Here is a 56,125-nt window from a genome sequence, read left to right as displayed (position 1 = left end):
GGAAACTGCCCCTGATGCGTGATCGTCAAAGGCGCGGAGCGCGTCGTGAAGCGGCTGATTGCGCTGAGCGGCACCGGCGCCGATTGCGTTGTCGCGTTACCCGACGTGCTGCCCGCATTCCCCGCCCCGTTCGATCCCGTATTCGACCCGGACGATGACGAACCCTCACCCGAACCTGAGCCGGACCCTGAACCGCCGGACGCGCGGGACGCAAGCACGGTCGTGGGTGTGGTTGCCGCGAGGCTCTGGCCGGACGACACGACGAGATTCGACAGCGTGCCGCTCGAACTCAGCGAGGTACGGCCCGACGTGCTCTGCGCCGCAGCCGTCGTGCCGGAATTCGTGCTGCCCTGAATGTAGATGCGGTTCAACTGCGCCGGATTGCGCTGGAACTCCGGCAGCGCTTCGAGGATCACGTGATACTGGTTCGACTGCGTATAGAGCGTGCTCACCTGACGCTGGCCGAACGCGTCATACAGCGTGGAGTCGATCTGGTCCGGCGTGATGTTCAGACGCGAAGCGGTCGGCCGGTCGATCGTCAGATCGGTGCTGATGCCATTGTTCTGCTGGTCGGTCGTGACGTCGACGAGTTCCGGCAACGTCCGCAGCTTTGTGACGAGCCTGTCGGTCCACAGGTTCAGCTCCTGCGTATCGGGGTCTTCGAGCGTGTACTGATATTGCGTGCGGCTCACGCGGTCGTCGACGGTCAGGTCCTGCACCGGCTGAAGATAAAGCTGCACGCCGGGCACGTCGCGCAGGCGATCGCGCAGACGGTCGATCACTTCACTCGCCGTCAGGCCGCGCTCGGCGATCGGCTTCAGGTTGATCTGGATGCGGCCGCTATTGAGCGTCGTGTTGATGCCGTCCTGGCCGATAAACGACGACAGGCTCGCCACGGCAGGGTCCTTGAGGATTTCGCTCGCCAGCTGCTGCTGCCTGCGCGACATCGCGGCAAAGGAAATCGACTCCGGCGCCTGCGAAATCGCCTGGATGATGCCGGTATCCTGCGGCGGAAAAAAGCCCTTCGGAATCTCGATGTACTGGAAGACCGTGAGCACCAGCGTCGCGAGCACGACCAGCAGCGTGGCCGTCGAATGATCGAGCACCCAGCGCAGGCTGCGTCCGTACGCCGCGATCACGCGGTCGAAGCGCGCCTGCGTCCAGCGGTAAAAGCGGTTCTGCTCGGCTTCTGGCGTATGGCGCAGCAGACGTGAACTCATCATCGGCGTGAGCGTCAGCGAAACGATGCCTGAAATAAGCACCGTCACACTCAACGTGACCGCGAACTCACGGAACAGCCGACCGACGACATCGCCCATGAACAGCAGCGGAATCAGCACCGCGATCAGCGAAATCGTCAACGAAACGATCGTGAAGCCGATCTGACGCGCGCCTTCCAGCGCGGCGTCCATCGGTTTCATGCCCTCTTCGAGAAAACGCGAGATGTTCTCGATCATCACGATGGCGTCGTCGACGACGAAGCCCGTCGCGATCGTGAACGCCATCATCGTGAGATTGTTGATGCTGTAGCCGAGCGCATGCATGACGGCGAGCGTGCCGATCAGCGAGAGCGGCACGGCGACCGTCGGAATGATCGTCGCCGCGAAGCTGCGCAGGAACAGGAACATCACCATCACGACGAGCGCGATCGTGAGCATCAGTTCGAACTGCACGTTCTTGACCGAAGCACGGATCGTCGTGGTGCGGTCGGTCAGCACGGTAACTTCCACGGCCGCGGGCAGGGTGGCTTTCAGCTTCGGCAGCAACTGCTGGATTTCGTTGACGACCGCGATCGTGTTCGCGCCAGGTTGCCGCTGGATATTGACGAGAATCGCGGGGGTTTCGTTTTTCCAGGCGGCGAGCTTCGCATTCTCGATGCCGTCCGTGATCTTCGCGACATCCGTCAACATCACCGGAGCGCCGTTTTTATATGCGACGACGATTTCGCGAAAGCCTTTCGCCGAAAGCAGCTGGTCGTTCGCGTTGATCTGGAATGCCTGTGCGGGGCCGTCGAACGTGCCCTTTGCCATGTTGACCGAGGCGGTCGTCAGCGCCGATCTCAGGTCTTCGAGGTTCAGGCCGTACGAAGCGAGCGCAACCGGGTTCGCCTGGATTCGTACAGCCGGCTTGTGTCCGCCGCTGATCGTCACGAGACCGACGCCGCTCAGCTGCGAAATCTTCGGCGCAAGCCGCGTATCGACGAGGTCTTCGATGGCCGACAGCGGCATCGCATTCGACGTCAGTGCGAGCGTGATGACCGGTGCGTCAGCGGGATTCGATTTGCTGTAGATGGGTGGCGCGGGCAGATCGGTTGGCAGGTAGCTGGTGGCCGCGTTGATGGCGGCCTGCACTTCCTGCTCGGCGACATCGATGTTCAATGCCAGCGCAAACTGCAGCACGATCACCGAACTGCCGTCGGAACTGGTCGACGTCATCTGCGTGAGGCCCGCGACCTGGCCGAACTGGCGCTCGAGCGGTGCCGTCACCGCGGACGACATCACGTCCGGACTCGCGCCCGGATAGAACGTCTTGACCTGGATCGTCGGATAGTCGGCTTCCGGCAGCGCGGAAACCGGCAGCCCCGGCAGCGCAGCGAGGCCGATGACCAGAATCGCGATCATCAGGAGCGCGGTCGCTACTGGCCGGACGATAAAAAGCCGCGACGGATTCATGACGTCTGGCCGGCCTTCATGCCTGCGCCGTTCGTGCCACTCGCGCCGCCCGCATCACTCGCGGCGCCATTGCCCGGCCCGTTCACCGCCGACGTTTTCGAACCCGGCGGCGCCGCGTTCTGGACCGTGATCCGCGCCCCGTCCTGGAGTTTGTCGAAGCTGGAGACCGCAACGACCGTGCCCGCGTCGATGCCGCTGACAGCGGACGCATCGTTCTCTGTTGCGAGCTCCGTGACGTGGCGCATCTTCACGGTATTGCCCGCGAGCACGTAGACGAATGCCTGCGTGCCGTTATGCTGAAGCGCTGCCGTCGGTACGAGCACGACGCTCTTCAAGGTCTTCACCAGCAGTCGCGCATTGACGAACTGGTTCGGATAGAGCGTCAGCTGTGCGTTGTCGAATTCCCCGCGAAAGCGCACTGTTCCCGTCGACGTATCGACCTGGTTGTCGAGCGTCAGCAGCTTGCCGCTGGCGATTTTCGTCTGCTGCGAGCGGTCGAAAATATCGACAGGCAGCGACGCGCGCTGGGTGATTTCATCGTGAACCTGCGCGAGGTTGTCTTCCGCGACGTTGAACACGACGGTGATGGGCTGCAGCTGCGTGATGACGGCAATCGAAGTCGAGCTGCCCGAGAACACCACGTTGCCAGGATCGACCAGACGCAGCCCGATACGCCCCGAAATCGGCGACGTAATGTGGCAGTAGCCCAGCTGGACCTTCGCGTACTGAACCTGGCCTTCGTCGTTCTTCACGGTGCCGCGATACTGTTCGACGGTGAGCCGCTGGTCTTCGTATTGCTGACGCGCAATTGCCTGCTGGTCCGCCGCTTCCTTGTAGCGGGCAAGATCCATCACGGCCTGGTCGAGCACGGCGCGGTCGTGCTGTAACGTGCCTTCGGCCTGCTGCAGTTGTGCCTCGTAGGCACGCGGGTCGATGTCGATCAGCGGGTCGCCGCGCCGGACCATCTGGCCTTCCGTGTAATGAACGGCATCGACCGTGCCGTTCACCTGGCTGTAGACGTTCACTGTCGCGACGGGCGTCACGGTGCCGAGCGCCTCGACATACACGCCCAGATCGCCGGTGTGCGCGGCTGCGGTGCGGATCGTGACGGCCTGGGGCGCCTGCGCTTCCTCGTTGCCGGTTTTCGGCTTGCGCACCACGATCAGGATCAGGATGAGCGCGAACACGATTGCCGCGCCGATCAGCACCCAATGCCGCCTGCGACGCGGCCGTGGTTCACCGCCGCGGGCGCCGTTGTGCGGAGGTTCGGCTTCGTGTTCGCCGTGCGTGGGTTCATTCATGTTTTTTTGCGCCCTTTCTGGCTGAAGGCACGGATGCAACGCCGCGGGCAAAGAGCGCCGCAAAGCCATCCGCCATCCGCTCGATGTCGGCAGGTTGAGTCTGATGAAGTTCGCGATGCATGAACGCCAGCTGGAAGACGAAGCCCAGCAGCAGTTCGGTCGCCATGTCGAGATCGAGTGCCGGATCGATCATGCCTGCTTCGACGTAGCGCGCAAGGCGCTCCCGGAGGCTCCGGCGGACTTCCTGACGTGTGGAGATGCGCTGGAAATCGGCCTGAAACGCCCGGTCCAGCAGGACACGCGAGAACACGATGCGGATCGTTTCAGCGCGCTCGGCAACGGCGGCCATGCCGTGTTCGATCATCTCCCGCGCTTCCTGCGCGAGCGATGCACAGAGCGGGCGCTCGAAGAACTGGTCGCGCCGCGGTGCGTCCTGGCGCTTCAATACAGCCAGCAGAAGCCCTTCCTTGCCGTTGAAATAGCGCTGGATCAGACCTTCCGAGCAACCCGCTGCTTCGGCGATGCCGCGCGTCGTGGCCTTTTCGAAACCCCGCTCCGCGAAGGCCACCGCCGCGGCCGTAATGAGTTCTTCTTCCGTGGCCTGCCGGTCTCGCTGTCGTGCCCTGCCCGCCGCTGGTAGCGATGATTTCACAGCCTGCCTGTGTGTATGTGCGTGACCACATACATCATGCTGAGCCGCAGGGCCCGCGTCAAGCCCGAGATACGCTGAGCGTTCCGCGGCCTTCAGGGCACGCCGTCAGGACGCGGGATGGTCCCGGGGTGGAACGCCGTCGATCCTTATGTCCTGCACCTGCGCAAGGGCAAACAGCAATGCGACGTCGCCATCACGGGTGCGCTCGATTCGAACGAAGGCCAGGTGATTGTTGCGGCGGGACGCGCGGGTCTGGGCATCGTGATCCAGCCGCTTTACATCCTCTACGGCGACATCGTTGCCGGCCGCCTGATTCCCGTTCTCGAAGAGTGGCAGCTCCCCCCGCTCACCGTCAATCTTGCTTACCAGAGCCGTCGCTATCAGCCCGCGAAGATTTGCGTGTTTATCGACTTCCTGGTCGAGCGGGTCCGCACGATGAATCTCGAGGAGCAATGGACCACCGTATCGCCGCGCCGCACGCGCAAATAGCGACACGTGTTGCACATTGCGTGCCCTCGCGCTTTTCGCTTACCGCAGGTTCGTTTTCGCGAGTTCGACGATCTCGTCGCCGCGTCCGCTCAGTACGGCACGCAGCATGTAGAGGCTGAAGCCCTTTGCCTGCGCGAGTTCGATGCTCGGTGGCATCGCCAGTTCGTGCTTCGACGTGACCACGTCCACGAGCGCTGGCCCCGGATGTGCGAACGCTTCTTTCAGCGCGCTTTCAAGTGCCTCCGATTCCGTCACCCGCACACTGAAAATGCCGGCGCCGTTTGCAATCGCCGCGAAGTCTGTCTTGCCCAGATCCACGTTCGTATCGAGGTAGCCGCCCGCTTTCAGTTCCATCGATACGAAACCGAGCAGGCTGTTGTTGAACACCACGACCTTGATCGGCAGATCGAGCTGACGCGCGGACAGCAGGTCGCCGAGCAGCATCGACAGCCCGCCATCGCCCGAAAGCGAAACCACCATGCGCTCCGGATGGGCGGCCTGGGCGCCGAGCGCCTGTGGCATCGCGTTCGCCATCGATCCGTGATTGAACGAGCCATGCAGTTGCCGCCTGCCGTTCATCGTCAGGTAGCGCGCGGCCCATAGCGTCGGCGTGCCGACGTCGGCGGTAAAGATGGCGTCGTCGCTGGCGAGCTCGTCGATCATTCGCGTCAGATACTGCGGATGAATCGGCCGGCCGGGCCCCGACGGCGTGGCAAGTTCATCGAGCCCCCTGCGCGCCGACAGATAGTGCTTGCGTGCCTTGTCGATAAACGTGCGATCTGTTTTTCGCTGCAGCTTCGGCAGGAGCGCCGCGACCGTTTCTTTCACGGTGCCGACAAGCCCGAGCGCAAGCGGCGTGCGACGCCCCAGTTGCGAGCCTTTGCGGTCGATCTGTACCACCTTCGCTTCGGGCGGATAGAACGGGCGGTACGGAAAATCGCAGCCGAGCAGAAGCAACGTGTCGCACGAGATCATCGCGTGATAGCCCGAGCTGAATCCGATCAACCCGGTCATGCCGACATCGAACGGGTTGTCGTATTCGATGAACTGCTTGCCGCGCAGCGCGTGAACAATCGGTGCACCGAGCGTTTCGGCAAGCGCCACGACTTCGGCGTGCGCGCCCGCCACGCCGCTGCCGCACATGATTGTCACGGCCTCGCAGCCGTTCAGCATCGACGCAAGCCGGTCCATGTCGGCTTCCGGCGGCAGAATGGACGACGGCCCGGCCAGGTTCCATGCGGGCACGGGCACGCGACATTCACTGAGCGCAACGTCGCCCGGCAGCACGATCACCGCGACGCCGCGTTCCCCGGTCGCCGCGCGCATTGCACGTTCGAGCACGCGCGGAAACTGCGAAGCGTTCGATACCAGTTCCACGAAGTGACTGCACTCCCGGAACAGATCCTGCGGATGCGTTTCCTGGAAGTAGCCAAGACCGATTTCGGTCGACGGAATATGCGCGGCAATTGCGAGCACCGGCTGCTGGTTGCGATGACAGTCGAAGAGCCCGTTGATCAGATGCAGGTTGCCCGGGCCGCAACTGCCCGCACACACGGCAAGACGCCCTGTCGCCGCGGCGTCGGCGCCGGCAGCGAACGCGGCGACTTCCTCGTGACGCGTATGCATCCAGCGGATCGTGCCGACCTGATCGAGGCTGTATGCGAGACCGTTCAGGCTGTCGCCCGTGACGCCCCAGATACGCTCGACGCCCGCGCCTGCGAGCGTCCGTGCCAGATAATCCGCGACCGTCTGGGTAGCCATGTGCTGCTCCTCGACAAGAGCGCCGGCCGGGAAGCGAAAACGGAACCCGGACTGGCACGAAACCCGATGAAGAATATCGACCGGCCACCTACGCCGCGCGAGACGGACCGATGTGCCGCGATGTACCTGAAGCTGGGTGCCCCGCGCGCGACGTACTTTCACCGTGCCGTGGCGTTCTGCATACGCCCGTCAAATACTACGCCGGGATGGCATTTGCTGCGCTTTACCAGCCAGGCGTCCACTGCCGCGCAGGCCTCGTCCCGTCGTGGCCGGGGATATCCGCGAAGGCGCGCATCGCTGGACCGAAGCGTAAGGTTGAACGCGGACAAAACGCCTGACGCCCGGGCCTGATTGTTCTTTTGCAGCAACCGTCCGGTGCGTTCCGGCCGATTCTTGCGGGATCGCCGACAAATGAGTGGAACTCGGCCCCGTTTTCGATGAGACTTCCTTTCATTCCGGCAAGGGGACACTTCACGTGAAAGATCCGCTCATCCTGGGCCTGGTGCTCATCGCGATCGACGTCGTGCTCTGGCGCGCGGCATTTCCACGACGCGCTCCCATCAGGCTTGTCGTGCGGCTGGTGATCTTCGGACTTTTGAGCCTTGTGCTGTTCGGCTCCGGTCTGAGCCCGCTGACGCCGCCTGCGATTGCCGACTCGCTTCCCCGCCGTATTGCCGCGCAGTTCCTCGAAATGATCTGGTGGCTGAACGGTGCGCGGCTCCTCACGATGACACTGGACGCGCTCTTCGCCACGCGAACCTGGCATCGCGACCGGCTGTTTCAGGACGTTTTCGGCGCCATCGTGTTTCTTGCGGCAACGGTGGCTTCGCTCGCATTCGTACTCGACATTCCTGTCGGCGGCCTCGCAGCCACGTCTGGCGCGCTGGCGATCGTGGTCGGTCTCGCGATCCAGAGCACGTTGAGCGACGTCTTCGCGGGCATCGTGCTCAACACGACCGAGCCGTATCACCTCGGCGACTGGGTCAACATCGACGATGTGGAAGGACGTGTCACCGAAATGAACTGGCGCGCCACGCATCTGCTCACGTCGCGGGGCAACATTGTGATCGTGCCGAACAACGTCGCGGCGAAGGCGAAGATCGTCAACAACAGCCGGCCTTCGGCGCTGCACGGCGTGGCGATCACGCTCGAAGTGTCACCGGAAGAACGCCCCTCGATCGTGCTTGCCGCGCTGAACCGCGCGCTTGCCAACGCGAGCATCGTGCTCGGCACGCCCGAACCGTCTGCGGTCGTCAAGTCCGCTTCGGTGAACTCCATGCATTACGAGGTGATGGCCTACGTCGACGATCGGGACAAGAAAAACGCCGCAACCAACGAACTGTACGACCTCTGTCACCGGCATCTCTACGCCGCCGGGGTCGAGTTGCGGCCACTCGGTGTGCCGGCGGTGCCACACGCTGCCGTGGATCCCCGGCAGAGGCTGCTCATGCAGGTGCAACTCTTCAATACGCTGGAAGGCGACGAACTTGCGGCGCTTTCCGCCCGCATGTCGCGTCATGAATACGAGTCGGGCCAGGTGATCGTGAATGCCGATGCACAGACCGATTTTCTGCTGATCGTCGAGTCCGGCGTGATCGCCGTCGAACCTGCGTCCGAATCCGGCAGACTGCCGACGCATCGCCTGGGCCCAGGCGACGCGATCGGCGAAGCGAGCGTGCTGGCCGGCCTGCCCGTCAGCGCGAAGCTCACCGCGCGAACCGCCGCGGTGCTCTACCGGCTCGACAAGGTCGATCTCACACCGGTGCTCCAGAAGCGGCCCGAAATCGGCCGGTTGATGTGCAGTCATCTGGCGGGTCAGCAGGAGGCGCTGCGCGGCATCGAACACGAAGTCGCCGCGCCTGCGGAAGACAGCTGGGCGATCACGGACTGGCTGCGCGACGCGATGCGCCGGTTGCACGACCTGGCGTTATAAGGGGGGCTTTGCCGCTGTGTCGCCCGGCGCCCCGGGAAGCGTTAAAGTACGACACGTCAAAACATCCGCTACGACCGACAGGATTTCGCGCCATGGATACGCTTCAGGCAATGAGAGTGTTCGTCCGCATCGTCGAGGCGGGGAGCCTCACGCGCGCGGCGGATTCGTCGGGAATGAGCATGCCGACGGTCTCGAAGCTCCTCCAGACGCTTGAACATCACCTCGGCTGCAAGCTGCTTAACCGCACGACGCGCAAGGTCTCGCTCACGGAGGACGGTCACGCCTACTATCAACGATGCGTCGCCGTGATCAGCGAAATCGACGACATGGAAGCGTCGCTCTCGCAGGCCAAGGTTGCGCCGAAGGGGCGTCTGAAGGTCAACCTGCCGAGCGCGCTCGCGCGGCATCTGCTGATTCCCGCGTTGCCGGACTTCGTCGCGCTGTATCCGGACATCCACGTCGAGCTTGGCCTCACCGACCGCCAGGTCGACGTAGTCGGCGAAGGCGTCGACTGCGTCCTGCGCGTGGGCGTATTGAGCGATTCCGGGCTCGTCGCGAAACGCGTCGGCAGCATTACGACGTGCGTGTGCGGCACGCCCGAATATCTCGCGCGATACGGCACGCCCACCACGATCGCGGATCTGGATCGACACGTTGGCATCAACTACGTCTCGAAAGCGACCGGCCGCTCGCAGATGTGGGAGTTCTTCGTGGACGGCGAAACAACCAGCGTGGCGATGCGTGGACCCGTCTCCGTCAACGACGCTGACGCCTATATGGCCTGCGTACTCGCCGGGCTTGGACTCGGCAAAACCGGCCGGTACATGATCGAACCATATCTGCGCGACGGTCACCTCAAGGAAGTACTGCAACCCTTCAAGGCGATCCCGCGGCCCGTTTCCATTCTCTATGTGCCGAACCGGCATCAGACGCAGAAACTCAAGGTCTTCATCGAGTGGATCACTGCGCTGTTCGCTCAACACCCTGGTCTGCAAGGCAAGGTTTCCTGAGCGTCTCCCGTGCCGCTTTCGCGCGCGAGACGACGTTCGCGCTGCCTCGTTGCGTAGTAGCGCACGCAAAACAAGGGTAATGCGCGCGCCGCCCAGAATCACCGCGGCAATCACGTTGAGTTCCGAGCCGTCCAGCGATCGCGAGACTGCCGCCCATCGCGTACAGCCCGCGCCCCATCATCGTGCTATCAAGCAGCTACCATGTGACGAAGGCAGCCGCGACGATCGGACTCGTCAACTGATGAAAGCGCTGATCGGTCAGACGCCGCCCGCGTGGATCGGCGTGCAGTCGTTGCCGGTCACGCAGGCGACGGTGCTCGAAGCGTACAAGACGGTGTTCAAGAAGGACCCGCCGCCGCAACTCTCCGATGCGTGCAAGAAAGCGAAGCCTGCCTGCAGTTGATGTGAAGCCTGGGTGAGACGGAAGGCGCGTGGTCTGCGATGACGCGCGCCTTCCGGCGTTTGCAGTCAGAACAGATACATCCCGGCTACGAACACGATGCCTGAGAACAGCAGCGCGGTGACGCAATAACCCATGATGTCGCGCACGCCAAGGCCTGCAATAGCCAGCGCCGGCAGTGCCCAGAATGGTTGCGCCATGTTCGTCCATGCCTCGCCATAGGCAATGGCCATGGCGGATTTACCCAGGTCCGCGCCCAGTGCCTGCGCAGCCGGCATCACGAACGGCCCTTGCACGACCCAGTGTCCGCCGCCGCTAGGCACCGCGAAATTGATGACGGCCGAGCTAAGAAACGCGAGCAGCGGAAACGTATGCACGTTGGCGATATCGACGAACCACTTCGTGATGACACCGGCAAGCCCCGAATGGTCCATGAGCGCCTGAATGCCCGCATAGAACGGGAACTGGATCATGATGCCCGACGCGCCTCGCGCCGCGACGCCCACTGCGCGTGCATAGGCCATCGGTGTCTTGTGAAGCACCATGCCGGCCGCGAGGAATACGAGGTTCACGGTATCGATGTCGAGGACGAACCCCTTCTGCACGGTCCGCACGATCAGGAACGCCGCGCACAGCAGCGCGACGAAGATCGCAAGAAGACGGCTTTCTTCCAGGCGCTCCGCCAGCGTCGCGTTCGCGGGCAGAATGCGTTCGACCGTCGGCGGCTCTTCGAGCAGGGCTGGATCGACCGACACGACGTCTTCCGGCTTCGGCATCATGAGCCTCGCCAGAATCGGCAGCAGGATGATGAGGCCAAACGTGATGAACGCGTTGTAGCCCGTAAAAATCGTGTGCGAAACAGGAATGAGCCCGATCGTCTTCTCCATCGGGTTGCCTTTTGTCGCGGCCACGAGCGGCACCGATCCGGAGAGGCCGCCGTGCCACGTCAGGAACCCCATGTAAGCGGACGCCACCAGCAGACGGTAGTCCGTGCCCTTCACGCGACGTGCGACTTCACGCGAAAGCATCGCGCCCAGTACGAGGCCGAAGCCCCAGTTGATCGCGCACGCCACCGCGCCGACGAACGCCACGAGCATGACGCCCTGCCCCGGCGTGCGTGCCGAACTCGCCAGCGCAACCAGCAGGCGCTTGACGGGCCCCGAACTCGCGAGTGCATGCCCTGTCACGAGAATCATCGCCATCTGCATCGAAAACGCGAGCAGGTTCCAGAAGCCCGCGCCCCACATCGTCACTAGTTCTGCCGGTGCCTTCGGCGTCAATCCAAAGGCCAGAAGAAATGTGCCAATCGTCAGGAAAATGGCAAAAATCAGTGGGTCAGGCAGAAATCTGTGCACCACCTGTGTGAAAAAGCCCGAGATACGCTGGATCACCTGTCTACTCCTTATCGCCTTGATTCTTCTGGCAGATCGTGCCGCTCACGCGCGCAGCCCACCAGGCCGGCCGCGATTTTTGCACAGAACCAGAAGTGTTGCGTTCGAGTCGGGCAATCGTCAGACGACACGATCAGGCGATACGCGCACGCTGTGCGTGAACGTTCGCAAAACCGCGTGATGAGGAGCAGCCCGTGCGAACCGGCGCGCGGATCGCTACATCAATTGACGGCGTTCAAGCTCTTCGCTTAACGCGTCCGCGCTGACGAATCTGTATCCGTGAAGACCGGCAGCGATTGCGCCATTTACGTTGGCGTCCGTGTCGTCGATAAAGAGCGTTTGCGCAGGCAGAACGCCCAATGCTTCGAGGCAGCCCGTATAGGCCCGCGCGGCAGGCTTGGCCGCGCCATACGATGCGGATGCATACACGCGTGTGCCGAACAGTTGCGCAACGGGCGGATTCAGATAGCCGATATGATCGGTCACCAGACGGCAGTTGTTGGTCAGCACGGCGATGTCGTGACGTCTCGCCACGCTTGCCGCAAGCGCGATCACGTCGTGGTTCGGCGTGATCGATGCGTGGCGGGCTGCGAGCCAGTCGTGCCGGCTGATGCGGCAACCCAGCAGATCACCGAGGGCATCGAGATATTCGTCGTCGCCGATCAGGCCGGCGTCGGCGCGCGCTTCGAGACCGGAGCCCCAGATCGCGTGACGCACCGCGTCGGGTGACTGCCCCGACGTGGCCGCGAGATGGTCGACGCGTGCCTCGCGGTCGTAGTGGGACAGTACGCCTTCCATGTCGAACAGAACCAGCGTGATGGATGTGGTCATGCTGACGACCTCATGTCAAAAGCGCCCGAACGATCTGAAAGCTGTCCGTCAAAAAACGCCGACGACAGCGCGAGAACGCTATCTTGCCTCGCCATATTTGCAGGGTTGTGCCAATGCTTCATTTGCATTTCACGCGAAGGCTGTTGTCCCGATTTCGGTGCATGCGCACGATTGCGTGCCATGCGATCAATGCCCCCGAACGTGCAGTGCGCTGGCGCACATACCGGCACGTCTGCGCCGGGCATCATGCGCATGCGTCGCCACGGCATTTGCGTTGGCAAAGCGCCCCCAAACCGGACCCTTGCCTGACGTTGCGTGGCGCGACGCTTCTCGCTCGCACGCCAGCACGCACACGAATCCCTGCCGCTCCTGACGGGTATGCCGCGACCATCCCGTTGAGCGGTGTCGCAACGCGTATCCGTGAACGGTTGAAAACGTCTTCAACGCGCTCATCACATGTCCCGATCCGGCACCCTCACCGATCCGCCCTTTGCCACGTCCACGGCTGCGAAGGGACGCGCGAAATCGCGTGTCACGCCGCTGCAACTGTGGTCCCTCTGGATCATCGGTACCGTGCTGGCCTCGCTGCCATTTCTGATCCTGCCGGTGCCGCCGCTCGGACAGCATTTCTATAACATCGTCAGGATCGACATCCTTGCGCATCCGGACCGATACGCGAGCAACTTTGTCGTGCACTGGGACATGGTGCCCGACCTCGCGATGGATCTCGCAGGACCGTTGCTCGTGAAGTGGATGACTGTCGAACAGGCGGCGCGTCTCTTCGTACTCGCCTCGCTTGCATTGCTGAGTTCAGGCTGCCTGATGCTCGGCCGCGCGGTAAATGGCCGGTGGTCGATCTTGCCGCTGATGAGTTTTCTGCTGCTCTATAACTGGATCCTGATTCGCGGATACGCCAACAATCTGTCGGGCCTCGGGCTTTGCTTCTGGGCGCTTGCCGCGCATGTCGCGCTGCGCCGCCATATCCTCGCGCGCATTCTGGTTTCAGTAGTCAGTGCATGTGTGATTTACGTGTGCCATCTGTTTCCGCTCGCCGTTTTTGCGCTCATTGCATGCACATGGGAACTGGGCTGCCTGATTCAGTCGCGTGACCTGCGCGTTCGTTCGTTGTGTGGACACGCTGCCGCATGTGCGATTCCGTTCGTGCTGCCGGCGCTGCTCTTATGGCACAGCAGTACCCGCGCACTCACTGAAGCGATCGACTTCGGGTTTCTGCAGATGGCCTGGCGAATCCGCCTGGGCGTCGCCGCATTCACCATCGGCGAGCGCGCGGCGGACATCGTGATCCTCGTGAGTCTATGCGTTGCCGGCGTCATCGGTACAGCCAGGCACTGGTGGACCTGCAGGCCCGAATGCAGGCTCACCGTCGTCGCGCTGCCAGTGGTGCTCATCCTCGCGCCGTTTACCGCGTTTTCCGCGTACGGCATTGTCGAGCGCTGCGCGCTGGCTTTCGCGTTTCTTTTGACCGCGCTGCTCGACGTGCGCATCGTCGATCCAAAGCTTCAGCGCATCGGTGCAGTGGCGTTGATTTTCGTGTTCCTGTTTCGTGTCGGCACCGTGGCGCACGACTGGCAGGCGGCGAAACCGGTGATGGAGGCGTATCGCCAGGCATTCGCATCCCTCAAGCCAGGCGCCGTGCTGATGCAGTTCAAACAGGATGCCGGCTATCCGTTACCGTTGAAAGATCCGCATCGCTGGAATCCCTATCTCGACAAGGTCGTCGCGCTTGCAACGCTTGACGGCGTGCTTGTGCCCGACCTGTATCTGAAGGCAGGGCAGCAACCGGTGCTTTATCGCCCTGAGAATGTCGCGCTGCGGACGTTCCAGGTCGAAGGGCAGATCAACAATGAAGGCGCTCAGGTGGACGACCACGCGCTACGCACGTGGGCCGCCGCTTTTCTGCAGCGCTTTCCGCAGATCCAGAGCCGGTTTCCGGCCATCTATCTCGCGGTTTTCGATCCGCACATGCGCCTTTCCGCAGAGCTGCCCGGCTGGCGGCTGGTCGCGACGTTGCCGGAACACCGCCTCTATGAACTCGATCGCTAACGCGGCGGAACCGTTCCGCCACTGCATTGAGTCGCATCCGTTCACGGCACTCGTCTTTACCGTCCCTCGGTACTGACCGGCATCGCACGACGTCCCGCCAGGTTCTGCTGACGCAACTGTTCTGTCGTTTCGCCAGAACCGTCTGCGCGCCAGCCCGGCGGCAGGACGACGTAACCGATTGCAGTCCACACGCTGCCCGCCGATGCGATATCGCGCGCGAGGCTGACCCAGTGCTCGAATTCGACGACAAGCGGATTGTGCGAGCGCGTCGGTGTCACAAGGCCGTAGCGGCACGGCTCGTCGTCGCGTTCCTCGACGTAGGTGCCGAACAGGCGGTCGAAAATCACGAGCACGCCGCCGTAGTTCGCATCGAGATAATCGACGTTCGACGCGTGGTGCACGCGATGCGCGGAAGGCGTGTTGAACACGTATTCGAGCCAGCCGAGTTTCGGCGTCCACGTGTTATGCAGCCAGAACTGATAGAGCAGATTGAACGTCAGCGTCGCAAGCACGACCTCCGGGCGCACGCCGAGCAACACGAGCGGCGTGAAAAATATCGCCGAGCCCGTCAGCTTGCCGGTCAGGCCTAGCCGGTAAGCCGACGAAAGCGTCAACTGGTTCGGCGAATGGTGAACTGCATGCGTCGCCCAGAAAAAGCGCATGCGGTGCGACGCGCGGTGATACCAGTAGTAGCAGAACTCCTGGCCGATGAAGAGCAGGAACACCATCAGCGCGCTATCCAGCGTGACGGTAAAGATCCGGTGATCCCAGGCGAGCGCGAAGACCGGCGTTGCGAGCGAAAGCGGCAGCAGCGCGAGCAGCTTGCGTCCGACCAGATCCGCCAGCGAAATCCAGACTTCATACCAGTCGAAGGGTGTGGCGCTGCCGCGCTGTTTGCGGGTGAGCACGCACGCCTCGATCAGCGAGACGAGAACGACGAACAACGTGACACAAAGCGCGATTTTTCCGGTGGTCAACATGATGGGCAGATAACGGGTTCAAGTGGGACGCGTCGTCTGCGGGAAAAGGCCGCTATCGCGTCGGGTGAAGCTAATGTAGTGGGCCGCCCGGTTTAAAACCATGCGCAAACTGTGTCGCCAGATGTCACGGAATTCCGGACGGAACGCCCAGCTGGCGCCGCGCGGCGGCCGCTGGCGGAATCCGGCGATGGTGTAACACCGCGACATCTTTTGCAGCGCGATTATTTCGCGCGCTCCTTCTATAGTTCGTCCCGTTGCCACGCCGCAGTGCGTGACTGAACCGAACCTCGAAGGACATCTGATGAAACTCCGTTACCTCGTCGCTGCCACCGCTTCGCTGCTTGTCGCCGTGAGTACGCCTGCCTTCGCAGGGTGGTCTGGGCATGGCACTGCGTACACGCCGCACGGCACCTACAACGGCGCGCATTACGGCTCATGCTCCGGCGGCAGCTGCACGCACGCTGGCGGTGTCGCGAATCCGTACGGCGGCATCGCCACCAACAGCGGCACGGTGACCCGCACCTCACCCGGCCAGTTCTCCAATTCGGGCACGGCCACCGGTCCGAACGGACGTCAGGTCCAGCACTCGGGCGACACGAGCTGTGCAGGCGGCAGGTGTGACCACACCGGCAGCCTCAGCGGCTCCGACGGCCACAGCGCCACGACTTCAGGCAGCGTGACGCGCAACGCGCCGGGACAGTATTCGTCCTCGGGCACGGTGACCGCCGCGAACGGCAACACCACCAGCCACTCGGCGTCGACGAACTGCGCCGGCTCCACCTGCGCACGTTCCGGCACCGTGACAGGCGCCGATGGCGGAACCGTCACGCACGCCGGCACCGCAACTCGCGTGGCCCCAGGCGTGGTGACGACAGGCAGCGGCACAACCGTTGTGCACGGCGGCACGGTGACCACCGGCAGCACGGTCACCACGGTGGGCGCCACGGTCGCCGTGGGGACAGCACCGGTCGTAGTCGCACCGGCACCCGTTGTAGTCGCGCCTCCGCCGGCCGTGTACGTTCCGCCGCCCGCGCCCCCGGTTGTCTACGTTGCGCCGCCTGCGCCGAAAACCGTCTACGTTGCGCCGCCGCCGAAGGTCGTCTACGTCGCGCCGCCCCCGTCGCGTGTTGTGTTCGTCGCACCGCAAGCCCGCACGTTGTATGTCGCGCCCCGCCCTGTCTACGTCGCACCCGCGCCGCATGCCGCGGTGATGGTGCCGGGCCACTGGGTCAGCCGCGTCTGGGTGCCGCCGCACTGGGCGTAACGGCAAACGTCAGATCAATGCATTCACCCTGCCGGCGACGAGCGTCGGCTAAACCACGGAGTAGATGATGAAAAAGATGATCGCGGTTCTTGTCTTGTGTATTGTTTCTGCAGCGGCTTCGGCTCAGGGCGCATTGCCGCCGGGCGACACCTCGCGCAGTGAGCGTGCAGTGCAGCAATTGCAGTCGCGCTTTGCCAGTGCGAACGTCACCCGCGACGGCAAGCTGACGCGGGAACAGGCGGCTGCCGGCATGCCGATGGTCGCGAAGCACTTCGATGAAATCGATACGCAGCACGTCGGTTATGTCACGCTGCCGCAGATCGAGGACCTGATGAAGCAACGCGCAATGGCACGCTGAATGCCTACGCGCGCCGGAGACGCATCATGGATCAGGTGAACCGGATTATCGTGCTGGACGACGAAGCCGAATTGCGCAACATGCTGCAACGGTTCCTGACCGGTCACGGGTTCTACGTGCGCGTCGTCGCCGACGGCAAGCAGCTCGACCGCTATCTGCAGCGCGAGCCGTATGACCTGCTCGTGCTGGACCTGATGATGGAGCCGGAAGACGGGCTGACGGTGTGCCGGCGCCTGCGCGCCGAAGGACAGACCCTGCCCATCCTCATGCTGACCGCGAAGGGCGATCCAGTCGATCGGGTGGTCGGCCTCGAAACCGGCGCCGACGACTACCTCGCCAAACCGTTTCTTCCCGATGAACTCGTCGCGCGCATCCGTGCGCTGCTGCGCCGCCAGAAGATGGCGGCCGGCGTGCCGACTGTGACCTCGCAGACACTGCGCTTCGGCGAATACCAGTTCGATGTCGCCACGCAGACCTTGCGGCATCGCGGCGAGCCCGTCGAGGTGCACTCCGCGCAGATGTTGCTGCTGCACGCGCTGGGGTCGTCGCCGAACCGGCCGGTGAGCCGCGAAAACCTGCTCGCGCGGGCACGTGGGCGTGACCACGACGCGCTCGATCGCAGCATCGACGTGCAGATCCTCCGGCTTCGCCAGATCATTGAAGACGATCCGTCGAAGCCGCGCTTCATCAAAACCGTGTGGGGTGTGGGCTATATGCTCGTTGCGGGCATCGAGTCGTGACCGCGCCATCGCGCACCTGGTTTCTGCCGCGTTCGCTGCTCGCGCGCAATATTGCGCTGCTGGTGGTGCTCGTCGCGCTGACCCAGGCGTGCTCGTTCACCGTCCTGCTGCATTACGTGCAGCGCCCGCGTATTGATCGCGCCGCGCTCATCTTCTCCGATTACGTGAAGACACTCGACAGCGTGCTTGCCATCATGCCGCCCGCCGAAGGACGTGCGGCTGCCGCGCGCCTCGGTGGCCAGACGCGGGCGCCCGACGATCTCGACGTTGAGCCGCCGCGCAACGCTGTGCGGTTTTTCCGCACCTGGCAGCGCGATGTTTTCGTCCGCGCGCTGCAAAGCCATCTGCCGCCGGAGACCCTGGTGCGCTGGCAGACCGGTGACGGCGAGCGACTCTGGATTCGCGTCCACGTCGCCGGTGAGCCCTGCTGGATCGCGCTGCCGATGACCGAGGACGCACAGGCAAGCGGCATCACCACGACGCTCGCACTTTCCGTGGGCCTCGCGCTGCTGGCTGCGCTGACGGGTTACCTGATCCAGCTGCACATCAACCGGCCGCTGAAGGATCTGGCGCGCGCCGCGCGGCACGTCAGCGCAGGCGAAGCGCCCGTCGCGCTGCCCACCGACGGCCCCACGGAAATCGCCCAGGTCAGCACCGCGTTCAACCAGATGACCCAGGCGTTGCAGCAGGCCGAGGCGACCCGCGCGCTGATGCTCGCAGGTGTATCGCACGACATCCGCACCCCGCTCACCAAGCTGCGTCTCGCGATGGCGATGGCGATTCCGCGCGGCGCCGACGACACGTTCGTTGCATCGGCGGAAAGTTACCTCGACCACATCGACACGATTCTCCAGCAGTTCATGGACTACGCCGGCAGCGGCGAACGCGAAGTGCCGGTGCCGGGCGACCTCAACGCGCTCATCGGTCAACTCGCCGCGGATTTTGCGGGGCTTGGGCATGAATTCGAACTGTCGTTCGCAGACATCCCCGTGTTTTCGTACCGACCTGTCAGCCTGATGCGGCTCCTCATGAACCTGATGCAGAACGCGATCGTCTACGGACAGACGGGTCTTTTTATACGCACGTGGACCGAAGGCGACGCCGCATGCGTCGCCGTATGCGATCGCGGCAGCGGCATTGCCGCCGCAGAACTGGAGAAGCTCAAGGCGCCCTTCAGCCGCGGCACGAACGCCCGCGGTCATTCGGGCGGCACAGGCCTCGGCCTCGCGATCGTCGAACGCATCGCGCGCCTGCATGGCGGCTCGCTCACATTTCGCGCGCGCGAGGGCGGCGGTCTCGAGGCGCTCGTCACATTGCCGCTGAACCGGCATTCTTCATAAAAATACCCGTGCGGGCCGTGCGTGGCGTGTGCGCGCGCCGAAGATCGCCGCGACATCAAACGACATAATTCGTGAATGGCGTGCGCTACCGGTTCCTTTCATACTCCGTCTGCGGGTTGCGGCACAGCTCTCTCACAGACAGAACGCCTCCACGCAGACGTGATCTCCGATAGTTTGCGATCCTGTGGATCGAACGATTGTCGGCGACCTCCCCGGCAATTGACGGCACACCGGTGCCGATGACAGGATGCGACATGCAAACCTCTTTCAACGCCCTCGTTCGCAACGCAAAGCTTCTGGCCGGCACGGCACTTGTGGCGGGATCGCTGCTGCTGACAGGCGCTGCCTCGGCTGCCACGAATGCAACGCAAGCCAGCGCCGCACCACTCGCTCGCGCCGACGTGATCTACGTGTATGCGTTCGATGCCACACCCGGCGAAGTGAAAATGGACAGCGGGATGGGGCAGAAGCTGAAGATTGCAATGAGCGGCGAATCGTCTGCACAAAAGCAGGATCAGACAGCCGTCGATACACGCGTACAGGTCGCTAACGAAATCGTGCGCGAGCTGCAATCGATGGGACTCAACGCAGTGCGCGTGGACGGCCCTGCACCGGCGAACCAGAACGCGCTGATCGTCGAGGGCAACTTCCAGACGATCGACGAAGGCAGCCGTCGCCGTCGCATCCTGATCGGGCTTGGCGCCGGCAAGAGCGAAGTGGGCGCGTCGGTCCAGATCCTCTACAAGCCCGCCAATGGCTCGCCGATGCCGCTGCAAAGCTTCTCTGCCGATGCAAATAGCGGCCACATGCCCGGCGTCGCGGAAACAGCGGGCGTGGGCGCGGCTGCGGGCCACGTCGCAACCGCTGCGGCGACGGGCGGCTCGCTGCATGGCGCGTCCGAGATGAAAGGCGACAGCGTTGCCGGCGACGCGAAAAAACTCGCCGATTCGATCGCTAAACAGCTTGCGGCAGCGAGCGTGGCAAACGGATGGATGTCGGCTGAGCATACGGACTGAAGTCCACGCGTGAAGGACAGGTGCATCTGTCCTTCACGCCAGCGATACAACGCGCTGCGGGTTACATTAAAGACGCCCCAAGGCCAGGCTTAACGGCTTCCTGCGAAATCCGCCTTGACGCCCGCCATCAGCGCCACGCCACTCAGCACAAGCAGCCCGGCAAGCAGATAGACGGCGTTATCCATGCTGCCCGTACTGGTGCGAATCTGCCCGATGACCCAAGGGCTGACGATACCGCTCGTGATCCCGATGCTGCTGATAAACGCGATGCCGGAAGCGGCGGCCTTGCCTGGCAGATAGCCTGGCGGCACCGACCAGAAGATCGGCAGCGCCGCGAAGATCAGCACACACGCAAGCGAAAGGATCGCGAGCATCACGGGAAAGCTGCCCAGATGCAGCGTCAGCGCAGCGAGTGCCATACCCCCGCCGATTGTGCAGAACGCAAAGTGCCTGCGTCGCTCGCCCGTGCGGTCCGAGCGCCGCGCGATCAGAATGAGTCCAACGGCACCAATCGCATTCGGCACGACCGTAAAGAGACTGACGGACACTACATCCTTGATCCCGAAGTCGCGGATCATCAGCGGCATCCAGAAATTGAGCGTGAGCGATGCGCACGTCAGCGAGAAATAGATAAACGCGAAGAGATAGACGCGCGGGTTCCTCAATGCGTCGAGAAACGATCGCCCGTCGTGCGCCGTGCCTGAAACGTGACCCTGCGCGCACAGCGCGACGAGCCGGTCTTTTTCCGATGCGCTGAGCCACGTCGCGTCATGCGGCCTGTCGACGAGCAAGAACAACGCGACAAACGCCAGGATCACCGCAGGCGCGCCCTCGATCGCGAACATCCACTGCCAGCCGAAGAGCCCCAGCACGCCGCTCATGTCACGCATGATCCAGCCCGAGAACAGACCGCCCAGCACGCCGGCCACCGCGACACCTGCAAAGAAGACCGACATCACCGCCGCGCGCCGGTTCACCGGAAACCAGTACGTCAGATACAGCACGATGCCCGGAAAGAAGCCGGCTTCGAATACGCCGAGCATGAAGCGCAACAGATAGAAATGCGCGGGCTTCGATACGAACATCATGCAGACCGAGGCGAGCCCCCACAGCAGCATGATCCGCGTAAACGTACGGCGTGCCCCGAACCGGGCAAGCAGGATATTGCTCGGCACTTCGCACAGCACGTAGCCGACATAGAACACCGCGGCGCCAAGGCCGTACATCGCATCGCTGAAACCGAGATCGTGCTTCATCTGCAACTGCGCGAAGCCGATGTTGATGCGGTCGAGAAACGACACGACGTAGCAGAGGAACAAAAAAGGAATGATGCGCCACGCGACCTTGCGAAACATCGCGTGTTCGTCGGCCGTTTCGGCAGCGTCGGCAACGTATGCCGGTGTGCCGGCCATGAGGGTGTCTGGCATGTCTCGCTCCGCGTATCACACGTCGCTTTCTTTGGACGCGTTGAGTCCAGACGTCTATGCGCCTTCGTTGTCTTCGAGGAAAGTGAAAGGCGCGGCGCGCCTTTCGCGAAAAAGATGCTGTGGAATCAGTCCTGCAGCGCGGACCACATTTCCTTGTCGCGCTGCGCGGTCCAGATACGCGGATGCGTGACGCCGCCCGCTTCGTCGAATGCACGCGAGACGTCGAACGGCAGGCAGTGTTCGTAGATGAACACGTGCCCGAACTTCGGGTCCATCGATTTGCGCGTGAGCGCCATCGCGCCCTTCAGGTCGAGCTTCTGCGCGTACGCTTCGCGACCGGCCTTCAGAAGCGTGGTCACGAAATCCTTCGTGTAGTCGATACCTTTATCGACATCGGCCGGCGAAAGCAGCGCCGGGCCGCGACCCGGGACGAGCTTTTCGGCGCCAAGCCCGCGCAACGCTTCGAGCGTGGCGGGCCACTGCTCGAGTTGAGCGTCGCCGCAATAGCACGCCGCGTCGTATTCGACGAGGTCGCCGGAGAACAGCACCTTCTGCGACGGCAGCCACACGACCGTGTCGCCCTTCGTATGACCCGAGCCCAGATGCGCGATCTTCACTTCCAGCTTGCCGAGCCACAGCGTGATTTCCTTTTCAAAGACGAGCGTGGGCCATGTGAGGCCCGGCACCGTCTCAACGCCTGCGAAGAGGCGCGGAAACCGCTCGATTTCCGACTTCATATCCTGCTCACCGCGCTCGACGATCATCTCGTACGTGCCGCGGCTCGCGATGATCTGCTGCGCGCCTTCCGCGAAATACGCCGATGCGCCGAGCACGCGCACCGCGTGGTAATGCGACAGCACGACGTATTTGATCGGCTTGTCGGTCACGCTGCGGATCCTTGCGATGAGGTCCTGCGCCATCGCCGGCGTGGCCGTGGTGTCGACGATCAGCACGCCGTCGTCACCGATGATCACGCCGGAATTCGGGTCGCCTTCAGCCGTGTACGCCCAGGCGTTGTCGGATAGCTGCGTGAACGTGATCTTCTTTTCTTCGAGATCTGCCTGCGATGCGAATGCCTTTGTCATGTGTGTCTCCATTGCCGCCTGGTAAGGGGATGAAGCCATGGTCGGCCGAATGTGATAATTTGTCAATGGCAAATATATTTGCTAAACGCTAATTTCGGGTAAACGACGATCACGCGGTTTGCCCGACGGGATCGGATACCATGCTGTCGTTCCAGCACGAGACATTCAAATTGACCAGGCCTTCAAAGACCGGAGATATCGAAAGCCCTTCCGACGACACGTCCGCGGCAAAGAAGCAGCGTGGCATCCAGAGCGTCGAAGTGGGCGGCCGTCTGCTCGATGCGCTTGCGCGTCATCGCGGGCCGCTTGGCCTGAGCGAACTGGCGGGCGCGGCGCAGCTTTCGGCGGCACAGGCCTTCACCTATCTCGTGAGCCTGACGCGGCTCGGTCTCGTCAAGCGCGATGCAGTAACCGGCAGTTACGAACCAGGCCCGCTTGCACTGCGGCTGGGGCTTTTGCATATCGGGCAGCAGCCGGCCTTTCACGTGGCCGTGCCGCAGGCGGCTGCGCTCGCTGAAGCCGTCGGCTACAGCGTCGCGGTGTGCGTCGCGGGCACGCAGGGGCCGACGATCGTGCGTTACGAACGCGGCGGATTTTCGCTGCACGTCAATCTTCACGTCGGCACCGTGATGTCGCTCGAAGCGACGTCGACGGGGCGTGTGTTCTGCGCGTTCTTCGCACCCTCGCAGGTCGCCGCGATGTGGCAAAGCCAGACACGTACCGCTGATCGAATGAACATCGCGCACGATACAAAGGCTATGCACGTGCCCGCATTCGATGCGCCACTGCGCAAACGTCTCGACGAAATTCGTGCGCGCGGCATGGAGCGCGGTGTCGATGCGCCGAGCCCTGGCATCAGCAGCCTGAGCGTGCCGGTTTTCGATGCAGAGCGCCGCATGCAGCTCGCGCTGACGGTGATCGGTCCGTCGGGCTCGATCGACGTCGACTGGGACGGTGCCGTAGCGCACGCGTTGCGAGACGCATCGCAGCATGTAACCGAAGCCCTCATCAACCGCGACTGAATCCATCCCGGCGATCGCCTCATGACCCCAGACGGCTCCCTTCCGCTTCATTCTTCACTATCCGGCGATGCGAGAGCGCAGCGCGGCATCAGCGCACTCGACAACACCGGCGAGCTGCTGCTCGCGCTCGTCGCGGCAGACCGGCCCCTCTCGCTGCGCGATCTGGCCGCCGACGCGGGCATGCCCGCAGCGAAGGCTTTCCCTCACCTCGTCAGTCTGCTCAAGATCGGGTTGCTCAGTCGCGACGATGCGGGCCTCTTCAGCCCCGGGCCGCTTGGGCTTGAACTGGGGCTGATCGCGCTACAACGTCTCTCGCCGATCCGCGAAGCCGAACCGGAAATCGCCACGCTTGCTGCTGGCTCAGGAATGAGCGTCGCGGCCGCCACGCTGGGGCCGCTCGGGCCAACCGTGATCCGACTGGAGGAATCGTCGCAGCCGCATCACGTGAGCCTGCGCGTCGGCACGGTGATGTCGCTCGTGAATACGGCGATCGGGCGCGTCTTCGCCGCGCATGTTTCCGGGGATGTGCTCGCCGGTTTGCTCCCGCAGGAAAACATTCGTCTAGCGGGCGCCGATCCGGCTGAAGTGCTCGCGCCTTCGAAGAAAGGCAGCGTGACATTGCGTGCGGCTTACCGTTCGCGCCTCGCACAAATACGTGAGGCCGGCATCGACGACGCCTTCGATGCGCCAGTGCCCGGCATCGGGACGCTCGCGGCGCCGGTGTTCGATCACACGGGGAGTATTTGTCTTGTGATCGCACTGATCGGTTCGTCGGGGGATTTCGGGCGCGGCAAGCAGGGTGAGACTGCCCTGCAACTGCTCGCGGCAACCCGGCGTTTGTCGTGGCGGTTTGGATGGATGGGCGCGACGTGAGGCGTCGTTAGCCTGCGCCGCTGACGCCGGCACGCGCGATCGCGAGCGCTTCGCCCAGTACGTCCGCATCGCCAATATGGTTCGCGAGCAGCAGGACGAGCTTCGCGTTCAGCATGTGACTTTCTTCTTCGGTCAGGCCGTTGTGCGTGTCGATCAGTTTCTTGTAGAACGCATCCGGGTCCGCGAGATTCAGTTCAGTGTTCAGCCGGTTCATGATCGGGATCCTTCAGGTGTTACACGTCGCGCGATCGAGCGCGGTCTTCACCGAGGCTGCATCGAATGCACGCCAGCGCGCGCACACATGCTGATCGGGACGTAGCAGATAGAACGTGTCCGCGCGTGCGTCGAAGCGCGTGTTGACGATGCCTTCGACGTCTTCCACGATGTTGATGCCCGGCGGTATCGCGTGGTCTGCGCCGTTCAGCTGCGTGCCGCGCGGGACCACGATCAATGCCCGCATGGGTAGCGACAGTTTCGTCAACGGAACGAGCCGCGTTACACATGCAGCGACATCGTCTGTTGCGCCGCAGAAATAGATTCCGGTGAATACGGCATCGCCCGTCTGTTGCAGGAACCACGCATCCTCGCCCGCTATCTTCACGGGCGCATCCGTGCATACCGCACCCGGCACCATCGCACAGGCAAACGCGTCAGCGGTTTCGTCAGGTGTGTTCAGCGGCGAATGACGCAGCACTGTGGGTAGCGAAAGCCTTCCGCTGTTCGCGACGCGTCGCGCGAACGGGCAGTCTTTCGCAAGCTTTAACGTCGCGTCGCGGAACATGCGCGATATCGCGCTCTTCGGCGTGATGAAATCGGTGGCGCGCGTCGAGTTGAGGATGTTTTCGTCGGCGGCATATTCACGCTCGGACGCGTACGTGTCGAGCAGCGCGGGCGGTGCATCGCCGTTCACGACAAGCCGCAGTTTCCACGCGAGGTTGTCGGCATCCTGCACGCCGCTATTCGCGCCGCGTGCGCCGAACGGCGAGACGCCATGTGCGGAATCGCCCGCGAACAGCACGCGACCGTGGCGGAAGCTGTCCATGCGCTGACACGAAAACGTGTAGACGCTCACCCATTCCAGTTCGAATTCGGCATCGTCGCCAAGCAGCGCCTTCACGCGCGGAATCACGCGCTCCGGCTGTTTTTCTGCGACGGGATCAGCGTCCCAGCCAAGCTGGAAATCGATGCGCCACACGTTGTCCGGCTGACGATGCAACAACACCGACTGGTTGCGGTGAAACGGCGGATCGAACCAGAACCAGCGCTCGCTTGGGAACGACGCCTTCATTTTCACGTCGGCGATCAGAAAGCGGTCCTTGAACGTGCGGCCGTGGCTGTCGAGTCCCATGCAACGGCGCACCGCGCTGCGCGAGCCGTCGGCCGCGATGACGTATTGCGCACGCAGCGGATAGACGCCGTCCGGTGTTTCCACCTGCAATTCGACGTAGCCGTCGTGATGGGTGAGGCCTGTGACCGTGCTTTTCCAGCGCATCTGCAAATTGTCCATCTGCATCGCGCGTTCGGCCAGATACCCTTCGACGTAATACTGCTGGAGATTGATGAACGCCGGGCGCGCGTGGCCGGTTTCCGGCAACAGGTTGAACGTGTAGACGAGATCGTCCTGCAGAAACACCTTGCCGACGTTCCAGCTGACGCCCTTCTCGATCATCCTCTCGCCGCACCCCAGACGGTCGAACACCTCAAGCGTGCGCTTCGCAAAACAGATCGCGCGCGAACCGCTGGACAGCGTGTCGTCGTTATCGACGAGCACTGTGCGTACGCCCTGCCGGGCAAGATCGATCGCCGCGGTGAGGCCGACCGGACCCGCGCCAATGACGACCACCGGATAGAGCGCTGGCGTAGCCGCGTCGTGATCCGCGGCGCGCGCATAGGCAAAGCGCCGGGTCTGATAGTTCGTCTGCATCGCGTCTCCAGTTACAGTCATGCCGGTTAGCCGATGGCAAACAACATTGCCATTGGTTAATTTTTAGTTATTGTATAAATGTTTTGTTATACGCAAATATGTGTTTACCCCAAGGGGTGTTGCCGGCGAAAAAAACGGGCGCAAGACGTTAGCCGTCCGCGCCCGTTTTCTGTATGACTGTTTGGGACTACAGGCCAAAGCGGCCCGCTCCCGCACCTCACACCCGCATCGCCTCCTCCAGCACATCGCGCAGTTTCGGCGTGCAGCCGATCACGCGATTGCCGTGCTGCAGGCACGCCGCTGTGAGGAAATCGTTGGTCCAGCCGCCGGCTTCCTCGATGAGGAGAACGGCGGCCGCTGCATCCCACGCATTGATGTGCAGCTCGCAATAGGCGTCCTGACGCCCCGCCGCCACATACGCCAGACCGAGCGCGCCCGAGCCGCATCGCTTGACACCGGCACCGAGGTCGTTAAGACGGGTCGCGACCTTGAGATAATCCGGGAACGGCGCCCGGGGCGACCAGCCCAGTTCGACGACCGACTGACGCGGGTCATCGATGGCGCTCACCTTGATCGCGCGCCCGTTCAACGTCGCGCCAGAACCACGGCGTGCGGCGAACAGTTCGTCGGCCATCGGGTCATACAGCACACCGATCTGCGTGCGCCCCTGATGCACAAACGCAATCGAAACGCAAAAGTACGCAATGCCACGCGCGAAATCAGCGGTGCCGTCGATTGGGTCGACAATCCACACGCTTTCGCTAAAGGCACCGCCGCCCTCCTCCCCAAAGAAGCCATCATCGGGAAAGGCCTGTGAAAGCCGCAATGCGATCAGCTTTTCGACTTCGGCATCGGTTTCAGTCAGATAGTCCTGGGGTCCCTTGAACTTCAGTTTCAATACGTCATCGCGCTCAAGAAATCTTCGACGCACGAGATAACCCGCCTCCTGCGCAATCGCGCAAGCCGCCAGCAGACGAAGCTGCATTTCAACCTCGGTCATTCATCACGCTCCAGTGTGTTGTCACAGCGCGCCTGAAGAAACCTACGCGCTTCATCGCTCGACAGGACGCCACGGTCCTTGCGGTTCGCGGCGCTCGCCGCATAGACATCGCCTCTTGCATGCGTGATGCCGAGCGGCTCGAAACCATGTGCAGGATTGAACGCCATCTGGTTGATGACGGCTTCGTCGCCGGCGGAAGGCGGCGCAACAATCTCCAGTTCGCCGACCGGAACCAGCGGACCCATCCATGCAACTGACGCATCCTGTACCGGGGTCGTGGTTTCATCGACGAACAGCGCAACGCAAAGTTGCCATCTGACAGGACCGTCGTGCAGGCGGCTAACAATATCCTCGCGCAGATAGTTGTCGCTTTCGCGGTCCGCCTGCGTTCCCTGCGCGGTCGCGTCGTGAGGCTGCAACGTGTATTTGAACGCGACATCGCCGAGCCGGACGACCGAGCCCCAGTATTGCTCCGTCGCAAGACTGTTGACGGTATGAAGCGTGGTCTCTTTGGCGAGGATCCCGAGAATGCGCGCGGACTCGACCAGCCCGAGTTTTCCATCGAGCACATCCCGCGACAGCTGCTCAAGCGCACCGGTTGCGCCCTTCGCGATCTGCGCGACGATGACGTCGGCGAAATCCATGAACTGCACTGCGTTTCTCGCGTGCGAACGGCCACCTTCGTTGGTCATCAGCAGATCGGTTTCGACGCCCTGGGTTGTGAAAAACTTGAGCGCGACGCCGCGCACATCGGGCGCGCGGTCAGAGAACGGACAGGGCTGGCCATTGGAAATCCGGCAAGCCACACGATATGCGACCGGCGCGGCTGCACTGTCGGGCAACGCAAACGGTCCTTGCCTCAGCACATCGGGAATGGTGTCGAAAAGACGGAGCGTGCCGAACGCACCGAGAAGCTGCTTTTGATGCTGACCACGGTCGATGCGTCCGTCGAGATGGGTTTTGTCACTGGCCGCGATCGTCGCCTGCTGCTCACCGATCTTTGCGACAAGCGTTGCGATTGCAGCGGCGGCGTCGCGCTGATCGACCCAGCCGGTGCCAGCGCCGTCCGATGTTGGACCCTGGTGCACCGGGCCGGCCGTGCTGTCGGGTGACTCGCTTTCCATCGTTTAACTCCTTGCGGACTGCGCATGGCGCTGCAGATACGATCGCAGGCAACCATCACACCGCACATGCATGCGTGCCCCAATCACAATTCAATTGGCCGACCATGCGGTGTACGACGCGCGGCCGCATCCCATTCGTTGCGACGCTGTAGCAGGCCGCCCGCCGATACCAGACCTTTGGCCGTGGCGATGCGTTCGAGCGCGGTCAGCCAGTGCACGTAATACGTGTCGCCATGATCCGGGTCACCGGCAGACTGCGCGTCGCACATCGCCTCATGCAACGTATGCGCCCATTCCTTCCAGGTGAACGCGCCCCGGGCGTGCAAGGCCAGGGTCATTGCAAATGCCTGGGCTTGCCAGGGCGCATTGAATACGGGCCCATCTTCGGTGCAAGGCAAACCCGGGAGCGCCGCCCGCAAGTCGTGCAGATCCATTTCAGTGGGTTGCATGTCGGTTTGCATCGTTGGCGTCGATGTCGAGATAAGGCTCCCAGCAGTCGACGCAGACGGAGGAAGCCGTCGTATCCGCTCCCCACAATTCCGCAGCGTCGAAGCGTACGGTATAGAGCCATTCCGGATTCTCACCGCGCCCAGACGCGTTCGTATCGGGAAATACGTGCACGCCGCGCAGCGCGACAATCGTGCCGCGTTTGTCGCGGCAGTAACGCGGCAGCCGCGTATGTGTCGAAGGATTCATCTTGCAGGTACGCACTGCGTCGCCCACCTGGAAGCGCGCGTCATGCGTCACCGGCCGATTGACCGGACTTCCACGCAGCAACGCCGCCTTGACCTGATCTGCCGTCAATACGCGCGGAACCGGCGCTGCAGAGATCTGAAGCGTTCCCGATTCGAGTTCCCCGGCACTCGCAAGGCCGCTACCGTGCAGCAGTTTCCTGAGCCCTTCGAACCAGATCTCGTAGTAGCTGCTGGCAAGGTACTGCGCGGGCGGCAGGCTCTCACGCGCGGCACGTGACGTGTCGATGTTCCACTTGCCGGTCGCGCCCATTGCAAGCGTGATCGCGAAGACCCGGCGCTCCCACGCGGCGTGAAAAAGCGGAGCGTCTTCGGCTTCCGGCTGCACCGGACCGAACGCCTGCATGCCGCCAAGATCCTGCGCGCCGTTCATGGCGCCTCCCGTTGTGGTGGGTATGCATGCGGCAAACCGGTGCCGATCATCGAATCGCGCGTGACGAGTTCTGCGAGTTCCTCTTCGCTTAAGGCCTCGGTGCCGGCCGGGCGCATCGGCAGCACCAGGTAGCGGACCTCGGCGGTCGAATCCCAGACGCGGAATTCCACTTCGGCAGGCAGTTCGAAACCGAACTCCTTCAGGACGCCGCGCGGATCGATCACGGCGCGCGAACGGTACGGCGCCGACTTGTACCAGACGGGCGGCAAACCGAGCACCGTCCAGGGGTAACACGAGCACAACGTGCAGACCACCATGTTGTGAACCGTCGGCGTGTTTTCCAGCGCGACCATGTGCTCGCCCTGCCGGCCGGTGTAACCCAGCGATGCAATCGCGGCCGTGGCGTCCTCGAGCAGCCACCGAAGGTATGCCGGGTCGGACCACGCCTTTGCAACCACGTGCGCGCCGTTGCGTGGGCCGACCGCGTGTTCGTAGGTTTCGATGAAGACATCGAGCGCCGCCGGATCGACATAGCCTTTTTCTACCAGCAACGATTCCAGCGCGCGCACGCGCAAATCCATCTCAGGCAGCGCGCTCCCTTCATGGTCGTGCGAATGGGCATGATCGCGAGCATGGGAATGCTCGCGGCGATCTGCTTTTCCTGCGTGATTGTCGTCCTGATTCATCGAACGTCGCCCGGAAGATCGTTAGACAAAACCAGTATGGTGGGCGAAGCATGGAAATGCAAACCGGGCGTTTCCGGACGAAACAGAACGTGTTGCAGCACATGCAGCAGCGCCGCAGGACAAAACGGGCGGCGCCCCAGCCAGGAGCCCGCCCGTATCGTGCTACAAAAAACGCAGGAGACCGACGCGACACGAACTGTGCCGCATTCACGTCAGAACATATGCCTGATGCCCGCCATCACGCCGAGCTGACCGATGCCCGCGGCCGGTGTCGTGCCCGGGCCGCCCTGGCTCAGCGTGTAACGCGCCTTCGCGCTGTTGAAGAGATAACCGCTCTGCAGATAGACGCTCGTCTGCTTCGACAGCAGATACGTTCCCCGCAGCGCCGCAAGCGTCCCGCGCGTGTCCTGCTGGCTGTCGATCGTGCGATACACGCCACCATCGAGGATCGCGTACGGTGTCACGTAATAGGTGCCCGTCAGGTAGTAGATGTTCGAATGCACATCGGGCACCGCAGGCGACGAAGTATCGACAAAGCGTCCCAGCCACCCGCCGCCGATCTTGAACGACCCAACCTTGAAGTAACCGTTCAGCTGGGTACGGCTGTCCTTGTCGCCGCTGTTCGTCAGCGGAATCGGCGCAACGCCGTTGAAGAAATTCGCTGCGGCACCCGGGCCGCCGTGCTGCTCGTCGTACGCCGCCGCAACGCCGAACGATGCACCGTCATAGCGCAGCATCGCCGACCACTGCTGGCACGCCTGCGCGTTACCGGGAATCGACCCGGCGCATGTGCCCTGGCCAGGCGAGTTGCCGGTGCCGGCCGAATCGCGCCCGAACGAATAGGTCGCACCCGCCGTGAAGCCGCCGAAGGTGCCCTTGTATGCGACTGTGTTGTCGCTGCGCGCGTTCGGGATGTAGGCATCGATGGATCCCACGCCGCCGTAGATGTCCGGTCCGAGCGCGTCGGCATCGGTGATGGCCCAGAACGACATCGTGTACTGGCGGCCAAACGTCAGCGCGCCGTATTGGTTCGACAGCCCGACCCACGCCTGGCGGCCAAACAGACGCCCGCCCTGGTTCACGTCTCCGGCGCGCGTATTGAAGCCGTTTTCCAGCGTGAAGACAGCTGCAAGCCCGCCACCCAGGTCCTCCTTGCCACGCAGCCCCCAGCGCGACGGCATCGAGCCGGTGATGCCCGGCATGCGGATGAGGGCGTCGCCTGCCGCATTGGCGTGCGTGACGAGTTCGATCCCGGTATCGAGCACGCCATACAGCGTGACGCTGCTTTGCGCGAAGGCGGTGCCGCTGACGGCGAGCGCGGCCGCGGCCGCAATGGTTTTGTATTTCATGTCTCCAGTCCTGAGCGTGGTTTAGTGTGGTTTTGCGCTTGATACGGCGTGAGTCGTCGTCATGCCTCTGTGTTGTGTATGAAATAAGGCGGCACGTCCGGGCCCCACTGATACAGCGAGTCTTCTGGTGCGAAGTCGCCTGCGGGCCACTCAGCACCGGCTGACACATAGTCGATATCCGCGGAGTACTCGGAGAACGAGCCCCACGGATCGCGCACGTAATGGAAGTAGTTCGAGCCCAGCACGTGCCGGCCTGTGCCCCAGCCTTCCGTGAAGCCGGCCGCTGCCATCTGCGATGCGCCGTTGCCCACTTCGTCGATGCTCGCGACGTCCCACGCGACGTGATGCCAGCCTTTGGCGGAACTCTTCGCGAATGCGACAAGATGGTGATCGCTGCCGTGCGGTGCATGCGTGAACGCGATGATGTCGGCCGAACGGTCCGACAGGCGCAGGCCCAGAGCCTCCCTGTAGAACGCAAGCGCGCGCAGCACGTCCGGTGTGAAAAGCAGCACGTGCGACATGCGGCGCGGACGCACCTGTGCGATGTCGGAGCGCACGCACGAACCGCGCGCGTCCGCGGGCGCATTACGGTGTCCGAGCGGCGCCTTGGCATCCGGCGAAGTCTTGGGTCCGACGCGAACCTGAATCAGGTTCCCATCAGGATCGTTGAACCAGAAACCTTCGCTATCGATTGCGTCATCCGGAGCGCGAACTGAAAAATCCGTGGTGACGCCAGCGGCTTCGACCTGGCGCACGATCGCGGCGAGGTCGCCTTCAAAGCAGTTGAACGTCAGATGTGCGAGCGACTTGTGGCTGGCAGAAAAGATACGTGCCCAGCGATGACCGTCCGCCGCGCGCACGTCGAGCCCTGTCGAAGTGCGTGTGACGTCGAGCCCGAACGTGCTGTAAAACCGTTCGGCGTCGCCGAGCGAAGGCACGTTCAGCGCGAAATGATCGATCGAATGTACGGCGGTTATCTGCGAATCGCGATTTGCGGACATGGTGTCTCCTCTTGACCCGAGTCGACGCTTCAGCGCCTTGCTCCGGTCCAATGCAGGCTGCCTGCGGCCGTCCTGATCCGATGCGAATCGCCTTAGCCGGCGACTTCGTCGACGATCTTGTTACGCAACGTACCGAGTCCTTCCACCGACACTTCGCACACGTCGCCATGACGCATCAGCAGCTTCGGATTGCGCGCCCAGCCCACCCCTGAAGGCGTGCCCGACACGATGACGTCGCCCGCTTCCAGCGTGACGGCTTCGCTCAACATCACGATCAGCGTTTCGACGTCGAACACCATGTCGTCCGTGGACGCGGACTGCACGACTTCACCGTTCAGGCGCGTCTCGAGCCGCAGGCCCTTTGCGCCCGGCGGCAGTTCGTCCGCGGTCACGAAGTCCGGACCGAACGCGCCCGTGCCGTCGAAGTTCTTGCCCATCGTCCATTGCGGCGTCATGAACTGGTACTCGCGCACCGATGCGTCGTTAAAGAGCGCGTAGCCCGCCACGTGCGAGAGCGCATCTTCCTTGCGGATATGACGGCCGCCCTTGCCGAGCACGACCGCGATCTCGCCTTCGTAATCGAGGCTGTCCGAGACACGCGGGCGAACAATGGGCGCGTTATGCGCGACGAGGCTCGTATGCAGACGCAGGAACATCGTCGGGTAATCGGGCTGTTCGAAATTGCTTTCCTTCGAGTGGTCGCTGAAATTCAGGCCGACGCACAGGATCTTGGGCGGACGGCGCAGCGGCGGCAAGAACGTCAGGCTTTCTTCTGATTCGATGCGACCGCCCTCCTGCCGGCTCGCCCATGTGCGCAGATCCACGCCGCGCGCCAGCAGTTCTTCGAGCGTGGTTTCATCGAGCGTCCGGATTGCACCGTTCTCACGCACGCCCAATAGCGCCTTGCCGTCCTTTTCAAAACTCACGTACCGCATGTCACTCTCCTGATAACGGCGACCCTCGGTCGCCATGAAACGAAACTGTGTGGTTCACGCCTGCGTCGTGCTGCGACCGCGATAGACCCAGCCGTTCACCAGCATCGCAATGCCTGCGATCACGACCGGTGCGGCGAACGCGACAAAGGCGACATCGACTGTGTGGAACGCGACAAGCAGGACGCCGCCCGTCATCGATCCGATGATCGAGCCGATCCGACCGACGCCCAGCGCCCAGCTCACGCCCGTTGCGCGCGCCGCTGTCGTATAGAAGCCGGCCACCAGCACGTTGGCGCCCGTCTGCGCACCCGAAAGGCCGAGCCCCGCCATGAAACAGGCCACATAGACCCACATGGGCTCATTGATCGAGAAGCCGATCAGGGCGATCGACACGGCGGCGATTGCGTACGAGCCAGCCAGCACGAAGAACGGATTCATCCGGTCCATCAGACGTGCGTTGATGAGCGAACCGATCGTGCCGCCGAGCGGCAGCATGGCGCCGACGCGCGCCGCGTGCGACGGATCGATACCGGCGCCGGTAATGACGGTCGGCAGCCAGCTGGTGATCTGGTAGTACACCCACAAGGTGCAGAAGAACGCCAGCCACAACAGCAGCGTGCCGGTGCGATAGCGTCGGCTGAACAGCGTGCCGACCGCGGTCTCCTGCACGGCGTTCGCCTTCGCGTCTTCCGGAATCACCTGTTCGATCGGCGTGTTTTCGTCGCCGGTCAGGCGCTTTAGCACCTGACGCGTTTCGCGTTCATAGCGCGGCTTACCCGCCATGAAGCGCAGCGATTCCGGCATCCAGATCCAGACGATGGGCGTCAGCACAAGGGGAAACACACCGCCGAAAATGAACACGCCCTGCCAGCCGAAGCCCGGAATCAGCAGCGCCGCCACGGCCCCGCCGAACGCCAGCCCGAGCGTGAAGCCACAGAACATCAGCGTGACCATGAGTGCGCGGCTGCGTGCCGGGCTGAATTCGGACGAGAGCGTGATCGCATTCGGCATCGCGCCGCCGAGACCGGCGCCGGTGGCAAAGCGAAGCACGATCAGCCAGAGCGGCGAAGGCGCATAGGCACACGCAAGACTGCCGAAACCAAACAGCATCAGCGAGATCGTGATGACACGCTTGCGGCCGATACGGTCGGCGAGCGGCCCGAACAGAAAGCTGCCGACCGTGAGACCAAAAAGACCTGCGCCGAAGATCGGACCGAGTTGTGCCGGACTGAGCGTCCACGCCTTTTTCAGCAACGGCGCGACGTAGCCGACCGACGCGACGTCGAAGCCGTCGGCAGCGACAACAAAAAAGCAGATGATCAACGTGAGTATCTGCAGCGGCGAGGTCTTTCTCTCGTCCGTGGCCGCTTCCGGCGTAAAGGCTTGCGCGTGCATGTCCTGTCTCCTGAGGATGGTTCGCTTCGTTGCGAAACTGGTTTGGTTTTGTTCTGTAGAGCCGTTGCCGGCCTCGATGTCGTTCAGGTCGATGTATCAATGCAAAACTGCGCTCACGTCGATGCAGGACACACGGGTTCCGAAGTCGAAACGACGTCCGCAGTCGCATGCCCCATTGCGCGTCGCGCGGCGGCCTCGAATTCGTCGCCCAGTGCATCGCCGCGCCAGGCGACGTGCTGGTCTGGACGGATCAGCACGAACGCCGCGCCGTATAGCGCCGCGACCGCCGGTTCGTCGACATGCTGAATCGCGAGTTGCGGCAGCACCGAGGCCGCGCGATGCAACACCGCGTCGTCGCGCGTGTTGATGCCTTCACGCCCCGTGCACAGCAGCGTGAAACCCGGGCCGAACCGGTCGTAAAGCGAGCGCCCCTCTTCGAGCCACGCGTGCGGCGCACGATGACCCGCCCGCGCGCACGGCACGTACAGGTTCGCGCTGTCGGGGACGGCGGGCCCGGCTTCCGTTTCGATGAGTGGCGACTGCTCGTAACGCGTGCCGAGGTGCACACCCGGAATCACGAATTCGGCCGTCGCGTGAAACGCCAGATAGTTGCCGACGGCCTCACGTGCAGCATCGCCCGCCGGGCCTGACATGTGCGCTTCGGGTGGCACCTGCACGTGACCGATGCCGTCAGCGAAACCCCGCGCAAACGCGGTGTTGCGCAACGCGGCAGGCTTGCGCTCGGCTTCATAGCTCGCGCCCAGCGCGGGTCCTGCGAGACCCTTCACCATCGCTTCGAGCTTCCACGCGAGATTCGCGGCGTCTTCGATGCCGGTGTTGTAGCCAAGGCCGCCCGTGGGTGTGAACAGATGGGCCGCGTCGCCTGCAAGAAATACACGTCCTGCGGAGAAGCGGTCGGCGACAAGCGTGAAGCCCGCGGTCCACGTCGAACTGCTCTTCAGTTCGAACGGAATGTCGGCGCCGATGGCTTCGGCGATGCGACGCCGGACGCTGTCGTCGTCGTTCAATTCATCTTCGCGCGTCTGCACGTTCATGATGAAATGACCCTTGCCGTCCACCGCGATGATGAGCGCCCGCTGTTTCGCGCTGAACGTCCAGTATTGCCATGCCGGCGGATGCGGGCTCACGCGATAGATATCGGGCGCAAAGAAGTAGACGGCGTCCATCTGTCCGCCCATGAAGTCGCGCTTCTCGCCAGAGACGCCCGCGTAACGCAGGCCAAGCGATTTGCGCACGAAGCTGCGCGGGCCGTCACAGCCGATCAGATAGCGCGCGGTCACGGTGCGCGTCTGCGCCGGGCGATCCGCCGTCGCGTCGAGTTCGACCGTCGCGCTGACCGATTCTTCGCCTTGCGAGAAGGCAACCACACGGGCGCTGAAATGCACGTGACACTGCGTATGGCTGCGGGCCGCTTCGAGCAGAACGGGTTCGACGTACAACTGCGAGCAGCGATGCGGCGGCTCGGGCGTGGCCCACGTGAACGCATGGGCCTTTGCCCATTCGACGGCATCCTGCGAAGCCGGTTGATGCAGCCGCGCGAGTTCGTGGCCCGCGATCGACGTGAAGTACGCGACATCCGTCGCGTAACCGGCGGGCAACCCGAGTGCGCGCACCGTCGAAGCAATGCCGATACGGCGAAAATGTTCCATCGTGCGGGCGCTGTTCGCGTTCGCCGCCGGGTGAGTGCTCGTACCGGCCTTCGCATCGAACACTTCCACGCTGATGCCACGCTGGCCCAACTCCGCCGCGAGAAACAATCCCACCGGGCCACCGCCCACGATGATTACGTCGCAATCCACCACTGCTGTCTCCTGAACCGTTCTTTTTCAACCGTGGTTGCGAAGTTAACCGCTGGACGCGTATAAATCTATACAATGACTTTCATATCCATAATGAATCTGGTGCATAAATGCAGCCGCCCGATCTGAACTTTCTGTATGTCCTGCAGGCGCTCAACGATGAGCGGAGCGTCTCTCGCGCTGCCGACCGTCTCGGTCTGACGCAACCCGCTGTCAGTCATGCACTGGGGAAACTACGGACGCTGTTTCAGGACGATCTTTTCGTCCGCGCGGGTCCGGTGATGGCGCCGACGCCCGTTGGAGAGCGTCTCGTCGAAGGTGTCGCCAACGTGCTGGCGCTCGTGCAGCAGGAAATCTGGAGCGCAAAATCGTTCGATGCCGCGACCACGACGCGCACGTTTTCCGTGTGCCTGAGCGACATGGGCGTGATCGTGATCCTTCCGCAACTGCTTGCCGCGCTGCGCGAGCGTGCGCCACTGGCATCGCTCAAGCCGATCCAGTTTCCGTCGACGGAACTCGCGGGCGCGCTTCAGGACGGCGAACTCGATCTCGCGATCGGGTATCTGGGCAAGGTCGGGGAGAATCTTCACCAGCAACCGCTTTTTCACCGCTCGCTGGTTGGCATCATCAAGGGCGGCGCGACGCGCAGGAAAGTCCGCATGACGCTCGATGAGTTCGTCGCGAGAAAACACGTGGTCGCGGGCACACTGGCGCTTACGAACCAGCTGCTGGAAAAGGAATTGCGGCGGCACGGCGCGCGTCTGAAGGTGGGCGTCGAGGTGCCGTTGCTGCTCGCCGTGCCGAGTCTCGTCGCGACGTCGGATTTCATCGCGGCAGTGCCGGACGAACTCGCGCAACTCTTCGCGCGTCTCGCCGATGTCGATGTATTTCCACTGCCGGTCGACCTGCCGGACCTCACGGTGCAGCAGTTCTGGCATGCGCGCCATCACAACGATGCGGGACATCGATGGTTCAGGGGTCTCGTCGTGGAAACGTTGCGTCAGGAGGGCGGCCGGCCGCGCGCACGATGAAGATCATTCCGGTACTCGATCTGCTCGGCGGCATAGCCGTCCATGCGGTGCGCGGCGAGCGCAGCCGTTATCGGCCGGTCGACTCGCAGCTCTGTGAAGGCAGCGATCCCGTCGATGTCGCGCGCGCCCTGCTCCACTACGCGAATTCAACGGTGCTTTATGTGGCGGATCTCGACGGGATCATGCGGGGGACGCCGCAGCGACTTGCGTTGATGCGTCTCATGCAGGCGATGCCCGCCATCGAACTGTGGCTCGATGCCGGTTTCGCGGATCGCGATGCTGCGAGCACGCTGATCGAACCGTTTCACGCCGCGGGCGCGAACGTAACGCCCGTTTTCGGCAGCGAATCATTGCGCGGCGCAAACGATGGATCGTCGATGCACCCGGCACGCGCGAACGAAAACACGATTCCTCGCGACGCGATTCTCTCGCTCGACCGACGGCATGACACGCCGCTGGGCGACCCGTCGCACTGGCACGATGCATCGGGGTGGCCCTCGCGCGTCATCGTGATGTCGCTGGAGCGCGTGGGTTCGTTCGAAGGCCCCGACCTCGCGGCAATCGCCGATGTGCGAAGTCGTGCGGGTGAGCGGCAGATTGTCGGCGCGGGCGGTATGCGTGATGCCGACGATCTGCGTGCCGCCGAAGTCGCAGGCGCGCAAGCATGGCTGATCGCCTCGGCACTTCATGATCGGCGGCTTCCCGCTGCGCCGCGATAAATCGCGAAGCGCGCTGAAGCGGCGTCGCGCGCCTCGCAGGCGTCGTCATGTGCGAACCGGGTTCACGACGCCTGAAGTGCGCGGCGATTTGCGATAGATTGTTCCTGACGCAGAACCCCACTCTCCCTGGAGCAACAATGGCAAAACCCACCGCCTACTCACCGACCGCCCCAACCCGCGCTGAGGTCGACGCTTTGAGCGGCGCCGCCGTCCTCGAGTTTGGCACCGACTGGTGCGGCTACTGCCAGGGCGCGCAGTCGTCTATCGGGCAGGCGCTGGAGCCGCATGGCGAAGTACGTCATCTGAAAATCGAGGACGGCCCCGGGCGTGCGCTCGGTCGCTCATTCAGGGTCAAGCTCTGGCCGACGCTGGTTTTTCTGCGTGACGGCATAGAGGTTGCGCGGGTCGTACGGCCGCAAAACGTCGCTGAAATCAGCGAGGGCTTATCGACACTGCTCGATCAAACGGGGAAAAACGAAAGAACGGCCTGATCGACCCGGGCGACCGGCGTTATGGCTTGAACAGAAACGGACGGACCACGCTACGAAACCGTAGCGCGCCGGCAAAACGCGAGTTACAGCTGATCTCGCTGCCGGATTCAGGGAAACGACGATCGGACAGAGCGCGCGGCGCAGACGCGGCGCCTCTGTCTTCCCCACCGATTACAGCGGACGGCGATGCGATTCAGCGATGATCGCGCAAGTTTGCAGGTGCAGGTTCAGGGCTTCGACGGCCAGTGCGCGCAGGCGTGCGAACCAGCTGGTACCGACGGTGGCGGTTGCGGTAGTGGCGTTGCTCATGACGGGCCCCAGAAAGGATGGGTAAATACCTAGGTAATTACCCTTATTATATCCTCCCTTTGTCGCAGCGCAACAAAACAAAATTCAGCCGCCAGCCTGTCTCCTTGCATCACGTCGCCCGCGCGCCTTTCGGCTCCTCAAGCGTTTCAGTCTGCGCCAGCGCCGGGAACAGCCGCATCCAGAGCAGCGCGACGGCAATCGTCGCGACACCGCCCACCAGAACGGCCGGCACCGCGCCCCACCACCCCGCCGTCACGCCGGATTCGAATTCACCCAGCTGGTTCGACGTGCCGATAAAGAGCGCGTTGACTGCACTGACCCGACCGAGCATCTCATTGGGCGTGCGCAGCTGCACGAGCGAAAGCCGCACCACCACGCTGATCACATCCGATGCGCCGAGCACCGCAAGCGACACCAGCGAAAGCACAAACGAGTGCGACAGACCGAATACGATCGTCGCCGCACCGAACACGATGACACCGCCGAACATCGCGGCGCCCGGACGGTTGCGCAGCGGGAAATGTGCAAGCCAGATCGTGCCGGCGAGCGCGCCCACGGCCGGCGCCGAGCGCAGCAGGCCCAGCCCCAGCGGGCCCGTCTGCAGCACGTCGCGCGCGAAGATCGGCAGCAGCGCCGTCGCGCCGCCGAACAGTACCGCGAACAGATCGAGGGAAAGCGCGCCAAGAATCACCGGCTGACTGCGAATGAACGCGATACCCGAAAACACCGATTTGAGGGTGACCGGCGCGCGCGCGGCCGGCTTCGTCTGGAGTGGAATCGACCAGACCAGCGTCGCGGCGGCGATGAACGCGATGGCGCTCGCCAGATACACCGCGGTCGGCCCCACGCCGTACAGCAGACCGCCGACCGCGGGCCCGAGAATCTGCGCGGCCTGGCCTGCCGAAGTGGACCACGCGGTCGCGCGCGGCAATTCGGAGCGCGGCACGACCGAGGGCAGCAATGACGAAACCGACGGAGATTCGAACGCACGCGTCGCCCCGACGAGCGCCGCGAGCACATAGATCACGGGCGCCGACAACCAGCCGCCGAGCGTGCCGATCAGGAACACGGCGGCGGCGAGGGCTTCGAGCGCCTGGCAGATTGCAGCGATACGTCGCCGGTCATAACGGTCGGCAACGTGACCGACGACGAGCGTCAGCGCGAACATCGGCAGAAACTGCGCGAGCCCGACGAGCCCGAGCGCGAACGCGCTGTGCGTGATGGCGTAGATGTGCCAGCCGATCGCGACTGCAAGCATCTGAAATGAGATCGACGACAGGACCCGCGCGCCCCAGAACCGCTGAAAACTGGCATGGCGTGCCAGACTGATTGTTGTGTCGACGGGCGGCTGGGTCGGGGGCTCGGGTGTCATGAAACGGTCGGTTCGAAGATCGCGGTTTGATACGGGAAATCAGGGCGAAAGCCCGCGCGGGCGCGCGTAACGTCGCACGCCAAAAGTCGGAGAGTGTAGTGCAATTCGGGAAAAAGCGACGACGCCGCGCCGAAGCGGGCAATGCCGCCGCGCGATCGCAAGACGCCGCGATCACGCGTGGCGGCACGCAGAACTCACTCAGAACTGGTAGTTGAACGAAAAATCGAACACGGCGTTGGTGGCCTTGCGCGTAACCGGGCTGCGAGCGGCGTCGCCCACCAGTTGCTGCAAACCGGCGTCGCCCGTCACGAACCAGTGCTTCTGGAAAAACCAGATTGCGCTGACACCGAAGCCCACCGATTTGAGCCCCGCGCTCGCGTTGTATTGCGGATAGCCGGAGCGCGCCGACTGCAGGCTGCTGACGCCGTACCACGTCTGCATATAGCGCGAATCGGCAAAGACGAGGTTCGGGCCCGCGAACCAGTAGAACGTCTCCGAGCTGCCGGGCAACGGCATATAGGCGCCCAGGTCGCCAATCCAGCCATCTGAACCGCCGAGGTTACGCCGGACATCCGCGCGAATCACGAGCGGAAAGTCCTTCGACACGGCGTATTCCGCGAAGAGTTTGGCCTCGGGCGCGGGGTTGATGTTGCCCATGCCGTCGAGATGGCCGGAGTTGTCCTGCGCGCGGCGGCCGAGGTCATACGTGATGGCGAGGCCCGCGCGCCAGTGCGTCGTGCTCACGAGATTCACGCCGAGCCCTTCGCCAGTCGACAGGAAGAACAGGTCGCGGTAGCGCACGTCGATCGTCGGGCCAACCATGGCGTGATAGTTCGCGGCGCCGTCATAGCGCGGGTGCACGGTCACGCCGAGACCGAGGCGCGCCTGCCAGTCGGGTGTCGGCTGGTTGTAGAGCTTTTCCAGCGGAATCCCCACCGAGTACTGCCATTCGGCAAGCGGCGATGGTGTCTGCGCCTGCGCGGCGAGCGGCATCGTGGTCGATATCACCGTCGACAGCATCGCTGCCAGTTTCAGTGCGCGGCACATCCGGTCATCGCGTAACGCGCTGCCATTCAACATGAAGCCTCCGGTCCCCGTTCTGGGGGGAATCTGCGTTTTTGTTTGCGGGCCGGTGCGAGAGCAACTGTCTCCACGCTGCTGCTGCGCCGCCCGCTGCCATTTTTTCCGTTGCCGTGGCTTGCCTGCCACCCGCGAGCGCGTCCGTCGAGCCGTTGACGAAACGAAGCTGTGATCTGTCCAGCCGCGACGCTGGCGGCCCGCAGATCGTCCGGTCTGAATGCCGGATCGCACATCCATCGCGGTACGCGCCATGGTGCAAATACCATTCCTGCCTTTTGCATCGCGCATTCCGGAGCGATGCGGACGGCTCGCGCGGCACACCGCTTGCGACGTTACTCATGCAGGCGGACGAGACCTGTCCGTGAATCAAAACCCATCCAGAGAGGACCGAACAATGAACACGATCACGAAGAAGCTTCTTGCTTCAGCAGTAGTCATGGCGCTGTCGGGCGGCGTGTATGCCCAGGCGGCCGGCGGTGCAGGCGGCGCAGGAGCCGGTGCGGGCGGCGCGGGCGCAGGCGTCGGTGCGGGCGGCGGGAATACCGGCGGCGCAGGCGGCGTGGCCACACCGAGCTTCAACTCGGGCACCTCCATGAACCGCGCGAACGGCAACACAGACGGCTATGGCCCTCCGGGACAAACGGGCACGGGCGGCGGTGTCGGCACCGGTACGGGCGCCACGCCGGGATCGACGATGAATAACCGCGCGAACGGCACGTCGCCGACGTACCGTACGAACCCGAGCGGCACCTACACGCAGCCGGCACCAGGCTCGATGCAGAACGGTCAGTAAGCGGTTGAAAACCGCGTGATGCAAAACGGCGGCGCGTTGAGCGCCGCCGTCTTTTTCGAGCGCGAACGGTCCTACTGGCCCTGGGTGGCGCTGCTCGCATTCGCAGCCGGCATGGTGCTGTCGCTCATGGGCTTTTTCGTTTTGGTGCTGTGCTGCTTCTTCGACGTGTGCTTCATCGGCGCCACGCTGCCGCTTGAACCCTGCGCGACCGCAGCCGGGTTGTTGTTGCCGCCATCCGCCGCAGGCTGGCCGGTCGCGCCTCCGCCTGTGCCGCCGCCGTTGCCCTGCGCGATGGCGAGTGCGGATGCCGTGCACAGCAGCGATGCAATTACTACGTTTCGGATCTTCATTGCGTTCTCCCTGAACCAGACGCCTTTAAATGGTTCGATGCGTACCGGACGTCATCGCCGGATACACGCACACCACATCGTCCGTTCAGCAAGCGCTGTGCCGTTGTTCGCATTCGACTGAAAGTTCGAGGCGGTCCTCGGGATATCGGAGCCGCTCGCGCGGTGCAATAACCGGCGCGCATCACTTTTCAGCGTGCACGGAAATATCTACATCGCCGGGTGCAACGATTGCAAGACGTAAGGCGCGCGCACGGCTGCCCTTTGCGACATTGGCGACTACACAGGTCGATCCGACCTGTCGCGCGTAGGGGAACGGTATTTGCAGGACGCACGCCTGGTTCATCCACAAACCCCCGCCACTACTTCGTTCAAACGATGACCCAACTCGCCCGTGTGCTTGTCTTCGCCTGTATCGCGCCTCTTCTCACTGCCTGCGCCCAGATCGGCCCGACGCATCTCAAGGCCGATCAGGTCGATTACGCCCGCGCGCTCGGCGACGCGCAAAAGCGCGAAATACTCGCCGCGATCGTCGGCTTGCGTTACGCCGATTCGCCCTCGTTTCTGACGGTCAGTCAGATCATCGCGGCCTATAACTTCGATGCGTCCGCGGGCGCGACGGTGAATGCGGGATCCGGCAGCCAGCCCAACTACGCACTCGCGAACGGCTCGGTGTCGTATTCGAATCACCCGACGTTCACGTTCACACCGACCACCGGCGAAGCCTATGCCTCGGCGTACATACGACCGCTTGCGCCGACGCTCGTATTGCCGCTTGCCGAGGGCGGCATTCCGGTCGATCTGCTGTTGCGCATCACGGCGCAGTCGATTGGCGGTCTGCAGAACGGCTCGGCACTCGGCGGCGAGAACAGTGCGGGCGCGCCGGGGTTTTTCGTGTTGATCCAGGCGTTGCGGCGATTGCAGCTTGCGGGTGAACTGAACGTCGAATCGCGTCACGATCACGGCGCGGATCGCGTGTTCCTCGTGATCGGCGCGACGACGAGCGGCAAGTCGGCAAGCACGAGCGCCGATCTGCTGCGTGTGCGCCAGTTACTGCATCTCTCCGCGAAAACAGGCACGTACGAAGTCGTGTACGGACAGTCCGCCGGGACGGGCGATCGCATTCCAATGGTGACGCGCTCGGTGCTCGGCATCCTGACCGATCTCGGCGCACAGGTTCAGGTGCCCGCCGCACAGATCACCGACGGCTCGACGAAACCGACCGTCGGGTTGATCGGCGGCGAAACGCGACCGACGATCATCATTCACTCCGGCGAAAAGCCGCCAGAAGATGCGTACATCGCGATCCCATATGGCGCAGCGACGTACTGGGTCGCGCGCGACGACTTCGATTCGAAATACGCCTTCACCGTCGTGCAGAACCTGATGGCGCTTGCCGAGGCCGACACCAGCAGCAAGGCGCCGATCGTAACGATTCCGGCGAACTAGCAACAATGTGTTTCGCGGCGGCTCATGGGTATGTGGATTGCTCGATACATGCACCGGGGTGGCTCGCCCGGCACAGTGGTCGTGTGTGCCGTCGCGGGCGATACCCCTCATCGACTGGAGGTCGTATGTTAGGAACCATTCTGCTGATCGTGCTGATACTTCTTCTTATCGGCGCGCTTCCGGCGTGGCCCCACAGCCGTTCATGGGGATATGCGCCTACCGGCACACTGGGCATCGTGGTGATCATCGTCGTGGTGCTCGTCGTGATGGGCCAGATATAACCGCGTCGTCACTTCGCCTCACTTCACATCTGCCCGCACGTACCGCCACCGCGTCCGGTACGTTGCGGGCGCAACGATGTTCGATGTACGCTGCGCACCGCACTTCGACTATGGACGCAGTACCCAGTCGCGATTTCAATCGCTCACACACCTGACCCTTTTCGTCTTTCGTACTCGTCGTCCGCAGACCTTCCGGCCCCGGAAACGAGGCTGCAAGATGCGTAACACAACGTAAAACCTGCTCTCGTTCCGTGAATTTTTTGCACGACCCACGCGCAGCCGATTGCGAAGCCAACGGGCCTCGGTCCTGCCAGGCCACGCCCATCATGGCGCACAACACGATTTACGCGCCCATGCTAAAAATGGCACGAATCCTGCTCTAAACACGCTACCGAAACGATATGGTATGACGTAACGTTCAATGCGTGCCCCGCGCATCCAGCGTCAGGCCGTCGCGGCTGATTCGGCGATTTACCAGAACCCGTCTACCGGACCAAAGGATCATAAAAATGGATGACTTTGCCAGTCGCATGTGTGGCCTTCTCTCGACACTCGTTCCACAAAGCTCCATCACGCGCCTTGCAGAACGCGAATTCTGTATCCGTCACACCCGTATGGCGAACCGGCCTCATCCTGCCGGCTATCCACGCGACCTCGTGGTGATCGTCGATGAAGAACTGGTGGCGCGCATCAAGCTCGCGCAGCAGGACGAGTTCGACCGGGATGTCGCGCCCGAGCTGCTGCAAACGTTGACGCAGGATCTCGCTGGCTACAACCCGTGGTCGCATAACTTCAGCACGTTCCTCGTCGCGCTGAACAATCCGCCTTCACGGGTCGGCGAGGCTGTGGCGCTCCACTGAACGCGTAATGCAAGAGGCGTTATCCGCAGGTTCAAATGCAAAAAAGCCACCGCCCTCTTCGTGAGGCCGGTGGCTTTTAACCATCTGAAGCCGATGCGGCGTTGTTTCAGTGACCGCCCGCGCCCGCCGCTGCCGCGCCGCCAGCCTTGCTGGGCTTCGTCACCCAGATGAGCGGCACGATGATGATGAAGATCACCGCGGACAGCCAGAAGATATCGTTCAAGCCGAGCATCGCCGCCTGCGCGTTGAGCGAACGTTCGAAGAACGCCATCGCCTGATCGGTGCTGCCACCCAGGGCGCCTTGCAGCGAATTGATCGAACCCGTGAAGACCGGATTGTTCACGCTCGTCTGTTCGGCAAGCTGTGCGTGATGCAGGATCGTGCGGTTGTTCCAGCCCGTTGCCACCAGCGACGTTCCCACAGCACCCGCGAACACGCGAACGAAATTCGACAGGCCCGCTGCGGCCGGAATCCTGTCCTGCGGCAGACCTGAAAGAATGATCGCAGTGAGCGGCACGAAGAAGAGCGCGGTCGGAATGCCCTGCAACAGCGTCGGCAGCACGAGCGTGAACGTGTCGACATCCGTCGTGTAATGCGAGCGCATGAAGAACACCGCTGCAAAGCCGAGAAACGCGAGTGTCGCCAGTACCCGCGCATCGGACTTCGGCATGATCTTCGCCATCACCGGCGCGAGAATCACCGCGAAGATGCCGAGCGGCGCCGTGACAAGACCCGCATCGACTGAGCGGTAGTTCAGATAACCCTGCATCCATTGCGGCAGGATCACAAGGTTCGAGAAGAACACCGCATACGCCACCGAGATCGCCACCGTCCCGCCAAGGAAGTTGCGTCCCTTGAAGAGCTTGATATCGACAATCGGATTCTTCTCCGTCAGCTCCCAGATCACGAAGAACGTGAAGCTGATCGCGGCGAACACGGTCAACGCGATGATCACCGGCGAGTGGAACCAGTCGAGGTCCTTGCCCTTGTCGAGCATGATCTGCAGCGAAGCCACCCATGCGATCAGCGAAAGCAGCCCGACCTTGTCTATGGGCAGCTTGCGCGTCGGCGTTTCGCGGGTGCGGTAGATGAACCATGTCACGCCGGCCGCGAAAATGCCCACCGGAATGTTGATGTAGAAAATCCATGACCACGAGTAGCTGTCCGTGATCCAGCCGCCGAGCGCGGGGCCTGCGATCGGGCCGACGGTCGCCGTCATCGCCCACAACGCGAGCGCGTGCGAGCTCTTTTCCTTCGGATACGAACCGAGCAGGATCGCCTGCGAAAGCGGAATCAGCGGACCCGCCACCGCGCCCTGCAGAATCCGCGCGCCGAGCAGGATCGGCAGTGTCGGCGCAATGCCGCACAGCCACGACGACAGCACGAAGAGCAGGATCGCCCACACGAACAGCTTGATCTGCCCGACGCGCTGCGTGAGCCAGCCGGTCAGCGGAATCGCAATCGCATTGGCGGCGGCGAAAAGCGTGATCACCCATGTGCCTTCGTCGATGGAAACGCCGAGGTTGCCGGAGATCGTCGGAATCGCCACGTTCGCGATCGATGAGTCGAGCACGTTCATGAAAGTGGCCAGCGCCACGGCAAGCGTCGCGAGAACGAGCTTGCCACCGGTCAGCGGCGGAAGCGCGGCGGAATTCGTCGAGGGATTCATGTCGTCACCAGTCTTGAAGCCTGTCAGTCAGAAGCGCAGGCTTTCTTCTGACTTGTCAGATATTTGGATCAAAAAAACGGGTAGCCGAGATTAGCCGGCCTTGCGCTTCGACGCAGACAAGAGGACAGCAGCAGCGCCCACGTGCCCTTCCGGCATGTTCTGCGCGATGATCCGGGCGATTTCCGCGTCGGCTTGCGCGCCGTATTCAGCGAACACATCCGTGCGGTATGACGTGTTCTGCGCGGCGCCGAGCTGCGTGCCGGTTTCGTCATGCGTGTCGACTTCGACGTCCATCGAGAGACCAATGCGAAGCGGATGCGCGGTCAGCTCGGCCTGATCGAGCTGGATACGCGCCGGCAGACGTTGCACGACCTTGATCCAGTTGCCGGTCGCGTTCTGCGCGGGCAGTACGGCGAACGCGGCGCCCGTGCCGGCCGAGAAACCCACTACACGGCCGTGATACTTCACCGCCGAACCGTAAGCGTCGGCAGTCAGCGTGACCGGCTGGCCGATACGCATGTGCTTCAGTTGCACTTCCTTGAAGTTCGCATCGACCCACACGCCGTTGAGCGGCACGATTGCCATCAGCGGTGTGCCCGGACCCACGCGCTGGCCGACCTGCACCGAGCGGCGCGCGACGTAACCCGTGACGGGCGCCGGCAGCGTGTTGCGTGCGTAGCTGAGGTACGCGTCGCGCACCTTCGAAGCGGCGGCCTGCACGTTCGGATGCTGCTCGATCGAGGTCCGGTCGGTCAGCGCGTGATTCGCTTCGGCCTGCTGGCGGGCGGCGTCGAGCGCGGACTGCGCGGCGTTCACGGCGTCGCGCGCGTGGGCGATGTCTTCACCGGATACTGCGCCCGTGCTGGCGACTGCCTGACGGCGCTTCAGGTCGTCTTCGGCGCGGGCGAGATCGCTGGCGCGCTGCGCGACCGTTGCGGCATAGAAGTCGTTGTTGACGTAAAGGCCGCTCACCTGACGCACGGTCTGGCCGAGCACGGCTTCCGCGTTGGCCAGCGCGACTTTCGCGTCCGCGTTGTCGAGCGTGACGACCGGGTCGCCCTGCTTCACGATCTGGGTGTCGTCGGCATTGACCGCGTCCACCGTGCCGCTGACCTGCGGCGTGAGCTGCACGAGGTTGCCGCTGACGTAAGCGTCGTCCGTCGATTCATGGAAGCGCCCCACCGTGTAGTAATACGCGCCCCACCCCGCGCCCGATACCACGATCGCTGCGGCAAGCAGCAAGAGCATCAGCTTGCGCTTGCCCGGGGCTGCGATGCTGGCCTCTTTCGGTTGCGCTTGCGCCGCCGCGCGGCTGGTCGTAGTCGTGTCACTCATGTTGTATCTCCTGACTGGTTTCGTGAACGTGTCGTGCGGCGGCCGTTAATGCGCGGCGACGACGGGGTTGGCCTGTGCTACCGATGTGGCGCTATTCATTCCACTGTTCGCGGCGCTTGCTGCACCGGATGACGTGTCGGTGTAGCCGCCGCCGAGGGCGACGGCCAGCACGATCTGCTGGTCGCGGCGGTTCAGCTTCAGGTTCGCCACAGCCTGATCGGCGGCGAGCGCGTTCATGTCAGCGTTGAGCACCGTCAGCTGGTTCGTGAGGCCGGCCTTGTACTGCGTGAGCGCAAGCTGCCCGGCGCGGCGCGCGTTGTCCTGGGCGACCTGCGCATCGACAAGCTGTGCGTCGGTCGAGCGGACTTCGGCGAGTTGCGTCGCGACTTCCGAGAGCGCGGTGACGAGCGTCTGGTTATACGTGGCGACGGCGTAGTCGAAGTCGGCATAGCGGCCCTTCAACTGCGCGCGCAACTGGCCGCCGTCGAAGATCGGCAGATGGATCGCCGGGCCAGCGGACATGGTGCTGCTTGCAGCCGTCAGGAAGCGGCCGAAGCCAAACGCATCGAGGCCGATCGCGGCGGAAAGATTGATGTCCGGATAGAACTCGGCCTTCGCCGACTTCACTTCGTGCGTGATCGCGTCGACGCGCCAGCGGGCTGCCGTCAGATCCGGGCGCCGGCTCACGAGGTCGGCCGGCAGGTTGTCCGGCAGGTTCACGTCGTCGCCGACACCGAGCACCGGGCGTGCGATCGCGAGTCCACGATCCGGCCCCGCGCCGAGCAGTGCGGCGATCTGGTAGCGCGTCGTGACGATGCTGCCGTCGAGCGCGGTGAGCGCCGCGCGGCTCGTCGCCAGATTCGCCAGCGCCGTCTTGCGTTCGACTTCCGTGTCGAGGCCCGTCGCGATCCGGCCGGCCGTGATGCGGTCGATCTGCGTGCGCTGGTCGATTTCCTGCTGGGCGATGTCGCGCAGCACATACAGGCGCGCCAGCTGGTTGTACGAGCGCGCAATCGACGAGGTCAGCGTCAGGCGCACGACTTCGGCATCGGCGACGCTTGCCTGCACTTCGGAGGTCGACGCTTTCAGCGCTTCGCGGTTCTTGCCCCACAGGTCCAGTTCGTACGAAGCGTTCAGGAGACCCTTGTTCTCCGACTGCCAGGAACCGCCCACCGGCGGCGGCACGAGCGCCGTGCCCGAATACAGCTGGCGCGTGTACGAATACGACGCGCCCACCTGCGGCAGCGTGTTCGCCTTCGCCGTTTCGCTGTAGGCCGAAGCCGCCGCGACGCGGGCACGCGCCTGTTCGAGCGTCGGGCTGCCCTTCAGCGCTTCCTCAATCAGCGCCTTCAGTTGCGCATCGCCGAACTGGTCGGCCCAACCGGCGGAGGGCCAGTGTCCCGCTTCGGCCGGCAGGCTCTGCTGCGTCGCGAAGGTTTGCGGCTGCGCCATTTCCTTGTTGCTGTGGATGCCCGCGTAGTTCGCGCATGCCGACAGCACCGCGGCGAAAATCACGCTCACGCCGACCTTCGCGACCCGCGTCGTGGCGACGCCGTGATTTAACTGTGATTTCATATTCTGACCTGTCAGATATTAGGGCAAAAAAAATGCTGTTCAGTCGGCGATAAATTTCAGCAACAGACGCTGCATTTCCTTGAACTCGGCCTTCGAGAAGGTTTTCAGGCGATTGTTCAGCACGACGGGCGCGATTTCGGGAATCCGCGCGGCGATCTCCTCGCCCGTCTTCGTGAGCGCCAGATTGACGACACGACGGTCTTCGAGACTGCGCGAACGTTCCAGAAACTGCTTCGCTTCCAGCTTGTCGAGCATTCGCGTCATCAGGCCCGTGTCGATGCCAAGCAACTTCGACAATTCGAACGGCGTGGTGGCGATGCCGCGCTTCATTGACAGCAGGATGCCCATTTGCTGGCTCGTGATGTCGAGTTCCTTCAACGCGGCGTCCATCTCGGTCACGAGCACGTTGCGCGCCTTGTTGATCGCAAAGCCGATGCTATGGGTCAACATAAAGCCCTCTTTCGTGTAGTGATCCATCGCGTTGACCTCCGTTGTTAGAATCACAATATCTGCAAAATCAGATACTGTCAAAATAAAATTGTAACACCGGAGATCGGCCGTTGCCGCGCTTCGGTTACACGGCGGTCGCGGCGACTTTTTCGGCGAGTTTCGTGTCGTAGCTTGAATGGACGTGGACGCGCTTTTTGTCCGGATACGCGTACGTGTAGGCCTTGCGCAGCGCGAGCGAGGCCTCGTGAAAGCCCGACAGGATGAGCTTCTGCTTGTTCGGATAGTTCGCGACGTCGCCGACGGCAAAGATGCCGGGGCGCGACGTTTCGTAGTTCGACGTGTCGACGGTCAGCTTTCCCGCGACGCCCGCGATACCCCAGTTCGCGATCGGCCCCAGATCGGCGACGAGTCCGTACAGCGCGATGACGTGTTCGGCCTCGAGTTGCGCCGTGCCGCCGATCTGCTTGAGTTCGACCGATTCGAGCGTGCCGCCCGGTGCGTTCAGCGCGCCGATCGCACCGACCATGAAGTCCATCTCGCCGGCCTCGACAGCCCGTTTCATCTGCTCGACGCTGGAGACGGCCGCGCTAAAACCGTTGCGCCGGTGAACCAGCGTGACGCGCCGCGCGACGCCGCGCAACGCCAGCGCCCAGTCGAGCGCCGAATCGCCGCCGCCGGCGACGACCACGTTGCGGCCGGCAAACTTCGCGATATCCGGCACGCTGTAGTGCACGTGACGCCCTTCGAGCGGCGCGGCTTCGTCGAGTGGAATGCGCTGTGGCACGAACGCGCCGTTGCCGGCCGCGAGCAGGATCGCGGCGACATCGAAGACGCGTCCGCGATGCGTCGTGACAGTCCAGCGTCCGTCGTCGCGCTGTTCGACGGTTTCGACGCGCTCGTCGAGGTGGATCGGTACGTCGAACGGGCGGATCTGTTCCATCAGGCGGTCCACCAGGTCGCGCGCCGTGCACGAAGGAATCGCCGGGATGTCGTAAATCGGCTTGTCGGGGTACAGCTCGACGCACTGGCCGCCGACGCGCGGCAGCACGTCGACGATGTGACACGACAGACCGATAACGCCCGCTTCGAACGCTGCAAACAGGCCGACCGGCCCCGCGCCGACGATCAGCACGTCGGTACAGAGCGGGCCGCTTGCCGCTCCGTTCACTTCGACACTCATTCTGGACTCCTGTAGCCGGGCGCCGGGATCACGCGCCGATGGACCCAACATACAGAAGCGGCCTGCCGCGGGCAACCAAGACACCACGCCCGGTAAGGCCGTGCAACGCGCGGCTGGCCCCTGTTGCGCACAGGGTTGCCAGTTCGCCGTAATCGCCGCCTGCGACAACAAGGAACGACATCATCTACAGCCAGTTGGGAATCGGGCGGCCAAAATCGTCGATAATGTCGGGCTTTCGTCCTTCAAAAGAAACTGCACGTGTCTTCCTCTACTTCCCCGAACGCTTCCCCTTCCCGCAAATCCCTCACGCTCATGCAGATTCTCGGCATCGTGGCGGCCATCGGCATCGTCGGTTCCCTGCTCGCCAATTCGCTGATCCAGTAGGCGCGCGGCTTCGCTCATGTACAAAAAAGGCGTAGCAGTCGAGATCCAGTTCTCGCCCGGCCGGCTCAACGACGGCGCGGGTGACCCGTACTGGATCGACCTGACGGCCGAGGAAGCGCAGCAGTTGCTGCACGCGCTTCAGACGCAACTTGCGGCAAGCGTTGCGGGAACGGCCGCGCCGCTCGTCGTGAGCCTCGATGAAACGCCCGAGATTGCGCGTGCGGCGACGCAAGCGCCGCCCGAAGCGTCATCGGCCGATGAATTCAAACAATGGGTCTGCGTGATCTGCGGCTGGATCTACGACGAAGCCGCAGGCGCACCCGACGACGGCATCGCGCCCGGCACGCGCTGGGCCGATATTCCCGACGACTGGCGCTGCCCGCTCTGCGACGTCGGCAAGCAGGACTTCGCGCTGGTGGCGTTCTGAACGCCCTTTGAAGGCGTTTTGGGCGCATTTCGGCGCCGCACGGCGCGTCCACCAGAACGCCGCCGCGCAACACGCCGATAACCGCGCAAACGCTCAGCGCGCGGCATCCCCCCAACGGTACTCAACGGTCGCATCGTCGAGCTTCGCCTTGAGCGTTGCATCGAGCGTGAGATCGGTGGCGGCAAGCGTGTCCGTGAGTTGTTCGGGCCGGCTCGCGCCGATAATCGCCGACGTGATGCGCGGATTCGCGAGCACCCAGGCCACCGATGTCTTCGTCAGCGATTCGCCCGTAGGCCCTGCGATTTCGCGCAGCGTATCGATGGTTTCGAATTCGCGTTTGTGCCAGTAACGCTCCTGATACATTGCGCCCGCCTTGCCCACCGTGTTCGTAAAGCGCCCTGCCGCAGGCGGCGCATCGTGCCGGTGCTTGCCCGTCAGCAGACCACCCGCGAGCGGGTTGTACGGAATCACCGCGAGATTTTCTTCGCCGGCAAGGGGCAGCAGTTCACGCTCGATCTGCCGGAACAGCAGGTTGTAGCGCGGCTGAACCGACACGAAGCGCGCGACGCGCAGCACGTCGGCGCGACCCAGCGCCCGTGCAAGCCGGTACGCGAGAAAATTCGACACGCCCACATAACGCGCCTTGCCCGAACGCACGATGATGTCGAGCGCCTCAAGCGTTTCGTCGAGCGGCGTTTCGGCGTCGTCGGAATGCAACTGGTACAGGTCGACGTAATCGGTGCCGAGGCGGCGCAGCGACGCATCGATCGCGTCCAGCAGATGCTTGCGCGAGGAGCCCTGATCCCACGACGACGGTCCCACCTTGCCCACCGCCTTGGTCGCGAGAATGTAGCGGTCGCGCCGCCCCTTGAGCCAGCGGCCGACGATTTCTTCCGTACGGCCCGCCAGATGTTCGCCACCGCCCAGTGGATAGACGTCGGCGGTATCGATGAAATTGACGCCCGCTTCGCTCGCCGTATCCAGAATGCTGCGCGAGACATCTTCTTCGGTCTGCAAGCCGAACGTCATCGTGCCAAGACACAGACGCGAAACAGTCAGACCCGTGCGGCCGAATTTGCAATATTGCATGACGTTGCTCTCCTTAAGCGAAGGGTACGGGGCGCCGGACGTGGCGAAGGAAAAAGAATAACCGTTAAGCGGCGCGCGCGTTGGGGCGCCCTGCGTTACGAAATCCTTGCGACGGGGAATAATGTTTGCTCGTTTACCGTTTGCATCGCGTGAAAGATCACACGCCACGCCTCTTCCATTCAGGACCGCAGCCATGAACCGAAATGAGCCTTCGACTATTCTCCGGCGCGTGCTGCGGGCGAGCACGCTCTGTGCCGCGATCGCGCTCCCTGCAGCGGGTGTCTGGGCGGATGCGTTCGAAGTGTCGTCGCCCGGCATGATGGACGGCGCGACGCTCGATTCGAGCCACGCCGCCGACGCGCAGAACTGCGGCGGCAAGAACGTCTCGCCGGCACTGCAATGGCGCAACGCGCCCGCAGGCACGAAGAGTTTTGCAATCGGCCTGTTCGATCCCGACGGCGCGAAAGGCCTCGGTGTCGTGCACTGGCTGATGTACGGCCTGCCGGCATCGACCACATCGCTCGCTGAAGGCACGCCGCCTGCGGCCGGCGTCGGCGGCACGAACCGGACGGGACACACGGGCTACTACGGTCCGTGCCCGCCGATGGGCGAGATTCCGCATCACTACGTCGCGCAGGTCTGGGCGCTCGAGCTGGCGCCCGACGCGCTGCCCGCCGGCCTCACGCGCGACGCGCTCCTCGCCGCGATGAAGGACCACGTGCTGGCCGCCACGAGCATTGTGCTGCGCTACGGGCGCTAGCCCGGCGGACTCGACCCGCGTGCCGCATTAAAAGGCGCGAGGCGACGTGACCACACCTCGCCAGGCAGGCAGGCGCCGGGGCATATAAAATCGCCGTATGTCCCATGCTCCTTCTCCCGGGCCGCAGCACGAGCTTGAATTGCCGCTGCACACGCCGGGCGCAGGGTCGCTCGCGATGGCGGCGGCGATCGCGCTCGTTGCGTGGCTCGCGTTCGCCGCGCAGACCGACGTCACGATCGGCAGAATGCTGGCGCGCGGCTATGGGGTGATCGATGGCCTCGAGCGGATGAGCAGCTATCTGACGAATCTGACCGTGCTCATCTGCGCGATCTGTTTTTCCTGCGTGGCGACGCGCGCGCGCCCGGCGCCTCTCCGGTTTTTCCGCAAACCGCCCGTCGTGACGGCGATCGTCGTCTATGTCGTGTTCGTCGGCCTCGCCTATAACCTGCTGCTGCGCTTTCTCTGGACGCCTTCCGGTTATCGCGCGCTCCTGAACGAAACGCTGCATACGATCGTGCCGTTGCTCGCGGCGCTCTACTGGGTGCTGTTCGTGCCGCGCTTTCACCTGCGTTTGCGGCAATGCCTGCTCTGGCTCGTCTATTCCGCTCTCGTACCTGTTCGTCACGTTATGGCGCGGCAGCACGACCGATTTCTATCCGTACTACTTCATCAACGTCGCCGAACTCGGCTACCAGCAGGTGCTTTTCAACGCGACGCTGCTGGTGCTCGCATTCCTCACGCTGATGGGCATTTTTCTCGCCATCAACCACCGGCGGCCGCATACATCGGCCACCTCGGCCACCCGTCCACGCCGATTCTGAATGCAAGCTTGCAGGCGCCCTGCAAACGGCTTCCTGATGCGCACTTTTGCGCGTTTCACGCGTCATGCAGCGCAGAATGCGCTACACATGAAAAGTCCAGAGCGTACAATTTATCGATGACCAGGCGGAATTGACGCGCCATGAGTGCTCCAGAAAAACAGAATCCGCCCGGTTCACAACAGGCGCCACCCGCACCCGCGCGTAACATGGAGGGAGCCATGAAAACCGGTTCGACGAGCGAAAGGCCACCCAGAAAGCAGCCTTCCAAAGCGATGCTGAATTTCCTCACCGTGCTGGTCGGGCTCGCGGTGCTGGCCGCGGGGCTCGCCTATCTGATCCTCAACGAAGTGCCTGTGTTCGCCATCCCGCTTGTCGTGACCGTGCCGGTGATCGCCGCCGTCGCGTTCCGGAACATCTGGGATTGAGCGCTGCGCCCTGACGTCTTCTGGCGGCTGCCGCCCACGCGGCGCGGCTGCCGCCATCAACGTGCCCGTCGCGCCCGCCGCGTCGCCCGCACCCGTCCGCCAAACCCGTGCAGCCCCTTCGTTGCGGGCTTCGCGCACCGTCAGATAAATTACGCCGGGTGGACTGGACAACACCGCCTCGCCAGCACCACGCACCCCAATCATCGACGAGGGGCAGCGATGGGAAAAAACGAAGAGATCCGCCAGCCGCAACGCGGCGCGTTTGGTGGCCGTCTGGGGAAAGCCTTCAGTCTCGACGATCCGCCGACGC

54 protein-coding genes and 3 pseudogenes (2 of these 57 running past the window's edge) are annotated in these 56,125 nt (G+C 63.3%); 25 read left to right on the top strand and 32 right to left on the bottom strand.

The window, feature by feature from the left end; translation table 11 throughout:
- The 3 genes in view from LPA36_RS24005 to LPA36_RS23995 are tightly spaced (each overlapping or abutting the next) and all read right to left on the bottom strand, a layout consistent with a single transcriptional unit that may run on beyond the window.
- A protein-coding gene (locus LPA36_RS24005; RefSeq protein ID WP_228882337.1) for an efflux RND transporter permease subunit crosses the window boundary here: on the bottom strand, positions 1 to 2,672 show its 5' portion. The gene continues 697 nt to the left of window position 1, outside the view; the window shows 2,672 of its 3,369 coding nt (coding positions 1–2,672); its start codon is at positions 2,670 to 2,672; its stop codon lies off the left edge, out of view.
- On the bottom strand, positions 2,669 to 3,973 hold the full coding sequence (locus LPA36_RS24000) for an efflux RND transporter periplasmic adaptor subunit (protein WP_228882336.1): 1,305 nt from the start codon (positions 3,971 to 3,973) through the stop codon (positions 2,669 to 2,671). The genes LPA36_RS24005 and LPA36_RS24000 overlap by 4 nt, the downstream gene beginning before the upstream one ends.
- Positions 3,966 to 4,625: a TetR/AcrR family transcriptional regulator gene (locus LPA36_RS23995; protein ID WP_228882334.1), complete on the bottom strand. Its 660-nt coding sequence runs from the start codon at positions 4,623 to 4,625 to the stop codon at positions 3,966 to 3,968. Before LPA36_RS23995 ends, LPA36_RS24000 begins: the two co-directional genes overlap by 8 nt.
- Before the next feature lie 135 nt (positions 4,626 to 4,760).
- Here LPA36_RS23995 and LPA36_RS23990 point away from each other — a divergent pair.
- Positions 4,761 to 5,114 (top strand): annotated as a pseudogene (locus LPA36_RS23990) (LysR substrate-binding domain-containing protein); the annotation flags it as partial.
- Positions 5,115 to 5,153: 39 nt separating this feature from the next.
- Here the strand turns inward: LPA36_RS23990 and poxB are convergent.
- Positions 5,154 to 6,875 carry a ubiquinone-dependent pyruvate dehydrogenase gene (gene poxB, locus LPA36_RS23985; protein WP_228882332.1) on the bottom strand — a complete coding sequence of 574 codons (1,722 nt, stop codon included), beginning with the start codon at positions 6,873 to 6,875 and terminating at the stop codon, positions 5,154 to 5,156.
- A gap of 475 nt (positions 6,876 to 7,350) precedes the next feature.
- On the opposite strand from poxB, the gene LPA36_RS23980 reads away from it, so the two are divergent.
- Positions 7,351 to 8,808 (top strand): mechanosensitive ion channel family protein, encoded by a 1,458-nt coding sequence (locus LPA36_RS23980; protein ID WP_228882331.1) that lies wholly within the window; start codon positions 7,351 to 7,353, stop codon positions 8,806 to 8,808.
- A gap of 92 nt (positions 8,809 to 8,900) precedes the next feature.
- Positions 8,901 to 9,818 (top strand): LysR family transcriptional regulator, encoded by a 918-nt coding sequence (locus LPA36_RS23975; protein ID WP_228882329.1) that lies wholly within the window; start codon positions 8,901 to 8,903, stop codon positions 9,816 to 9,818.
- A gap of 121 nt (positions 9,819 to 9,939) precedes the next feature.
- Here LPA36_RS23975 and LPA36_RS23970 read toward each other — a convergent pair.
- A pseudogene (locus LPA36_RS23970) lies at positions 9,940 to 10,044 on the bottom strand (ABC transporter permease); the annotation flags it as partial.
- A gap of 15 nt (positions 10,045 to 10,059) precedes the next feature.
- Between LPA36_RS23970 and LPA36_RS23965 the strand changes: the two are divergent.
- On the top strand, positions 10,060 to 10,221 hold the full coding sequence (locus LPA36_RS23965; protein ID WP_228882327.1) for a hypothetical protein: 162 nt from the start codon (positions 10,060 to 10,062) through the stop codon (positions 10,219 to 10,221).
- Positions 10,222 to 10,286: 65 nt separating this feature from the next.
- Here LPA36_RS23965 and LPA36_RS23960 read toward each other — a convergent pair whose 3' ends face one another.
- Both LPA36_RS23960 and LPA36_RS23955 read right to left on the bottom strand, forming a co-directional pair.
- Positions 10,287 to 11,609: a TIGR00366 family protein gene (locus LPA36_RS23960; RefSeq protein ID WP_228882325.1), complete on the bottom strand. Its 1,323-nt coding sequence runs from the start codon at positions 11,607 to 11,609 to the stop codon at positions 10,287 to 10,289.
- A gap of 216 nt (positions 11,610 to 11,825) precedes the next feature.
- Positions 11,826 to 12,440, bottom strand: coding sequence for an HAD family hydrolase (locus tag LPA36_RS23955; protein WP_228882323.1), 615 nt, complete (start codon positions 12,438 to 12,440; stop codon positions 11,826 to 11,828).
- 456 nt (positions 12,441 to 12,896) lie between these two features.
- Here LPA36_RS23955 and LPA36_RS23950 point away from each other — a divergent pair, with 456 nt between their 5' ends.
- Complete coding sequence (locus tag LPA36_RS23950) at positions 12,897 to 14,504, top strand: hypothetical protein (protein ID WP_228882321.1); 1,608 nt, start codon at positions 12,897 to 12,899, stop codon at positions 14,502 to 14,504.
- Positions 14,505 to 14,560: 56 nt separating this feature from the next.
- Here LPA36_RS23950 and LPA36_RS23945 read toward each other — a convergent pair whose 3' ends face one another.
- Entirely contained in the window at positions 14,561 to 15,484 is a 924-nt protein-coding gene (locus tag LPA36_RS23945; protein ID WP_228882320.1) for a sterol desaturase family protein, read from the bottom strand.
- A gap of 301 nt (positions 15,485 to 15,785) precedes the next feature.
- On the opposite strand from LPA36_RS23945, the gene LPA36_RS23940 reads away from it, so the two are divergent.
- The 5 genes from LPA36_RS23940 (at position 15,786) to LPA36_RS23920 (ending at position 20,202) form a co-directional block, all read left to right on the top strand.
- Positions 15,786 to 16,748 carry a hypothetical protein gene (locus tag LPA36_RS23940; RefSeq protein WP_228882318.1) on the top strand — a complete coding sequence of 321 codons (963 nt, stop codon included), beginning with the start codon at positions 15,786 to 15,788 and terminating at the stop codon, positions 16,746 to 16,748.
- 67 nt (positions 16,749 to 16,815) lie between these two features.
- A complete protein-coding gene (locus tag LPA36_RS23935; protein ID WP_228882379.1) occupies positions 16,816 to 17,106 on the top strand; it encodes an EF-hand domain-containing protein in 291 nt (96 codons plus the stop codon).
- 26 nt (positions 17,107 to 17,132) lie between these two features.
- On the top strand, positions 17,133 to 17,846 hold the full coding sequence (locus tag LPA36_RS23930) for a response regulator (protein WP_228882315.1): 714 nt from the start codon (positions 17,133 to 17,135) through the stop codon (positions 17,844 to 17,846).
- Positions 17,843 to 19,186 carry an ATP-binding protein gene (locus LPA36_RS23925; RefSeq protein WP_228882313.1) on the top strand — a complete coding sequence of 448 codons (1,344 nt, stop codon included), beginning with the start codon at positions 17,843 to 17,845 and terminating at the stop codon, positions 19,184 to 19,186. Before LPA36_RS23930 ends, LPA36_RS23925 begins: the two co-directional genes overlap by 4 nt.
- 254 nt (positions 19,187 to 19,440) lie before the next feature.
- The gene (locus tag LPA36_RS23920; RefSeq protein WP_228882311.1) at positions 19,441 to 20,202 is read left to right on the top strand and encodes a DUF4410 domain-containing protein; all 762 of its coding nucleotides are present in this window, start codon (positions 19,441 to 19,443) and stop codon (positions 20,200 to 20,202) included.
- An 89-nt stretch (positions 20,203 to 20,291) separates the two neighbouring features.
- Here LPA36_RS23920 and LPA36_RS23915 read toward each other — a convergent pair whose 3' ends face one another.
- Both LPA36_RS23915 and LPA36_RS23910 read right to left on the bottom strand, forming a co-directional pair.
- Positions 20,292 to 21,629: an MFS transporter gene (locus LPA36_RS23915; RefSeq protein ID WP_228882308.1), complete on the bottom strand. Its 1,338-nt coding sequence runs from the start codon at positions 21,627 to 21,629 to the stop codon at positions 20,292 to 20,294.
- A 125-nt stretch (positions 21,630 to 21,754) separates the two neighbouring features.
- Positions 21,755 to 22,714 (bottom strand): MBL fold metallo-hydrolase, encoded by a 960-nt coding sequence (locus LPA36_RS23910; RefSeq protein ID WP_228882306.1) that lies wholly within the window; start codon positions 22,712 to 22,714, stop codon positions 21,755 to 21,757.
- Positions 22,715 to 22,884: 170 nt separating this feature from the next.
- On the opposite strand from LPA36_RS23910, the gene LPA36_RS23905 reads away from it, so the two are divergent.
- Together LPA36_RS23905 and LPA36_RS23900 are read left to right on the top strand one after the other, a co-directional pair.
- Complete coding sequence (locus tag LPA36_RS23905) at positions 22,885 to 23,736, top strand: IclR family transcriptional regulator (RefSeq protein ID WP_228882303.1); 852 nt, start codon at positions 22,885 to 22,887, stop codon at positions 23,734 to 23,736.
- A gap of 21 nt (positions 23,737 to 23,757) precedes the next feature.
- Complete coding sequence (locus LPA36_RS23900; RefSeq protein ID WP_228882301.1) at positions 23,758 to 24,609, top strand: IclR family transcriptional regulator; 852 nt, start codon at positions 23,758 to 23,760, stop codon at positions 24,607 to 24,609.
- Positions 24,610 to 24,616: 7 nt separating this feature from the next.
- On the opposite strand, the gene LPA36_RS23895 is transcribed toward LPA36_RS23900, so the two are convergent.
- The 12 genes from LPA36_RS23895 to LPA36_RS23840 all read right to left on the bottom strand — a co-directional run bounded on the left by LPA36_RS23895 (position 24,617) and on the right by LPA36_RS23840 (position 36,968).
- Complete coding sequence (locus tag LPA36_RS23895) at positions 24,617 to 24,823, bottom strand: DUF2783 domain-containing protein (RefSeq protein ID WP_228882299.1); 207 nt, start codon at positions 24,821 to 24,823, stop codon at positions 24,617 to 24,619.
- A 12-nt stretch (positions 24,824 to 24,835) separates the two neighbouring features.
- Positions 24,836 to 26,533, bottom strand: coding sequence for an FAD-dependent oxidoreductase (locus LPA36_RS23890; protein ID WP_228882378.1), 1,698 nt, complete (start codon positions 26,531 to 26,533; stop codon positions 24,836 to 24,838).
- Between the two features lie 217 nt (positions 26,534 to 26,750).
- A complete protein-coding gene (locus tag LPA36_RS23885; RefSeq protein ID WP_228882297.1) occupies positions 26,751 to 27,533 on the bottom strand; it encodes an inositol monophosphatase family protein in 783 nt (260 codons plus the stop codon).
- A complete protein-coding gene (locus LPA36_RS23880; protein WP_228882294.1) occupies positions 27,530 to 28,657 on the bottom strand; it encodes a catalase family protein in 1,128 nt (375 codons plus the stop codon). Before LPA36_RS23880 ends, LPA36_RS23885 begins: the two co-directional genes overlap by 4 nt.
- A gap of 83 nt (positions 28,658 to 28,740) precedes the next feature.
- Complete coding sequence (locus LPA36_RS23875; RefSeq protein ID WP_228882293.1) at positions 28,741 to 29,091, bottom strand: nitrile hydratase accessory protein; 351 nt, start codon at positions 29,089 to 29,091, stop codon at positions 28,741 to 28,743.
- Position 29,092: 1 nt separating this feature from the next.
- Entirely contained in the window at positions 29,093 to 29,782 is a 690-nt protein-coding gene (gene nthB / locus LPA36_RS23870; RefSeq protein WP_228882290.1) for a nitrile hydratase subunit beta, read from the bottom strand.
- A complete protein-coding gene (nthA, locus tag LPA36_RS23865) occupies positions 29,779 to 30,468 on the bottom strand; it encodes a nitrile hydratase subunit alpha (protein ID WP_228882289.1) in 690 nt (229 codons plus the stop codon). The genes nthB and nthA overlap by 4 nt, the downstream gene beginning before the upstream one ends.
- Positions 30,469 to 30,680: 212 nt before the next feature.
- A complete protein-coding gene (locus LPA36_RS23860; protein ID WP_228882287.1) occupies positions 30,681 to 31,817 on the bottom strand; it encodes a porin in 1,137 nt (378 codons plus the stop codon).
- Positions 31,818 to 31,876: 59 nt separating this feature from the next.
- A complete protein-coding gene (locus tag LPA36_RS23855) occupies positions 31,877 to 32,818 on the bottom strand; it encodes a VOC family protein (protein WP_228882286.1) in 942 nt (313 codons plus the stop codon).
- A 92-nt stretch (positions 32,819 to 32,910) separates the two neighbouring features.
- Positions 32,911 to 33,753, bottom strand: coding sequence for a fumarylacetoacetate hydrolase family protein (locus LPA36_RS23850; protein WP_228882284.1), 843 nt, complete (start codon positions 33,751 to 33,753; stop codon positions 32,911 to 32,913).
- Positions 33,754 to 33,807: 54 nt separating this feature from the next.
- Positions 33,808 to 35,148, bottom strand: a complete 1,341-nt coding sequence (locus LPA36_RS23845; RefSeq protein WP_228882282.1) for an MFS transporter — start codon at positions 35,146 to 35,148, stop codon at positions 33,808 to 33,810.
- Positions 35,149 to 35,261: 113 nt separating this feature from the next.
- A complete protein-coding gene (locus LPA36_RS23840) occupies positions 35,262 to 36,968 on the bottom strand; it encodes an FAD-dependent monooxygenase (RefSeq protein ID WP_228882280.1) in 1,707 nt (568 codons plus the stop codon).
- A gap of 110 nt (positions 36,969 to 37,078) precedes the next feature.
- On the opposite strand from LPA36_RS23840, the gene LPA36_RS23835 reads away from it, so the two are divergent.
- The 3 genes from LPA36_RS23835 (at position 37,079) to LPA36_RS23825 (ending at position 39,209) form a co-directional block, all read left to right on the top strand.
- Positions 37,079 to 37,999: a LysR family transcriptional regulator gene (locus LPA36_RS23835; RefSeq protein WP_228882278.1), complete on the top strand. Its 921-nt coding sequence runs from the start codon at positions 37,079 to 37,081 to the stop codon at positions 37,997 to 37,999.
- Positions 37,996 to 38,718, top strand: coding sequence for a HisA/HisF-related TIM barrel protein (locus tag LPA36_RS23830; RefSeq protein ID WP_228882276.1), 723 nt, complete (start codon positions 37,996 to 37,998; stop codon positions 38,716 to 38,718). Before LPA36_RS23835 ends, LPA36_RS23830 begins: the two co-directional genes overlap by 4 nt.
- Positions 38,719 to 38,855: 137 nt before the next feature.
- Positions 38,856 to 39,209, top strand: a complete 354-nt coding sequence (locus LPA36_RS23825; protein WP_228882269.1) for a thioredoxin family protein — start codon at positions 38,856 to 38,858, stop codon at positions 39,207 to 39,209.
- A gap of 171 nt (positions 39,210 to 39,380) precedes the next feature.
- Here LPA36_RS23825 and LPA36_RS23820 read toward each other — a convergent pair whose 3' ends face one another.
- The 3 genes from LPA36_RS23820 to LPA36_RS23810 form a co-directional block, all read right to left on the bottom strand.
- Positions 39,381 to 39,518, bottom strand: a complete 138-nt coding sequence (locus LPA36_RS23820) for a hypothetical protein (RefSeq protein ID WP_228882267.1) — start codon at positions 39,516 to 39,518, stop codon at positions 39,381 to 39,383.
- A gap of 109 nt (positions 39,519 to 39,627) precedes the next feature.
- Positions 39,628 to 40,890, bottom strand: a complete 1,263-nt coding sequence (locus LPA36_RS23815; RefSeq protein ID WP_228882265.1) for an MFS transporter — start codon at positions 40,888 to 40,890, stop codon at positions 39,628 to 39,630.
- Between the two features lie 198 nt (positions 40,891 to 41,088).
- Positions 41,089 to 41,970, bottom strand: a complete 882-nt coding sequence (locus tag LPA36_RS23810; RefSeq protein ID WP_407674328.1) for a MipA/OmpV family protein — start codon at positions 41,968 to 41,970, stop codon at positions 41,089 to 41,091.
- Positions 41,971 to 42,364: 394 nt separating this feature from the next.
- On the opposite strand from LPA36_RS23810, the gene LPA36_RS23805 reads away from it, so the two are divergent.
- On the top strand, positions 42,365 to 42,763 hold the full coding sequence (locus tag LPA36_RS23805; protein ID WP_228882263.1) for a hypothetical protein: 399 nt from the start codon (positions 42,365 to 42,367) through the stop codon (positions 42,761 to 42,763).
- Between the two features lie 71 nt (positions 42,764 to 42,834).
- On the opposite strand, the gene LPA36_RS23800 is transcribed toward LPA36_RS23805, so the two are convergent.
- Positions 42,835 to 43,113 carry a hypothetical protein gene (locus LPA36_RS23800; RefSeq protein WP_228882262.1) on the bottom strand — a complete coding sequence of 93 codons (279 nt, stop codon included), beginning with the start codon at positions 43,111 to 43,113 and terminating at the stop codon, positions 42,835 to 42,837.
- 375 nt (positions 43,114 to 43,488) lie between these two features.
- Between LPA36_RS23800 and LPA36_RS23795 the strand changes: the two genes are divergently transcribed.
- From LPA36_RS23795 to LPA36_RS23785, 3 genes are all read left to right on the top strand, one after another.
- Positions 43,489 to 44,559, top strand: coding sequence for a hypothetical protein (locus tag LPA36_RS23795; RefSeq protein ID WP_228882253.1), 1,071 nt, complete (start codon positions 43,489 to 43,491; stop codon positions 44,557 to 44,559).
- A 125-nt stretch (positions 44,560 to 44,684) separates the two neighbouring features.
- Positions 44,685 to 44,840 (top strand): DUF3309 family protein, encoded by a 156-nt coding sequence (locus tag LPA36_RS23790; RefSeq protein WP_228882251.1) that lies wholly within the window; start codon positions 44,685 to 44,687, stop codon positions 44,838 to 44,840.
- Positions 44,841 to 45,349: 509 nt separating this feature from the next.
- Positions 45,350 to 45,700, top strand: a complete 351-nt coding sequence (locus LPA36_RS23785; RefSeq protein WP_228882250.1) for a hypothetical protein — start codon at positions 45,350 to 45,352, stop codon at positions 45,698 to 45,700.
- Positions 45,701 to 45,806: 106 nt separating this feature from the next.
- Here LPA36_RS23785 and LPA36_RS23780 read toward each other — a convergent pair whose 3' ends face one another.
- The 5 genes from LPA36_RS23780 to LPA36_RS23760 form a co-directional block, all read right to left on the bottom strand.
- Positions 45,807 to 47,369 carry a DHA2 family efflux MFS transporter permease subunit gene (locus LPA36_RS23780; RefSeq protein ID WP_228882248.1) on the bottom strand — a complete coding sequence of 521 codons (1,563 nt, stop codon included), beginning with the start codon at positions 47,367 to 47,369 and terminating at the stop codon, positions 45,807 to 45,809.
- Between the two features lie 90 nt (positions 47,370 to 47,459).
- Positions 47,460 to 48,704: an HlyD family secretion protein gene (locus tag LPA36_RS23775; RefSeq protein ID WP_228882246.1), complete on the bottom strand. Its 1,245-nt coding sequence runs from the start codon at positions 48,702 to 48,704 to the stop codon at positions 47,460 to 47,462.
- A gap of 45 nt (positions 48,705 to 48,749) precedes the next feature.
- Positions 48,750 to 50,279 (bottom strand): efflux transporter outer membrane subunit, encoded by a 1,530-nt coding sequence (locus tag LPA36_RS23770; protein ID WP_228882245.1) that lies wholly within the window; start codon positions 50,277 to 50,279, stop codon positions 48,750 to 48,752.
- Positions 50,280 to 50,318: 39 nt separating this feature from the next.
- Positions 50,319 to 50,756 (bottom strand): MarR family winged helix-turn-helix transcriptional regulator, encoded by a 438-nt coding sequence (locus tag LPA36_RS23765; RefSeq protein WP_228882373.1) that lies wholly within the window; start codon positions 50,754 to 50,756, stop codon positions 50,319 to 50,321.
- Between the two features lie 97 nt (positions 50,757 to 50,853).
- On the bottom strand, positions 50,854 to 51,909 hold the full coding sequence (locus tag LPA36_RS23760; RefSeq protein WP_228882243.1) for an NAD(P)/FAD-dependent oxidoreductase: 1,056 nt from the start codon (positions 51,907 to 51,909) through the stop codon (positions 50,854 to 50,856).
- A gap of 258 nt (positions 51,910 to 52,167) precedes the next feature.
- Between LPA36_RS23760 and LPA36_RS29470 the strand changes: the two genes are divergently transcribed.
- Together LPA36_RS29470 and LPA36_RS29540 are read left to right on the top strand one after the other, a co-directional pair.
- Entirely contained in the window at positions 52,168 to 52,293 is a 126-nt protein-coding gene (locus LPA36_RS29470; RefSeq protein WP_267478567.1) for a hypothetical protein, read from the top strand.
- Positions 52,294 to 52,309: 16 nt separating this feature from the next.
- Positions 52,310 to 52,720 carry a rubredoxin gene (locus LPA36_RS29540; RefSeq protein ID WP_228882241.1) on the top strand — a complete coding sequence of 137 codons (411 nt, stop codon included), beginning with the start codon at positions 52,310 to 52,312 and terminating at the stop codon, positions 52,718 to 52,720.
- 93 nt (positions 52,721 to 52,813) lie between these two features.
- Here the strand turns inward: LPA36_RS29540 and LPA36_RS23750 are convergent, their stop codons facing one another.
- Entirely contained in the window at positions 52,814 to 53,809 is a 996-nt protein-coding gene (locus LPA36_RS23750) for an aldo/keto reductase (protein ID WP_228882239.1), read from the bottom strand.
- Between the two features lie 193 nt (positions 53,810 to 54,002).
- On the opposite strand from LPA36_RS23750, the gene LPA36_RS23745 reads away from it, so the two are divergent.
- From LPA36_RS23745 to LPA36_RS23730, 4 genes and pseudogenes are all read left to right on the top strand, one after another.
- Entirely contained in the window at positions 54,003 to 54,569 is a 567-nt protein-coding gene (locus tag LPA36_RS23745) for a YbhB/YbcL family Raf kinase inhibitor-like protein (protein WP_228882238.1), read from the top strand.
- Between the two features lie 97 nt (positions 54,570 to 54,666).
- A pseudogene (locus tag LPA36_RS23740) lies at positions 54,667 to 55,390 on the top strand (Pr6Pr family membrane protein).
- A gap of 218 nt (positions 55,391 to 55,608) precedes the next feature.
- Positions 55,609 to 55,815, top strand: a complete 207-nt coding sequence (locus LPA36_RS23735; RefSeq protein ID WP_228882236.1) for a hypothetical protein — start codon at positions 55,609 to 55,611, stop codon at positions 55,813 to 55,815.
- Between the two features lie 219 nt (positions 55,816 to 56,034).
- Positions 56,035 to 56,125, top strand: partial view of a helix-turn-helix domain-containing protein gene (locus tag LPA36_RS23730; RefSeq protein WP_228882234.1) — the 5' portion only. It continues 854 nt past the right edge of the window; the window shows 91 of its 945 coding nt (coding positions 1–91); its start codon is at positions 56,035 to 56,037; the stop codon falls past the right edge of the window.

The organism is Paraburkholderia saeva, from assembly GCF_907164555.1.
GTDB lineage: Bacteria > Pseudomonadota > Gammaproteobacteria > Burkholderiales > Burkholderiaceae > Paraburkholderia > Paraburkholderia saeva.
Note: the sequence above shows the minus strand (reverse complement) of the source record. Positions and strands in the feature narration are given on the sequence as shown.

Excerpts from the sequence above, each read along its gene's own strand:
- LPA36_RS24000 (WP_228882336.1), bottom strand. The coding sequence starts at position 3,973 with ATGAATGAACCCACGCACGGCGAACACGAAGCCGAACCTCCGCACAAC.
- poxB (WP_228882332.1), bottom strand. The coding sequence starts at position 6,875 with ATGGCTACCCAGACGGTCGCGGATTATCTGGCACGGACGCTCGCAGGC.
- LPA36_RS23975 (WP_228882329.1), top strand. The coding sequence starts at position 8,901 with ATGGATACGCTTCAGGCAATGAGAGTGTTCGTCCGCATCGTCGAGGCG.
- LPA36_RS23965 (WP_228882327.1), top strand. The coding sequence starts at position 10,060 with ATGAAAGCGCTGATCGGTCAGACGCCGCCCGCGTGGATCGGCGTGCAG.
- LPA36_RS23955 (WP_228882323.1), bottom strand. The coding sequence starts at position 12,440 with ATGACCACATCCATCACGCTGGTTCTGTTCGACATGGAAGGCGTACTG.
- LPA36_RS23950 (WP_228882321.1), top strand. The coding sequence starts at position 12,897 with ATGTCCCGATCCGGCACCCTCACCGATCCGCCCTTTGCCACGTCCACG.
- LPA36_RS23945 (WP_228882320.1), bottom strand. The coding sequence starts at position 15,484 with ATGTTGACCACCGGAAAAATCGCGCTTTGTGTCACGTTGTTCGTCGTT.
- LPA36_RS23940 (WP_228882318.1), top strand. The coding sequence starts at position 15,786 with ATGAAACTCCGTTACCTCGTCGCTGCCACCGCTTCGCTGCTTGTCGCC.
- LPA36_RS23935 (WP_228882379.1), top strand. The coding sequence starts at position 16,816 with ATGAAAAAGATGATCGCGGTTCTTGTCTTGTGTATTGTTTCTGCAGCG.
- LPA36_RS23930 (WP_228882315.1), top strand. The coding sequence starts at position 17,133 with ATGGATCAGGTGAACCGGATTATCGTGCTGGACGACGAAGCCGAATTG.
- LPA36_RS23920 (WP_228882311.1), top strand. The coding sequence starts at position 19,441 with ATGCAAACCTCTTTCAACGCCCTCGTTCGCAACGCAAAGCTTCTGGCC.
- LPA36_RS23915 (WP_228882308.1), bottom strand. The coding sequence starts at position 21,629 with ATGCCAGACACCCTCATGGCCGGCACACCGGCATACGTTGCCGACGCT.
- LPA36_RS23910 (WP_228882306.1), bottom strand. The coding sequence starts at position 22,714 with ATGACAAAGGCATTCGCATCGCAGGCAGATCTCGAAGAAAAGAAGATC.
- LPA36_RS23900 (WP_228882301.1), top strand. The coding sequence starts at position 23,758 with ATGACCCCAGACGGCTCCCTTCCGCTTCATTCTTCACTATCCGGCGAT.
- LPA36_RS23895 (WP_228882299.1), bottom strand. The coding sequence starts at position 24,823 with ATGAACCGGCTGAACACTGAACTGAATCTCGCGGACCCGGATGCGTTC.
- LPA36_RS23890 (WP_228882378.1), bottom strand. The coding sequence starts at position 26,533 with ATGCAGACGAACTATCAGACCCGGCGCTTTGCCTATGCGCGCGCCGCG.
- LPA36_RS23885 (WP_228882297.1), bottom strand. The coding sequence starts at position 27,533 with ATGACCGAGGTTGAAATGCAGCTTCGTCTGCTGGCGGCTTGCGCGATT.
- LPA36_RS23880 (WP_228882294.1), bottom strand. The coding sequence starts at position 28,657 with ATGGAAAGCGAGTCACCCGACAGCACGGCCGGCCCGGTGCACCAGGGT.
- LPA36_RS23875 (WP_228882293.1), bottom strand. The coding sequence starts at position 29,091 with ATGGATCTGCACGACTTGCGGGCGGCGCTCCCGGGTTTGCCTTGCACC.
- nthB (WP_228882290.1), bottom strand. The coding sequence starts at position 29,782 with ATGAACGGCGCGCAGGATCTTGGCGGCATGCAGGCGTTCGGTCCGGTG.
- nthA (WP_228882289.1), bottom strand. The coding sequence starts at position 30,468 with ATGAATCAGGACGACAATCACGCAGGAAAAGCAGATCGCCGCGAGCAT.
- LPA36_RS23860 (WP_228882287.1), bottom strand. The coding sequence starts at position 31,817 with ATGAAATACAAAACCATTGCGGCCGCGGCCGCGCTCGCCGTCAGCGGC.
- LPA36_RS23855 (WP_228882286.1), bottom strand. The coding sequence starts at position 32,818 with ATGTCCGCAAATCGCGATTCGCAGATAACCGCCGTACATTCGATCGAT.
- LPA36_RS23850 (WP_228882284.1), bottom strand. The coding sequence starts at position 33,753 with ATGCGGTACGTGAGTTTTGAAAAGGACGGCAAGGCGCTATTGGGCGTG.
- LPA36_RS23845 (WP_228882282.1), bottom strand. The coding sequence starts at position 35,148 with ATGCACGCGCAAGCCTTTACGCCGGAAGCGGCCACGGACGAGAGAAAG.
- LPA36_RS23835 (WP_228882278.1), top strand. The coding sequence starts at position 37,079 with ATGCAGCCGCCCGATCTGAACTTTCTGTATGTCCTGCAGGCGCTCAAC.
- LPA36_RS23830 (WP_228882276.1), top strand. The coding sequence starts at position 37,996 with ATGAAGATCATTCCGGTACTCGATCTGCTCGGCGGCATAGCCGTCCAT.
- LPA36_RS23825 (WP_228882269.1), top strand. The coding sequence starts at position 38,856 with ATGGCAAAACCCACCGCCTACTCACCGACCGCCCCAACCCGCGCTGAG.
- LPA36_RS23820 (WP_228882267.1), bottom strand. The coding sequence starts at position 39,518 with ATGAGCAACGCCACTACCGCAACCGCCACCGTCGGTACCAGCTGGTTC.
- LPA36_RS23815 (WP_228882265.1), bottom strand. The coding sequence starts at position 40,890 with ATGACACCCGAGCCCCCGACCCAGCCGCCCGTCGACACAACAATCAGT.
- LPA36_RS23810 (WP_407674328.1), bottom strand. The coding sequence starts at position 41,970 with ATGTTGAATGGCAGCGCGTTACGCGATGACCGGATGTGCCGCGCACTG.
- LPA36_RS23805 (WP_228882263.1), top strand. The coding sequence starts at position 42,365 with ATGAACACGATCACGAAGAAGCTTCTTGCTTCAGCAGTAGTCATGGCG.
- LPA36_RS23800 (WP_228882262.1), bottom strand. The coding sequence starts at position 43,113 with ATGAAGATCCGAAACGTAGTAATTGCATCGCTGCTGTGCACGGCATCC.
- LPA36_RS23795 (WP_228882253.1), top strand. The coding sequence starts at position 43,489 with ATGACCCAACTCGCCCGTGTGCTTGTCTTCGCCTGTATCGCGCCTCTT.
- LPA36_RS23790 (WP_228882251.1), top strand. The coding sequence starts at position 44,685 with ATGTTAGGAACCATTCTGCTGATCGTGCTGATACTTCTTCTTATCGGC.
- LPA36_RS23785 (WP_228882250.1), top strand. The coding sequence starts at position 45,350 with ATGGATGACTTTGCCAGTCGCATGTGTGGCCTTCTCTCGACACTCGTT.
- LPA36_RS23780 (WP_228882248.1), bottom strand. The coding sequence starts at position 47,369 with ATGAATCCCTCGACGAATTCCGCCGCGCTTCCGCCGCTGACCGGTGGC.
- LPA36_RS23775 (WP_228882246.1), bottom strand. The coding sequence starts at position 48,704 with ATGAGTGACACGACTACGACCAGCCGCGCGGCGGCGCAAGCGCAACCG.
- LPA36_RS23770 (WP_228882245.1), bottom strand. The coding sequence starts at position 50,279 with ATGAAATCACAGTTAAATCACGGCGTCGCCACGACGCGGGTCGCGAAG.
- LPA36_RS23765 (WP_228882373.1), bottom strand. The coding sequence starts at position 50,756 with ATGGATCACTACACGAAAGAGGGCTTTATGTTGACCCATAGCATCGGC.
- LPA36_RS23760 (WP_228882243.1), bottom strand. The coding sequence starts at position 51,909 with ATGAGTGTCGAAGTGAACGGAGCGGCAAGCGGCCCGCTCTGTACCGAC.
- LPA36_RS29540 (WP_228882241.1), top strand. The coding sequence starts at position 52,310 with ATGTACAAAAAAGGCGTAGCAGTCGAGATCCAGTTCTCGCCCGGCCGG.
- LPA36_RS23750 (WP_228882239.1), bottom strand. The coding sequence starts at position 53,809 with ATGCAATATTGCAAATTCGGCCGCACGGGTCTGACTGTTTCGCGTCTG.
- LPA36_RS23745 (WP_228882238.1), top strand. The coding sequence starts at position 54,003 with ATGAACCGAAATGAGCCTTCGACTATTCTCCGGCGCGTGCTGCGGGCG.
- LPA36_RS23735 (WP_228882236.1), top strand. The coding sequence starts at position 55,609 with ATGAAAACCGGTTCGACGAGCGAAAGGCCACCCAGAAAGCAGCCTTCC.